This is a genomic window from Pseudomonas sp. Marseille-Q7302 (assembly GCF_965111925.1).
Genome location: NZ_CBCOPK010000002.1, coordinates 1 through 55,056 on the forward strand (window position 1 = coordinate 1; position 55,056 = coordinate 55,056).

At 61.1% G+C, this 55,056-nt stretch carries 57 protein-coding genes (1 of these 57 only partly in view); 28 read left to right on the forward strand and 29 right to left on the reverse strand.

What is annotated here, in order from left to right; all coding sequences use genetic code 11:
- Window positions 1-109 precede the first annotated feature (109 nt).
- From ACWPW1_RS21010 to ACWPW1_RS21025, 4 genes are all read right to left on the reverse strand, one after another.
- Window positions 110-445 (reverse strand): DUF3817 domain-containing protein, encoded by a 336-nt coding sequence (locus ACWPW1_RS21010; RefSeq protein ID WP_454253950.1) that lies wholly within the window; start codon window positions 443-445, stop codon window positions 110-112.
- A complete protein-coding gene (locus ACWPW1_RS21015) occupies window positions 445-927 on the reverse strand; it encodes a DJ-1/PfpI family protein (RefSeq protein ID WP_454253951.1) in 483 nt (160 codons plus the stop codon). The genes ACWPW1_RS21010 and ACWPW1_RS21015 overlap by 1 nt, the downstream gene beginning before the upstream one ends.
- Before the next feature lie 371 nt (window positions 928-1,298).
- Window positions 1,299-1,727: a competence protein CoiA family protein gene (locus ACWPW1_RS21020; RefSeq protein WP_454254041.1), complete on the reverse strand. Its 429-nt coding sequence runs from the start codon at window positions 1,725-1,727 to the stop codon at window positions 1,299-1,301.
- Between the two features lie 148 nt (window positions 1,728-1,875).
- Window positions 1,876-2,505 carry a hypothetical protein gene (locus tag ACWPW1_RS21025; protein WP_454253952.1) on the reverse strand — a complete coding sequence of 210 codons (630 nt, stop codon included), beginning with the start codon at window positions 2,503-2,505 and terminating at the stop codon, window positions 1,876-1,878.
- Between the two features lie 447 nt (window positions 2,506-2,952).
- On the opposite strand from ACWPW1_RS21025, the gene ACWPW1_RS21030 reads away from it, so the two are divergent.
- Window positions 2,953-3,207 (forward strand): type II toxin-antitoxin system Phd/YefM family antitoxin, encoded by a 255-nt coding sequence (locus ACWPW1_RS21030; protein ID WP_068383188.1) that lies wholly within the window; start codon window positions 2,953-2,955, stop codon window positions 3,205-3,207.
- Window positions 3,208-3,314: 107 nt separating this feature from the next.
- Window positions 3,315-3,584, forward strand: a complete 270-nt coding sequence (locus ACWPW1_RS21035; RefSeq protein WP_454253953.1) for a hypothetical protein — start codon at window positions 3,315-3,317, stop codon at window positions 3,582-3,584.
- Here the strand turns inward: ACWPW1_RS21035 and ACWPW1_RS21040 are convergent.
- Both ACWPW1_RS21040 and ACWPW1_RS21045 read right to left on the reverse strand, forming a co-directional pair.
- Window positions 3,558-4,034, reverse strand: a complete 477-nt coding sequence (locus ACWPW1_RS21040; protein WP_454253954.1) for a hypothetical protein — start codon at window positions 4,032-4,034, stop codon at window positions 3,558-3,560. The two genes, ACWPW1_RS21035 and ACWPW1_RS21040, sit on opposite strands and share 27 nt — an antisense overlap.
- A gap of 2 nt (window positions 4,035-4,036) precedes the next feature.
- Window positions 4,037-5,029 carry a hypothetical protein gene (locus tag ACWPW1_RS21045; protein ID WP_454253955.1) on the reverse strand — a complete coding sequence of 331 codons (993 nt, stop codon included), beginning with the start codon at window positions 5,027-5,029 and terminating at the stop codon, window positions 4,037-4,039.
- 384 nt (window positions 5,030-5,413) lie between these two features.
- Here ACWPW1_RS21045 and ACWPW1_RS21050 point away from each other — a divergent pair, with 384 nt between their 5' ends.
- On the forward strand, window positions 5,414-6,625 hold the full coding sequence (locus ACWPW1_RS21050; protein ID WP_454253956.1) for a tyrosine-type recombinase/integrase: 1,212 nt from the start codon (window positions 5,414-5,416) through the stop codon (window positions 6,623-6,625).
- 284 nt (window positions 6,626-6,909) lie between these two features.
- Here ACWPW1_RS21050 and ACWPW1_RS21055 read toward each other — a convergent pair whose 3' ends face one another.
- Together ACWPW1_RS21055 and ACWPW1_RS21060 are read right to left on the reverse strand one after the other, a co-directional pair.
- Window positions 6,910-7,692 (reverse strand): FlhC family transcriptional regulator, encoded by a 783-nt coding sequence (locus ACWPW1_RS21055; protein WP_064307031.1) that lies wholly within the window; start codon window positions 7,690-7,692, stop codon window positions 6,910-6,912.
- Between the two features lie 38 nt (window positions 7,693-7,730).
- Entirely contained in the window at window positions 7,731-8,222 is a 492-nt protein-coding gene (locus ACWPW1_RS21060; protein ID WP_454253957.1) for a hypothetical protein, read from the reverse strand.
- Window positions 8,223-8,359: 137 nt separating this feature from the next.
- On the opposite strand from ACWPW1_RS21060, the gene ACWPW1_RS21065 reads away from it, so the two are divergent.
- Together ACWPW1_RS21065 and ACWPW1_RS21070 are read left to right on the forward strand one after the other, a co-directional pair.
- Window positions 8,360-8,656, forward strand: a complete 297-nt coding sequence (locus ACWPW1_RS21065; protein ID WP_454253958.1) for a hypothetical protein — start codon at window positions 8,360-8,362, stop codon at window positions 8,654-8,656.
- Window positions 8,657-9,199: 543 nt separating this feature from the next.
- Window positions 9,200-9,895, forward strand: coding sequence for a hypothetical protein (locus tag ACWPW1_RS21070; protein WP_454253959.1), 696 nt, complete (start codon window positions 9,200-9,202; stop codon window positions 9,893-9,895).
- A gap of 578 nt (window positions 9,896-10,473) precedes the next feature.
- Here the strand turns inward: ACWPW1_RS21070 and ACWPW1_RS21075 are convergent.
- Window positions 10,474-11,481, reverse strand: coding sequence for a ParM/StbA family protein (locus ACWPW1_RS21075; protein WP_454253960.1), 1,008 nt, complete (start codon window positions 11,479-11,481; stop codon window positions 10,474-10,476).
- A 1,211-nt stretch (window positions 11,482-12,692) separates the two neighbouring features.
- Between ACWPW1_RS21075 and mobI the strand changes: the two genes are divergently transcribed.
- The 6 genes from mobI (at window position 12,693) to ACWPW1_RS21105 (ending at window position 19,808) form a co-directional block, all read left to right on the forward strand.
- The gene (gene mobI / locus ACWPW1_RS21080) at window positions 12,693-13,166 is read left to right on the forward strand and encodes a conjugative transfer protein MobI(A/C) (RefSeq protein WP_064307036.1); all 474 of its coding nucleotides are present in this window, start codon (window positions 12,693-12,695) and stop codon (window positions 13,164-13,166) included.
- Window positions 13,167-13,223: 57 nt separating this feature from the next.
- Window positions 13,224-13,547 (forward strand): hypothetical protein, encoded by a 324-nt coding sequence (locus ACWPW1_RS21085; RefSeq protein ID WP_454253961.1) that lies wholly within the window; start codon window positions 13,224-13,226, stop codon window positions 13,545-13,547.
- 672 nt (window positions 13,548-14,219) lie between these two features.
- A complete protein-coding gene (locus ACWPW1_RS21090; RefSeq protein WP_115947129.1) occupies window positions 14,220-14,684 on the forward strand; it encodes a hypothetical protein in 465 nt (154 codons plus the stop codon).
- Window positions 14,677-15,309, forward strand: coding sequence for a translesion DNA synthesis-associated protein ImuA (gene imuA, locus ACWPW1_RS21095; RefSeq protein WP_068383180.1), 633 nt, complete (start codon window positions 14,677-14,679; stop codon window positions 15,307-15,309). Before ACWPW1_RS21090 ends, imuA begins: the two co-directional genes overlap by 8 nt.
- A 12-nt stretch (window positions 15,310-15,321) precedes the next feature.
- On the forward strand, window positions 15,322-16,737 hold the full coding sequence (locus ACWPW1_RS21100) for a Y-family DNA polymerase (RefSeq protein WP_068383178.1): 1,416 nt from the start codon (window positions 15,322-15,324) through the stop codon (window positions 16,735-16,737).
- Window positions 16,734-19,808, forward strand: coding sequence for an error-prone DNA polymerase (locus ACWPW1_RS21105; protein ID WP_068383176.1), 3,075 nt, complete (start codon window positions 16,734-16,736; stop codon window positions 19,806-19,808). Before ACWPW1_RS21100 ends, ACWPW1_RS21105 begins: the two co-directional genes overlap by 4 nt.
- A 193-nt stretch (window positions 19,809-20,001) precedes the next feature.
- Here ACWPW1_RS21105 and ACWPW1_RS21110 read toward each other — a convergent pair whose 3' ends face one another.
- The 3 genes from ACWPW1_RS21110 to ACWPW1_RS21120 form a co-directional block, all read right to left on the reverse strand.
- Window positions 20,002-20,451 (reverse strand): hypothetical protein, encoded by a 450-nt coding sequence (locus ACWPW1_RS21110; RefSeq protein WP_068383173.1) that lies wholly within the window; start codon window positions 20,449-20,451, stop codon window positions 20,002-20,004.
- Between the two features lie 126 nt (window positions 20,452-20,577).
- Window positions 20,578-20,844, reverse strand: coding sequence for a hypothetical protein (locus tag ACWPW1_RS21115; RefSeq protein WP_068383171.1), 267 nt, complete (start codon window positions 20,842-20,844; stop codon window positions 20,578-20,580).
- 171 nt (window positions 20,845-21,015) lie between these two features.
- Window positions 21,016-21,498, reverse strand: coding sequence for a hypothetical protein (locus tag ACWPW1_RS21120; RefSeq protein WP_068383169.1), 483 nt, complete (start codon window positions 21,496-21,498; stop codon window positions 21,016-21,018).
- A 125-nt stretch (window positions 21,499-21,623) separates the two neighbouring features.
- Between ACWPW1_RS21120 and ACWPW1_RS21125 the strand changes: the two genes are divergently transcribed.
- Both ACWPW1_RS21125 and ACWPW1_RS21130 read left to right on the forward strand, forming a co-directional pair.
- Complete coding sequence (locus tag ACWPW1_RS21125) at window positions 21,624-22,259, forward strand: hypothetical protein (protein WP_068383167.1); 636 nt, start codon at window positions 21,624-21,626, stop codon at window positions 22,257-22,259.
- Window positions 22,260-22,437: 178 nt separating this feature from the next.
- Window positions 22,438-23,160 carry a thermonuclease family protein gene (locus tag ACWPW1_RS21130; RefSeq protein ID WP_093257419.1) on the forward strand — a complete coding sequence of 241 codons (723 nt, stop codon included), beginning with the start codon at window positions 22,438-22,440 and terminating at the stop codon, window positions 23,158-23,160.
- Window positions 23,161-23,167: 7 nt separating this feature from the next.
- Here ACWPW1_RS21130 and ACWPW1_RS21135 read toward each other — a convergent pair whose 3' ends face one another.
- Window positions 23,168-23,719: a hypothetical protein gene (locus tag ACWPW1_RS21135; RefSeq protein ID WP_007162501.1), complete on the reverse strand. Its 552-nt coding sequence runs from the start codon at window positions 23,717-23,719 to the stop codon at window positions 23,168-23,170.
- An 11-nt stretch (window positions 23,720-23,730) separates the two neighbouring features.
- Entirely contained in the window at window positions 23,731-23,964 is a 234-nt protein-coding gene (locus tag ACWPW1_RS21140) for a hypothetical protein (protein WP_093257416.1), read from the reverse strand.
- Between the two features lie 376 nt (window positions 23,965-24,340).
- On the opposite strand from ACWPW1_RS21140, the gene ACWPW1_RS21145 reads away from it, so the two are divergent.
- From ACWPW1_RS21145 to ACWPW1_RS21170, 6 genes are all read left to right on the forward strand, one after another.
- Entirely contained in the window at window positions 24,341-25,741 is a 1,401-nt protein-coding gene (locus tag ACWPW1_RS21145) for an ISNCY family transposase (RefSeq protein ID WP_007162503.1), read from the forward strand.
- 367 nt (window positions 25,742-26,108) lie between these two features.
- Entirely contained in the window at window positions 26,109-26,459 is a 351-nt protein-coding gene (locus ACWPW1_RS21150; RefSeq protein ID WP_007162504.1) for a metalloregulator ArsR/SmtB family transcription factor, read from the forward strand.
- A 19-nt stretch (window positions 26,460-26,478) separates the two neighbouring features.
- Window positions 26,479-27,768: an arsenic transporter gene (locus ACWPW1_RS21155; RefSeq protein ID WP_093257413.1), complete on the forward strand. Its 1,290-nt coding sequence runs from the start codon at window positions 26,479-26,481 to the stop codon at window positions 27,766-27,768.
- Between the two features lie 10 nt (window positions 27,769-27,778).
- Window positions 27,779-28,249: an arsenate reductase ArsC gene (locus ACWPW1_RS21160; RefSeq protein ID WP_007162506.1), complete on the forward strand. Its 471-nt coding sequence runs from the start codon at window positions 27,779-27,781 to the stop codon at window positions 28,247-28,249.
- A gap of 14 nt (window positions 28,250-28,263) precedes the next feature.
- Window positions 28,264-28,983: an arsenical resistance protein ArsH gene (arsH, locus tag ACWPW1_RS21165; RefSeq protein WP_371913904.1), complete on the forward strand. Its 720-nt coding sequence runs from the start codon at window positions 28,264-28,266 to the stop codon at window positions 28,981-28,983.
- A gap of 276 nt (window positions 28,984-29,259) precedes the next feature.
- The gene (locus ACWPW1_RS21170; protein WP_231893101.1) at window positions 29,260-29,511 is read left to right on the forward strand and encodes a helix-turn-helix domain-containing protein; all 252 of its coding nucleotides are present in this window, start codon (window positions 29,260-29,262) and stop codon (window positions 29,509-29,511) included.
- A 265-nt stretch (window positions 29,512-29,776) separates the two neighbouring features.
- Here ACWPW1_RS21170 and cadR read toward each other — a convergent pair whose 3' ends face one another.
- Window positions 29,777-30,208: a Cd(II)/Pb(II)-responsive transcriptional regulator gene (gene cadR, locus ACWPW1_RS21175; RefSeq protein WP_186354194.1), complete on the reverse strand. Its 432-nt coding sequence runs from the start codon at window positions 30,206-30,208 to the stop codon at window positions 29,777-29,779.
- Between the two features lie 292 nt (window positions 30,209-30,500).
- Here cadR and ACWPW1_RS21180 point away from each other — a divergent pair, with 292 nt between their 5' ends.
- Window positions 30,501-32,711, forward strand: a complete 2,211-nt coding sequence (locus ACWPW1_RS21180) for a heavy metal translocating P-type ATPase (RefSeq protein WP_425326784.1) — start codon at window positions 30,501-30,503, stop codon at window positions 32,709-32,711.
- Window positions 32,712-33,083: 372 nt separating this feature from the next.
- Here ACWPW1_RS21180 and ACWPW1_RS21185 read toward each other — a convergent pair whose 3' ends face one another.
- Complete coding sequence (locus ACWPW1_RS21185; RefSeq protein WP_169887035.1) at window positions 33,084-34,511, reverse strand: heavy metal sensor histidine kinase; 1,428 nt, start codon at window positions 34,509-34,511, stop codon at window positions 33,084-33,086.
- Between the two features lie 5 nt (window positions 34,512-34,516).
- Window positions 34,517-35,191: a heavy metal response regulator transcription factor gene (locus ACWPW1_RS21190; protein ID WP_007162511.1), complete on the reverse strand. Its 675-nt coding sequence runs from the start codon at window positions 35,189-35,191 to the stop codon at window positions 34,517-34,519.
- Window positions 35,192-35,456: 265 nt separating this feature from the next.
- Here ACWPW1_RS21190 and ACWPW1_RS21195 point away from each other — a divergent pair, with 265 nt between their 5' ends.
- From ACWPW1_RS21195 to ACWPW1_RS21210, 4 genes are all read left to right on the forward strand, one after another.
- Window positions 35,457-36,665: a TolC family protein gene (locus tag ACWPW1_RS21195; RefSeq protein WP_007162512.1), complete on the forward strand. Its 1,209-nt coding sequence runs from the start codon at window positions 35,457-35,459 to the stop codon at window positions 36,663-36,665.
- A gap of 47 nt (window positions 36,666-36,712) precedes the next feature.
- On the forward strand, window positions 36,713-37,981 hold the full coding sequence (locus ACWPW1_RS21200) for an efflux RND transporter periplasmic adaptor subunit (protein ID WP_371099833.1): 1,269 nt from the start codon (window positions 36,713-36,715) through the stop codon (window positions 37,979-37,981).
- A gap of 9 nt (window positions 37,982-37,990) precedes the next feature.
- On the forward strand, window positions 37,991-41,128 hold the full coding sequence (locus ACWPW1_RS21205) for an efflux RND transporter permease subunit (protein ID WP_007162515.1): 3,138 nt from the start codon (window positions 37,991-37,993) through the stop codon (window positions 41,126-41,128).
- 91 nt (window positions 41,129-41,219) lie between these two features.
- A complete protein-coding gene (locus ACWPW1_RS21210; RefSeq protein ID WP_007162516.1) occupies window positions 41,220-41,429 on the forward strand; it encodes a hypothetical protein in 210 nt (69 codons plus the stop codon).
- Window positions 41,430-41,950: 521 nt separating this feature from the next.
- Here ACWPW1_RS21210 and ACWPW1_RS21215 read toward each other — a convergent pair.
- From ACWPW1_RS21215 to ACWPW1_RS21230, 4 genes are all read right to left on the reverse strand, one after another.
- On the reverse strand, window positions 41,951-42,151 hold the full coding sequence (locus ACWPW1_RS21215) for a hypothetical protein (RefSeq protein WP_007162517.1): 201 nt from the start codon (window positions 42,149-42,151) through the stop codon (window positions 41,951-41,953).
- Between the two features lie 51 nt (window positions 42,152-42,202).
- Complete coding sequence (locus ACWPW1_RS21220; protein ID WP_007162518.1) at window positions 42,203-42,490, reverse strand: hypothetical protein; 288 nt, start codon at window positions 42,488-42,490, stop codon at window positions 42,203-42,205.
- Window positions 42,491-42,709: 219 nt separating this feature from the next.
- A complete protein-coding gene (locus tag ACWPW1_RS21225) occupies window positions 42,710-42,949 on the reverse strand; it encodes a hypothetical protein (RefSeq protein WP_007162519.1) in 240 nt (79 codons plus the stop codon).
- On the reverse strand, window positions 42,949-43,185 hold the full coding sequence (locus tag ACWPW1_RS21230) for a hypothetical protein (protein WP_454253962.1): 237 nt from the start codon (window positions 43,183-43,185) through the stop codon (window positions 42,949-42,951). The genes ACWPW1_RS21225 and ACWPW1_RS21230 overlap by 1 nt, the downstream gene beginning before the upstream one ends.
- Before the next feature lie 970 nt (window positions 43,186-44,155).
- On the opposite strand from ACWPW1_RS21230, the gene ACWPW1_RS21235 reads away from it, so the two are divergent.
- Window positions 44,156-45,415, forward strand: coding sequence for a DUF1173 family protein (locus tag ACWPW1_RS21235; RefSeq protein WP_007162521.1), 1,260 nt, complete (start codon window positions 44,156-44,158; stop codon window positions 45,413-45,415).
- Between the two features lie 39 nt (window positions 45,416-45,454).
- On the opposite strand, the gene ACWPW1_RS21240 is transcribed toward ACWPW1_RS21235, so the two are convergent.
- The 4 genes from ACWPW1_RS21240 to ACWPW1_RS21255 all read right to left on the reverse strand — a co-directional run bounded on the left by ACWPW1_RS21240 (window position 45,455) and on the right by ACWPW1_RS21255 (window position 48,951).
- On the reverse strand, window positions 45,455-45,655 hold the full coding sequence (locus ACWPW1_RS21240) for a hypothetical protein (RefSeq protein WP_007162522.1): 201 nt from the start codon (window positions 45,653-45,655) through the stop codon (window positions 45,455-45,457).
- 105 nt (window positions 45,656-45,760) lie between these two features.
- Window positions 45,761-46,045: a hypothetical protein gene (locus ACWPW1_RS21245; protein ID WP_143008569.1), complete on the reverse strand. Its 285-nt coding sequence runs from the start codon at window positions 46,043-46,045 to the stop codon at window positions 45,761-45,763.
- A gap of 846 nt (window positions 46,046-46,891) precedes the next feature.
- Complete coding sequence (locus tag ACWPW1_RS21250; RefSeq protein WP_454253963.1) at window positions 46,892-47,347, reverse strand: hypothetical protein; 456 nt, start codon at window positions 47,345-47,347, stop codon at window positions 46,892-46,894.
- 1,226 nt (window positions 47,348-48,573) lie between these two features.
- Window positions 48,574-48,951, reverse strand: coding sequence for a MerR family transcriptional regulator (locus ACWPW1_RS21255; protein WP_068383155.1), 378 nt, complete (start codon window positions 48,949-48,951; stop codon window positions 48,574-48,576).
- Window positions 48,952-49,069: 118 nt separating this feature from the next.
- Between ACWPW1_RS21255 and ACWPW1_RS21260 the strand changes: the two genes are divergently transcribed.
- Entirely contained in the window at window positions 49,070-49,960 is an 891-nt protein-coding gene (locus ACWPW1_RS21260) for an alpha/beta fold hydrolase (RefSeq protein ID WP_278897705.1), read from the forward strand.
- A complete protein-coding gene (locus ACWPW1_RS21265; protein WP_278897704.1) occupies window positions 49,957-50,877 on the forward strand; it encodes an alpha/beta fold hydrolase in 921 nt (306 codons plus the stop codon). The genes ACWPW1_RS21260 and ACWPW1_RS21265 overlap by 4 nt, the downstream gene beginning before the upstream one ends.
- 472 nt (window positions 50,878-51,349) lie before the next feature.
- On the opposite strand, the gene ACWPW1_RS21270 is transcribed toward ACWPW1_RS21265, so the two are convergent.
- Genes ACWPW1_RS21270 through ACWPW1_RS21285 form a run of 4 tightly spaced genes read right to left on the reverse strand, consistent with a single transcriptional unit; the run spans window position 51,350 to window position 52,937 of the window.
- Window positions 51,350-51,856 (reverse strand): hypothetical protein, encoded by a 507-nt coding sequence (locus ACWPW1_RS21270; protein ID WP_427655925.1) that lies wholly within the window; start codon window positions 51,854-51,856, stop codon window positions 51,350-51,352.
- A gap of 11 nt (window positions 51,857-51,867) precedes the next feature.
- Window positions 51,868-52,341, reverse strand: a complete 474-nt coding sequence (locus ACWPW1_RS21275) for a hypothetical protein (protein ID WP_278897702.1) — start codon at window positions 52,339-52,341, stop codon at window positions 51,868-51,870.
- 33 nt (window positions 52,342-52,374) lie between these two features.
- Complete coding sequence (locus ACWPW1_RS21280; RefSeq protein WP_231357379.1) at window positions 52,375-52,557, reverse strand: hypothetical protein; 183 nt, start codon at window positions 52,555-52,557, stop codon at window positions 52,375-52,377.
- 38 nt (window positions 52,558-52,595) lie between these two features.
- The gene (locus ACWPW1_RS21285; RefSeq protein WP_278897701.1) at window positions 52,596-52,937 is read right to left on the reverse strand and encodes a hypothetical protein; all 342 of its coding nucleotides are present in this window, start codon (window positions 52,935-52,937) and stop codon (window positions 52,596-52,598) included.
- A gap of 1,178 nt (window positions 52,938-54,115) precedes the next feature.
- Here ACWPW1_RS21285 and ACWPW1_RS21290 point away from each other — a divergent pair.
- A protein-coding gene (locus ACWPW1_RS21290; protein ID WP_454253964.1) for a phosphoadenosine phosphosulfate reductase domain-containing protein crosses the window boundary here: on the forward strand, window positions 54,116-55,056 show its 5' portion. The gene runs 925 nt beyond the window's last position; only the first 941 of its 1,866 coding nucleotides appear in the window; it begins with the start codon at window positions 54,116-54,118; the stop codon falls past the right edge of the window.

Below are 55,056 nucleotides of genomic sequence, written 5' to 3' on the forward strand. Positions count from 1 at the left end.
TCGATCCGAATCGCATCGAGTACGATCGTAAGGGCCAGCACCCCACCCACAAACATCAGGGCGGCAGCTATGTGCAGTGCTTTGAACCAGGGGTATAGTTCGGCGAGGCTCATTCGGGTTCCCCAACACGTAACTCGGCAGCCTTGCGCGCCAGGAAAGGTCTATTGAGAAAGCCGCCGAGCGGGACGAACGCGACCGCGATCATTCGGGCGACCTCGATAGGGTGCCACCGCCCACCCGAGACGGTCTGGAGCGTCGCCCATACATAGGCGATGAACGCAATACCGTGTATCGGTCCCATCAGTTGAACCCCAAGCCGCCATTCGCCAAGGTGCTTCAGCTGAACGGCTATGCCGACAAGCACCAGCAGCTCCGTCGCCTCGATCATGGAGATGATTTCGAGGCGACGGAGCTGCGCCAATTCTTCTCGCTGATATTGATCCATCAGGCTGGTGAGGGCACCCGGCGCCCTTGTGCCAACTGCATCCCCTCACGGATTGTGTCGAGTCCCATTAGGTTGAGGGCCAGTTCAGTCAGTTCGAGGCCGGCTGTACGTGGATGCCCAGTATCGAAGGGCGGCTGTGGGTCATATTCCATCATCAGCTGAGTTAGCTTGGCGGCGTGCTCTCCGCGGAGTTCAGCCAGCAACGTAAGGCCGAAATCGATACCTGCCGTCACACCTCCACCGGTGAGTCGATTGCCATCGGCAACGACGCGCTCGCGCCCCGTGTCGATCCCAAGCGCTTCCAGTACGTCATACAGCGCCCAATGAGTGGCAGCGCGATAGCCATTGAGCAGACCAGCTATCCCGAGGAGCAGGGATCCCGAACAAACCGAGGTGATGTAGCTCGCACGTCGGCCGGCAGACCGGTCGAAATTCGGGCCGGTATTGCTGAGCACCGTGGGCAGGAGAACATACGCTTCCATGCGCCACCACTGCGGTTGTTTTCATACACCCGCTCCACCCGCGTGGGGACTCCTAGTCTAATCCCATAGATCACGGCAGCAGCCTTGAAGACGACCATGTACCGATCGAGATAGGCCTGGGCACTAACTTCCGCTCCCATCGGCGTTGTTGAGGTACATCTGCGGGCTGTAAGGGAGCAGCTGGCGTAAGCAGGAGAGACCTCGCTACTTGCACGGTTACATAGCAGGATTGCGCCGAAGGGATAGAGCCAGCGCTCTCCACAAGCGCAGTCGATACGCACAGCCAGGGGCCTGGCTGGGGTCCTTTTGAAGACTGAGAGGTCGTCGAAGAATGCTCTACCTCGGCAGACCGCGCTGACGACTCGTACAGCCTATGCGGCATTTCGAACGGTAAACACCGGCGTGTCTTCTAGGAGGTCCCGGGATAGGTGCCCAGTGAGCCGGCCTGCACCGAATAGCCACAGCGTTGGCACACCCGCCTGGCGCCGCTGTGCAGTCCGGTCATAGGTACGCTGGGCAGACTGTTGAGTGAGTTGAACCTCAATGGCCAGCACTGTTGAAAATGCCGACACCCCTACCAGGAGATCTGCACGCCAATCGTCCTGCCCCGCCTCGAGTTCGACCTGAACGCCCAGCTGCAGCAGCCGCTGGTAGATGGCGAGCTTCATCGCCATATGCTCAGAGCTTTCCGTACTCGAATAGCCCGGTGGCGCCTCACCCGGGAAATGCGAGAAGTACCTGGTAATGCGCCCATTCCAGCGAAGTGTCTTGGCCTGTGCCGGACACCTGGTGTCCGGCATCAGTACTTTACGGTCTCTAGACAGTGCCACGACCTCTTTCCAAGCTTCAGCGCTCAGAAGCGGTGCGACGACTCGGCGCCCGTCGATTTCACCGACACACCCCACTGTCTGACCCTCCTATAGCTCGTGACCTCGCTTTGCGCGACCGCTATTTCGGGGAACAGTAGCTCTGCCCGGGCGGAATCACGCCAGGCATGCGCCCAAAGCGCTCTATCAGCGCTGGAGCCAGATCTGGATGACTTTCCTCCAAATCAGGGACCAACATCGCCACGTACTCGCCGAATGAGGGGTGCTTCCGCCACTTCCCTTCCTCGATAAGACTGGCAAATGAACGGTCATACCAGGCCTGCAGTACGAGTAACAGTCCTTCGACACGCACCTCTACAGAAGCGTCGCAGCGCGCCCTTGCGTGCCCCTCCTTCTTAAGCAGCTCCCTCTGCACATAAGTCCGGGGGCGATAGCCGGTGGCCTCTTCAACCTCCATAAAGCGCTCATGAAATTTGCGGTGCGCAAGCCTATCTTCCCTAAGATCCGCGCCAAATTTGAAATCGCAGTACCGGCAGTGCGCTACCGCGTTTGGGCCATCTTGAACGTCCAGGTGCTGCGCAATCACCGCATCAAACCTGCGGTTCAGTTCGTAGTAATTTCTGACCCCTAGCAGTTCAGCCGCGGCAAGGTCCAGCAACTTACCGTGCTTCTTTTCTGGATAGGTGCTTTTAAGAGTTTTAGCGTGACGCTTGACGCTTTGAACGTCAGCAAAAGAAGGGGCGTGTTTCATGTTCAGCCTCCAAGGCTGTCCTGGCGTCCACTACGAGAACCCATCGGATTGGGTTAGGGTGAAACGGCGAAATCACGGTAGTGCGGCTGCTTTGCGAGTGTGGACTGCTGGCACCTACCGAGTGCCAAGGATCATGTTACCTAAAAAGAGATCCGCAGCAACTAGCCCGATAGTCCGGCACCTATCTAGGTGAGTAGCGGGAGCGCGAGCGTCACAAAGGGAAAGCCTGAAAGTAGCTGCAGGCTGCAAAAGGACTATGCCGGCCCTTCCCTAGCCATGAGCACCGAGCAGCCCTTTTACGCCAACGCTGCTTATCGACGCATAAGTCGAGACCGCTGCCAGCCGACATTGTCACGATGCCCGGAACCCTCACCAGACCAAATTGGGTTTAAATTCGGTCCTGATTCCGCTACCTTTGAGGAACACCACAGCCCTAGGAGCCGAAATATGCGGGTCGAAACGATCAGCTACCTGAAGAAAAACGCCGCCGACCTCGAGCTGGACGAGCCGATGATCGTTACCCAGAACGGGAAGCCGGCCTATGTAATCGAGGCCTATGCGGATCGTGTCCGCCGCGATGAGTCCATCGCCCTGGTCAAGCTGCTGGCGTTGGGATCCAAGGAGTACGAAGCCGGCGAGCACATGTCATCCGAGCAGCTGAAAGAAGGCCTGCAGCAGCGGTTCGGTGGTGACAGCAAATGACCGCCAGGCCTTTCCAGGTCCGGTTCAGCGCTTCGGCGAGGACTGGCGCGCTTGACCAGGTGCACCACCTCGCAAAAGCGGTTTCTCGCCCCGACGCAGTTGCAAAGATGACCAGCGTCGTCGACGAGGTCGCCATCGAGCTCCGGATGGCCCCTCTCGCTCACCCGATTGCCGCCGCGGGTGCCGAGTTTGGCATCACCAGGTATCGCGAGATCGCCAAGTCTGGCTATCGAGCGGGATACCTGGTCGACGAGACGCGGCGTGAAGCCGTAGTGCTCGCCATCTTTCGCGATGGCCAGGACATCCAAGACCTGTTGTATCGGCACCTGCTCACAGGTTACGACGTACCGTTACTCACCGCTCGCGGCGATCAGTAATCGGCCTGCCGTGCCCCGCAACATGGCGAGGCACGTTGGGACATCCAGATGCACTTGCGTGGCCAGCACTCGAATGCCCAGCGCGCCAAGATGGAAGACTTTGTCCGCGGTGATCGGCACGTTGATCGATAGGCGTTGCTGGAGCAGGCGAAGGTAGAGCACACCGCGGTCAGGCTGGTTAACCAGCGTCAGCCCTTTGTCGCCAGCGGCGCCATGATTGCGCGCCTCGAAAGCCGGCGTGATACCAAGGACGCAGCACATGAAGGCGGGCATCTCGCGAGGCGTAATCTGGAGTGTCAGCTTCTCGGACCAGTCGAATTTTTCACTGGACCCCCTGCGCCCGGCACCATCCACCGCGAGCACGGTTTCCCGCGCCTGATTCAGGACCACCTCGAACTTCAGCGCGGCGGACCCGCCGTAAACGTGGAAGCCTTCGAACTGTTCGGCCACCTTCAGTCCCCTGTAGCAGAGCTAGCTACCCGAGGTGCCTTACCGGTCCCCTTGGAAGCAGGCTTCGAAGCCGCTTTGGCAAGCTGGCGCTCCAACGCTGCAATTCGGGCACTGCTGTCTTTCTGCACGCGCTCTAGGTAACGTTCTGCGGCTTCCCGGCCGGCGTCGGCCCGGGCAAGCTTGTCACCCAGGGCGCGATTCTCCACTCGCAGCTCTGTGAGGAGCTCGAGATCCTGGGAGCGCGTACGCTCCATTTCCTGGATCTGCCCCGCGGCGCTGTCAGCCTCAGAGCGAGCAATGGCAAGCCGATTGCGCATATCGCGGAGCTCCACCTGGGTATCAGCAAGACGCTCCTCAGCTGCGGAAGCAGAACGCTGATGCTCTGCGCTCGCCGCTTCTGCGGAAGCCTTTTGGGCGAGCGCCAGGCTCAGCTCGGCCTGGCTCTCGGCGAGCTCGTCCCGAGCCAGTTGCGCCTGCCCTTCTGCCTCGGCAAGCCGCTCGGCGAGACTGGCGTTCTCCTCAGCCATGGCACTGAGCTGGCTGTCCTTCAGCTGAAGCTCGTTGGCCAACCCGTCCATCTGCTGCTGACTGCGCTCCTGGTCGGCCGCAAGGCCTTCGAGCACGGCACTGGCATCGTCCTGCTCAGCCTCCAGGCGGGCGATTTCCTGCCGCGCCTGCTCAAGCTCAAGCACGACCTCTTTGCGCGCCGCAGCCGCTACCAGGTCGAGGGCGCCGGCCAGTGCATCCTGCATTGCCTTGGTCTGCCTGGCGACCGCGGTTTCAATGATCGCCGTGGCTTCCTCTGGCAGTGGCCTGGTTGGAATGGCCCCACCCGGTACCCCAGTGTGGTGTCGCTGCCAGACGCTGAGGAGCGTTTCGGGGCGGCCCACGCCGAGGGTAGTCCGTAGCGCCCAGCCATTGACCTTGCGGCCACCTGCCAGCAGCTGTTCGCCGGCGGCGATGACCTCTGCGTCTGTAAATTTGCGTTCAGCCATGGCCGCCTCCGGGTAATGGAAAACAGCATAGTAACGCCATGCACAGCTAGCAAACAATATTGTTAGTTTTGTTTGGTTAGTTTCCAACCTAGCCTAACTAACGTGCGCGAGTACATAGCGGTCGGGCTTCCGTAGCCCGAGGCAGATGCGAGGATCATCACCGCTCGGAAGCCTCACCTGGGATAGCGGCCGCCTCCGCGGTGTGGGGCTCACTGTGGGCTCTGAGGAAAGGAAGCCCGCATTCAGCTTGTATTAATGCGGGCTCCGTGGTTTTGGTACGGGGATGCAAGATCCCCGTACCGTATGACGCAGTTTTCACCTCCGTGGGTAGTTGCATACGCAAGATTGGGTGGTAGCCTTCGGCTGTCGATGTGGAGGGTTACCGTGGGCCAGTTGCTACCGAAGCAGGTGAAAGAGCTATCCGAACCAGGCGTCTACCAGGACGGCCGCGGCCTCATCCTGCGTGTGGCCAAAACCGGGGCCAAGCGCTGGATCTTCAGGTTTTCCTTCCAAGGTCAGCGGTATGACGTGGGGCTGGGTGGCTATCCGGCGGTCTCGTTGAAGCAAGCCCGGCTTGAAGCGGACCGGCGCCGGCTGAAGATCGCGGAGGGCGCGCCTGAGTTACCGGGCCGACGATCGCCTGCGGCTCAATCACCGGCCGCCGGGCCCGACCTCTTCGAGACCCTGGCCAGGCAGTACATCGCCACCCACGGTTCGTCGTGGAGCCACGACCACCATCGCCAATGGGTCAGCTCCATGGAGCGCTACGTGTTCCCTGTACTTGGCCGCCGACCGGCTACCGAGATCGATACGGACCTGGTGCTGCAGGTGCTCCGCCCGATCTGGGACAAGATCGAAGTCACCGCCGCGCGCATACGCAACCGCATCGAGTCGGTGCTCGATGCCGCCCATGCACTGGGGTATCGCGATGGCGCCAATCCAGCTCGGTGGCGCGGGCACCTCGACAAGCTGCTGCCGCGCCCCGATCGTAACGTCACGCACCATCCAGCGGCGCCGGCGGAAAGCTGCCCATCCGTGCTCCACCGCCTGGACTCCCTCGAGGGCTCAGCCGCACGCGCTGCAGAGCTGTTGATCCTGACATCGCTGCGCAATGGCGAGATTCGCGAGGCACGGTGGGCGGAGTTCGACTTCGACGCCAGACGCTGGACCATCCCGGCGGAACGCATGAAGCGAGACAAGGAGCATATCGTGCCCCTGACGGACCGGATGCTGGAAGTGCTTGAGCAGCAGCAGGGTCAGCACGATACCTGGGTGTTCCCCAACGCTCGCGGCAAGAAACCACTGCCGGGCAACGCGATAGGCCGGGCGCTGCGGAAGATCAAATTGGAGGGAGCGGTCCCGCACGGCTTCCGCTCGACGTTTCGTACCTGGGCAGCAGAAACCACCTCACATCCGAGGGAGATCTGCGAGAAGGCGCTGGCCCACAGGATTGGCTCCAAGACTGAGGCCGCCTACAACCGGGGGCCATTACTCGAAAAGCGGCGCGCGCTGATGAGCGACTGGGAGACATTCTTGGCGATGCCGGAGCTGCCAGGCTCGGAGGACGTTGCGCCAGGACGCCTGCAGGACGCCTAGCGTGATCTAGGAAGGCGGTGCGATCCCGTAGCGTGGGAGCTGGGACGCCTGCAGGACGCCCGCAGGACGCCTAGCGTGATCTGGGAAGGCGGAGCGATTCCGTAGCGTGGGAGCTGGGACGCCTGCAGGACGCCGGCGAAAAGGCGCCTGATCAGCCTTGTGTCGCGCAAGACGCCTATGGGATGCATCATCTCGGCGGTGATTGATCGCGCCAGTGTGACCTGGAAACAAAAAGCCGGCGAAGGCGCCGGCTTTTGGGGAGTTGTGGCTACCGCCAGCGTGCTTTATGCCAGGCGTCTTTCAGCCACACCTCTGTTGCTACGTGTCAGTGCCCTTACAAGGGCGCTCCCCGTCGAGTAGCGCTTGGCGATTGCCTGCCTTGCCGGCTCGCCGTAGGCGTTTAGACGTCGCGTGGCAAGAAACTCTACGTTAGACAAGCCCAGCTCCTTAACCACCTCATGATCCGCCAACCCCCAACCGGCCAGGTCCTGAACACGAGCTGCCAGTTCCAACAGCTCGGCGACCGGACGCTCGGTGAGTACTGCGTCATTCACATCGCAATGGAAGCGATCGCGCTCAGCGACCGCACTGCAGAACGGGCAGGACGAACGATGACCCATGGAGCTCGACACCAGGTAAGGAAGGCGGCACCGGCGTGAGGAGCAGATACGGACCACGACCTCTTTGGAGCGGTACTCACGTGCGATCACCCAAGCGCGATCGATATGAAGCGCCTCGGTCGAAGTCGCCAGCGCTACCTCGCCTGCGGACCGGTATCCGGTGTAAACGCGATAGGCGGCCATGACTGCCTGGACATCGACATCAACGAACGGATTTTTTGCGGCCCGAAGGTACGCACACATGAACAATGTTGCTTCAACGACCTGGCCGGAGTTCGACAGCAGGCAGGCGCCACTTGGGAGGGGGCCGCTAGCCCCTTTGTACTCGACCCCAATCTGCTTACGCAGACGATTGACCTGCTTGGAGGTGTGATCGGTGTGCACGGTGATGATGCTGCAGCGAAAGCCTGCCTGCACCATCTGCTGGGTCAAGGTTGCGTTGTCCATGTCTGCGGATCTCAAAGGGTGTTATCGGATTCCCAGGTTCAATAGCTGGGATTCATGACGCGAAGCAGTAGCTGAAGGGTGTCGCTGCGCTCACCGGCGGACTCACGCACCAGGCCGTCTCGTGCGGTGAATTTCACACGGCCCAAGGCGGCAATTTGGTTGCGCTGGCCGAAGGAGCTCTCTTTGAGCCAGCCGGCGTCTTTCTCGGATAGTCCCCAGAAGATTCGGCTCTCTAGCTCCGAGGTACGCAGATCCTCGCGGATCTCGCTAAGCACATTGGTTACGAGGCTGACGCTGTAGGTGTTCAACATGGCGCGGGGGGCACTTCCACCATCGCCGTGTACCAGGCTGATCTTGAAGACCGAAGCGGGCAGGCAGGCCAGCCGCTCAATGTCGGCCTCAGCTGCGGTGAGCAGCCACTTTCCGTCCTCAGTGCTGATATCGAAGAAGCGGTAGAGGGCGCTGTCCTTCGACTCGATCCACTCTTGAGCCGTCTCCAGCAAGCAACCCACTGGCGTCGCGGTGATCATCCCTGCTCTCCTTCCTGCTTGAGCAACACTAGACGTCTCCACACGCGGAGGACGTCCTCTCCATAGGCCCTGGCTACACTGACCAGCTCTGGATTAGGGGTGTGATAGCGCCCAATCAACAGCGCCAGGTCACCCCCATGCTTTTGAAAACCGCAGAAGACTTTCGTAGCGGTCCGAACGTTGGTGCGCAGATCGAGCAGGTCAACCGGGTCGCTGACCTCGCCCCCATTCCACCGAAGGCTTATCTGCATCGCTCCCACGGCAATTGCCCGGGTTCTGGGCAACGCTTCTCGGAGCAGTTTTTCTGCTTCTGCGCGAGTTCCCGGATGAAATCCCTTGCCGTCGATATTGAGAGCATAGGGATTGGGGGTGACCATCCGGCCCGCGTATTTTTTCGATTCGACCAGCGCAATTGCGTAAAGAAGCTCAGGTGACGGCCGACACCCTTGAGTCGAAGGCCTATCCCAGACAGTGCCAGTCAGGTCGAAGGCAGCTACCTGGCCGGGGACTGCACTGACAGCACAAAGCAGTGCTGCTGCTAGCCTCCCGAAAACAGCTCCAATATTCGCCACACCAGCCACCCTGCAAACTGCACCTCTAATGTGTGCATATTTTGTGCTCTGGTTCTCACTGTTTCAATAGAGCTATCTATCAATCGCCTCCTTAGGGGCCTAACTGGCCCCATTTCCGGGACGAACGGCGTATAGGATTAAGGAACTCCTAATATTTGGTGATTTACTTCACACAATAAGCGTTTTAACCCGTCACTCCATTGACGGATAGCGCGGAGCACGATGCCGTTTACGCCGAAGGTGTCGTAAATACGACACCATTCCGTGAGCATTTTCCCGTTCAGCTTTTGTACAGGGAATGGTGTAAATAAAATGCGCGTAAATGGCCGATAATTGGACCGATGTTCAGCGCACCACCAAGCCACGTGGGCGACCGCAATCGCCTCGTACAAGGAAGGGACCACCATGCACTACACACCCGAAGCCACTTCGCACGAAGCGTTCGTCACACGGGTTAAAGACCTCATGGATGCTCGAGGTCTGTCCGTTCAAAAGCTGGCCCTTGCTTTGAACGAAAACGAAGGGACTACGAAAAACATGCTCTACCGAGGTACGAGCTGTAACAGGGAGCGCCTTATAGCGCTTGCCGGCGCGTTGGGCAGCACCGTCGAATACCTGGCGACAGGTGTTGGTGAGCCTGGCCAGACTTCGGAATCGGTCACCCTTATAGTCAGGTCGCTGCGCGAGCTGGCCTATGAGAAAGGCCTGCTTGGAGAGAAGCCTGACTTCGCCTCCGAAGGGACATTCCTTCGCACGTTTCCGCTGCCGCTTCAGTTGCTTCAGCGGTATGGCATCAGCCCGGGCAACGCCAGGGCTGCAAGAGTCGACACTGACGCCATGGAGCCATACATCAAGCCAGACGAGATCGTGGTCGTCGATATCGCAGACACCACGTTGACGGAGGGGAATTTCATCCTGACCCATCATGGGTCCGTCATTGTGCGCAGTGTCAGCCCAGTGAGTGATTTGATGAGCTTCAACGTCGCTAACGTCCGCTATTCCGGTATGACGTTTTCTCCTGAGGATCTTGCCAGCGGTGAGGCCAGGGTGCCCAAGGTCGTAGGTCGGGTGAGGTTCAAGATCTCTACGACGTCGCTTTGAGCAGGGCCTGATCCCTCTCGTCGGTCGGATCGCCTGGCGCGTGAAGGAAATGCGAGAACCTGAATGCGTGGCCAGGTCGTATTCGTCCAAGTTCCCGCACCGATCCCTCAACCAACTGCCCCCTAACCGGTTAGGTCGACGTTAAAGCTAGGACGCCTTCGGGGGCGCGGTGACACACTCGAGAGTTCTTCACCGCGCTGCTGAAGGTCTGGTAATGCGCCTGCCTCTCCAGTCTCCACTACTACCGCGACGGGGATCTTGCCCACCTCTTGAGAAGGCAATGGCGGCTTCGGCAGATCGTCGGCGGGTAGATCGCCTGGCGCGTCGCCGGCTCGCAAAGGGCCGGCGTCCAGCTTAGGCGCTATTAACCCAGGGGATGGCCTGGCAAAGCCCTCTACCGACATACCACGCTCGGCCATGAGTCCTAGGTTCGCCAACTCCAACAGGCGCTTCACCCGTTGCCGGCCCGGGAGCCTCAGCAGCTCGGCTTGAAGCATTGGAGCCGTACCGTCCCGAAATTTGACGTTCAGTCTCAGCGCAAGATCGTCCGGCGCATCGCTCATTTCCTGACTCCCTTATCAGTGATTGAGCCAATACCCGAAGGCGTTGGAGATAACCGGCTCACTCGCGGCGAGAATCTTGGACAAGGGGAAGATCTCCTTCGCCGCGGCGCTATAGCAGGTGCCGCCGCCGCCACCGATCAAAACGAAGTCGATCGCCTCGCCATCGAGGAAGCGCATCTGCTGCTTCATGTTCGATAGCGCCTTGGGCACAACAGTCATGACCGCCTGATCCACGAATGGCTGCAGGTCCACCTTGCTGCCATAGAGCTGGATGTATGGCTTACCCCGCTGCAAGGCAATCTCGATTTTGTCGCGACCAGGGCCCGGTCCGCCAAACTCTTGGGCGATCAGGAGATTGATAGCCTCAAGCAGAGCGCTCATTGCCTCCATGGACGAATCGCTGGAATCGCGAACGATATCCCCGCGGCGGAAGACCACCCAATCAACCGAGAAGAACCCTGGGTCCAGAACCAGGATTACGCCCTCATCAAGGTCGTCCGGGCTTTCGTAGGTGCTGTAGATATAGTTGAGGGTCCCGACCGGCTGCGGCAACACAGTGACCTTCTGGACAGTGATCTCTCGCTGCGGCGCCACCTGGTGAACGCCCGTCAATTGTGCTGTCAACCGCTCGACCAGCTGCGAGTTGCGCATCTGGCTGACTGGAAGGCCGGTGATGAGGTGGTCGATCTCCGTTCGACCGTCCCGGCACGCGTCGCTGATCGACGCGTTGAACAGCGCTCGGTAGCTCTTCGAGGCGGGATAGTCTGCATGCAATTCCCGCGTAACCCCGGCTCGGCCGGCGCTTAGAAACGCCGCCCAGGGTTCGCCATCGAGAGTGACATAGTGCTCCCCCTCCTTGAGTACCGCGTTGCCATTGAGGCTTCCTAACGGCGCTGCCTGGGCAGGGGAGATGAATTGGCGTGGCGAGGCCTCGTCGGCATAGCCTTCGACCCGCTTGACGTTGGAGTAACCGATATCGAGGCCCACTACGTACGGAGCGGCGTTCTGGGATTTCTTACTCATGCGTGCACTCGCTTGAAAGGGTTCGCAACGCGTCACGTCCCGCAATGGTCAGCCAGGCGTCCTGGAGGACGCCTGGCGCAAGCACGCCCTGGCAACAGCGCTGCCGTTCGTGCTTGGGGCGTCCTACAGGACGCCTGCTGGTCAATTCGGGAGCACCTTGCTTCGCCCTCCTCTCCGTAGGCGTCCTGCAGGACGCCTACGGAGCGCGTCGACCATTGCGGTGGGCAACGAGGCGTCCTACAGGACGCCTAGAGCAAGTGTGCCTATCACCTCTCTCGTTCTCGCTCCAATTCACGCCCTCGAAGGGCGCGAATTCGCTGAAGCCATGCGCCCTGGGAGTGCTTGAATGGTGTCACCTAGTACTAGCAAGGCATCCGTATGAGTTGTTGTTCGGGAATCGACTTTAACGCCATGAAATTTGCCAATAATTATTGACAACACATACGGATAAATTGGCTTTTTTGTGGCTCCGCGGGAGAACTTCACCTAGCCATAATTAATAACAATACAAACGGATGAAGTGGTTTCTCGACTCCCGCTTCACAAGCGATATTTCTGTCCTATAAAACCCGCTCGTAAGGGGGACCCGATACCAAAAATCTCTCGCCACTGATCAACATTGTCAATAGTAATTACAACCTTGGCGATTCCGATCAAAATCGGCTCCAGGGCGCCCTCTGGGAACAGAGATACCGGTCATTTTCCCATAATTATTGACAATCTAAACGGATGTATTGGTCTGCCTATCCTTATTGACCATGCATACGGATGTATTGGGTTGATCGATTACGCCCGTTCCGAGACGGTTTTTCCAATAGTTAATGACAATATAAACGGGTGTATTGGGTTTGAGGATAGACGCCGTTGGCTAACAGATCTTCCATTATTAATGGCAATACAAACAGGTGAGTTGGCATCGTAGCACAGGGGTATCTGACGACGGTCACACGCGAAACTGGTCAAGGCACCCTTTCCGGTGACGATCATACCCAAGGTTCACCGCCTCATTTTCCAATAATTAATGACAATACAGACGGATATATGGTTTTTCTCGCCGAAGCGTCCCGTATAGGACAGGAAAATGCATATTTAATGACAACCTATACGCGTTTATTGGTTTCTATGGAAAACGTAGATTTTTGACCCTGCTTTCACCCTCGTTCGCTAATGACAACCCGAACGGTCTCCTTGTAAATAGATAGGATATGACAATGACCCCTGCAATCGACCCCCAAGTCAGCAACGGCCCAATCTCACGTCTTTATGGGCTGGCTTTGACTTCACTGGACGAGGCGCACGAAGCCCTACGCGAAGAAGCGCTGCGGCTGAGGGATGAGTACTTCGAGGATGCCAAGGCAAGAGCCGATGGGAAGATCATCTATCGACTGATCGACGTGCGTGGCAATGGCAAAGGATCTGTGTCCATCGTCTGGTGCAAGGTCTTTTTCATAAAAGGTAGCAATGGCGCGAAGAAGCATGCGCGTACCCCCATCGCCAAGGGGTTGGGCTACACCTATGCGGCCACCCCAGTCACCATCGGAATGGATGCGTGGTTCGTCGAGCTGTTCCATCTGTATGAGCCCAAGCTGGCCATGATCAGAGAACAGCTCCTAAACCTCGGCAAGGTGCGAAAACTGCTGCTGATGCAGCAGCGCAAGGTGAACGCCAATCCGCCGGTTGCCTAGTTGCGTTTCTAGAAGTACCGGTACGGTGATCCTTTTCTAGACAGCAAGGACCGGTTTATGAAACGTCCACCAGAAATGGATCACCCCGTCATCGTCGATCGTGTCGACCTGGACATGTGGGCCGACCTCTACTTTCAAGCCTATTGCGGTCAGCCGAACGCGGTGGCGCTATCAGACTTTCTCAAGCAGCCCTACGCCTACCTGCACGAGGCCGGCCTCCTACAGGTAGATCAGCAAGAGCCGGAGTATCCAGTCTTGCTGCCGGTCCGCACGGGCACCGCGCGGCAGATCCAGGATGAGTGGGCAGCGGAGCAAGAGACGAAGCTGGCGCGCAGCTCGGCGAGGCGGCATCTAACACTCATACGCGGTTCGATGCGCTGAAACCGTGGTTGCCAGGGGGTAACTGGAAAGGGGCCGGCAGCTTGCTGCCGGTAGCGGGGCCCCAGCGCCTGCCCATGTTAAAGGTTCAACTCTGCCGGGCTGTGCGATCGACGACCGGCATCGGGTGTGAATTACCATCCAGTCAGCAGCCGCGAGTGCCATCCTCTCTCTCAGAGTTGGGGGAAGACAGATGGCGGTACGGTCCGTAGCGCAAACGACGGTGGGCACTGGCCTTGTGGCGGTGGCATTTGCCATTATCTGCGAAGGTGCCCGATGGCTTCATGCAGCCAGAAATGGACTGCTACCTGCTGACCTCCCTGCGCCGTTTGATTCGGACCCTGTGATTGCCCTTCTCACCGCAGCCAGTTCCATCGCGACGCTGCTACCTGGCTGCATACTCATTGCTCGCCACACCGGTTAGCTCAAACCAGGCACCGGCGTGCGATCACCTTCCTGAACGAAAGAATCTTTCGCTTCGTCTTCCCTGCCGTCTGTCGGTGTCAAGCTTGCTGGATCGTTCCTCCCTGATTACTGTCTATTTATACAGTATCCCTAAAGGAGGCCATTCCATGTCCATTTCTCCCCGTATCCCTCGTCTCTGTCACCGCTGTCCCGATCGCTCTGTTGAGTACCAGAAGGTCATGGCGTCAGGGATTGAGCAGGTGGGCCGCTATGGACATGCTTGGTGATGAGCAGGACAGCTTCGAACAGCAGCAGTCCCTGTTCCGCCCCACGGAGCTGACGTACTGCCGCAATCTCGTGGATCTGCTGACCGAGGAGCTCGACCAGGTACGTCAGTGCCTGGGGCAAGCCCAGCGTGCTAATCGGGTCCTGGTCGCCGAGCGCGACAACCTCGTTGCAGAACGTGACGCCTTCAAAGCCGAGGTACAGCGCCACCGACTGCGCTACGTCCAGTTCGTACAGGAAGAGAACCAACGCCACGTGCCACGGGGTGACCGGCTCATTCCGGACGACCGCGACGATCCCCTCTCGCGTGCCCAGCGTCATATCCTGCGGCTGGAGTCGATGAACTCCGTCCTGCATGCAGATCTGTTCAAACTGCGTGCGCAGCTGCAGGTCATGCTCACCGAGCGCGGCAGCTCGCCGTCGGCGCCGACGGGGGTGCAGCATGGATAACGCGGCCACCAATGTCGTTGCGCTCGACTCCCTGCTCGACAGTCGCCGTGTGTGGCGCGGGCAAAGTCCGCATGTGGACGACGCCAGCACGCAGCCAACCGGACACTCGGCGCTCGATGCCCAACTGCCGCTCGGCGGGTGGCCTGATGCAGCACTCACCGAAATCTTGAGCGCCCGACCGGGCCAGGGTGAGCTGACGCTGGTGTGGCCGACGCTGGCGCGCCTCACTGCCGCCGGCGAACGCGTGGTGCTGATCGCCCCTCCCTACCTGCTCTACCCACATGCGTGGCTGCAGGCCGGCGTCGACCTTGGCCGGCTGAGCGTCATCCAGGTGCAGGGCAAGGACGTGCTGTGGGCGGCAGAGCAGTGCCTGCGCTCTGGTAGCTGCGGCGCAGTACTCTGCTGGCCAAGCCGGGCGGACGATCGCGCGCTGCGCCGGCTGCAGGTGGCTGCAGAGACCGGGCAGACCCTGGCATTCGCATTCCGCCACCAGCGTGAGGCGGTCAACGCTTCCCCAGCGGCGCTGCGCCTGGTGCTCGAGGGTTCACCTCAGCAGTTGCGAGTGCTCAAGTGCCGCGGCGGCAATCCCCCTGCCGCCGCGCTTGCGCATCGGGTCTGGCATTGAGGGACGACTGCCATGAAATGGGCCTGCATCTTTTTCCCGCAGTTCGCGCTGGACGGTGTGCTGCGCAATTGTCCTGACCCGGACGAACCCCTGGTACTGCTCCACGGGCCAATACAACGCCGGATCATAAAGGCGGCGAACCCGGCGGCGTTGGCGCTCGGGCTCCGGCCGGAGATGACCTATACCGCGGCTCAAGCGATCTGCCCGCAGTTTGCGACGGTGGAGTACGACGAAGCAGCGCTGAGGCGCCAGCACGAGCTCCTCGCCGCCTGGGCCTATGGCTTCAGCTCGCAGGTGAGCCTGCACTTCGCCGACGCCCTGGTGCTGGAGGTGCAGTCGAGCCTGCCGCTCTTCGGGCCCTGGCCAAGATTTGAAGCGAGGCTGCGCCAGGAGCTCACGGCGCTGGGCTTCGGCCACCGGATCACCCTGGCACCCAACCCAGTCGCCGCCCGGGTGTTGGCCAACGCCGGCGACACCCTGGCGGTTCGGGACGATGCAGGCCTTGCCAGCGCTATGCGCACGCTGCCGGTGGCGCTTCTGGGCTTCGAGCCGGTGATCGTCCAGGCCTTGAGCCGCATGGGGCTTCGGCAGCTCAGCCAGGTGCTGGCGCTGCCCCGGGCCCAGCTCGCCCGGCGCTTCCCCCTGAGTCTGCTCAATCACCTCGATCAGATGCTGGGCAGCAAGGTCCTGCCCCTGGAGTTTTTTCTGCCCCCGACCACCTTCAGGCTGCGGATCGAACTCAACTTCGAAGTCGAGTCGACCCAGGCCCTGCTGTTCCCGCTGCGTCGCCTGACCTCGGACCTGGCCACCTACCTGGCCGGCCGGGACATGGGCGCCCAGCGCTTCACCCTGCGGCTGGAGCATAGGGAGGCGCCGACCACGGAGGTGGTGGTTGGCTTACTCGCCCCGGAGCGTGACCCTGCGCTGCTGTTCGAATTTGCCCGGGGGCGCCTGGAGCCCACCCAGGTGGTGGAGCCGGTACTCGCGATCGGCCTGGTCGCTGACGAACTGCCCTCGTTCGTCCCTCAGCACCGCGGCCTCTTCGATGAGCGCCCGCAACAGACGGTGAGCTGGGAGCAGCTGCGCGAGCGGCTGCGTTCTCGCCTTGGCGACGACGCGGTCTATGCGGTGGGCGCGCAGGGCGATCACCGGCCGGAGCGGGCCTGGCGGCGCGACACGCCTTCGCTGGCGCTCCAGGCATTGGGACCAAATCGACGGCCTGGCTGGCTGCTACCGGCGCCGGAGCCCCTGGATGTCGACCAGTCACGGGTCCTGAGCGGGCCTGAGCGTATCGAGAGCGGTTGGTGGGACGGCGAGGATGCCCGTCGGGACTACTACGTGCTCGAGCTCGCCGACGGGCGTACGGCCTGGGCCTTCCAGTCTCCGGCGGAAGGGTCAGGCTGGTGGGTGCAGGGGTGGTTCGCGTGACACCCGGCTATGCGGAGCTGCACTGCCTGTCGAACTTCAGCTTCCAGCGCGGTGCTTCCAGCGTCGATCAGCTATTCGAGCGTGCCAGGGTCATGGGCTATGAGGCGTTGGCCATCACCGACGAGTGCACTCTCGCCGGCATAGTGCGCGCCTGGCAGGCATCGGAGAAGCATGGCGTCCGGCTGATCGTGGGCGCGGAGTTCCAGGTCGCCCAGGGCCCCAAGCTCGTGCTGCTGGTGGAAGACCTGCGGGGCTACCAGCAGCTGTGCCGGCTGATCACCCTGGCCCGTCGGCGCGCGGACAAGGGCAGCTACCGGCTGCTGCGCGAGGACCTCGACCAGGTCGCTGGCCTTGTCGCGCTCTGGGTACCGGATCGGCACGCAGAGGCGGAGTCGGTGCGCTGGTTGCTGCAGGTTTTCCCCGGCCGGCTGTGGATTGCCGCCGAGCTCCACTTCGATCAAGACGACCAGGTACGGCTGCAGCAGCTGCAGGGGCTGGGTGCGGCCTTGGGCGTAGGGCTGGTGGCTACCGGTGACGTGCACATGCACTGCCGCGGGCGCCGGGCCCTGCAGGACACGATCACCGCCATCCGTCATCACGTCCAGGTGGCGGAAGCCGGCCAGCTGCTCTTCCCGAATGGCGAGCGCCACCTACGGACCCGTGAGGCCTTGGCGCGGTGCTATCCGCCCGAGCTGCTGGAGGAGACCCTACGTATTGCAGAGCGCTGCACCTTCAGCCTGGCGGAGCTCCGTTACCAATACCCTAGTGAGGTGGTACCGGAAGGACACACCGCCACCAGCTGGTTGCGTGTTCTCACCGAGGAGGGTTGCGCCTGGCGCTGGCCCGAAGGCCTATCGGCTCGACTACGTGCCCAGATCGAAAAGGAGCTGCAGCTGATCGCCGACAAGGCATATGAGAGTTACTTCCTGACGGTGCACGACATCGTCCGCTTCGCCCGGCAGCAGGGGATCCTTTGCCAGGGGCGCGGCTCGGCCGCCAACTCTGCAGTCTGTTTCGCCCTGGGCATCACCGAGCTGGATCCGACCCGGATCAACCTACTGTTCGAGCGCTTCATCAGCCACGAGCGCGATGAGCCACCAGACATCGACGTCGACTTCGAGCATGACCGCCGGGAAGAGGTCATCCAGTACATCTTCCGCCGCTATGGGCGCCAGCGCGCCGCCCTCACCGCGGTGGTATCCACCTACCACGCTGCGGGTGCCGTCCGCGACGTGGCCAAGGCCCTCGGCCTACCCCCAGACCAGATCACCGCGCTGGCGGACTGCTGCGGCCGTTGGACCGACAATCTGCCGCCGCCGGAGCGCCTCCGCGAGTCTGGCTTCGATCCTGATAGCCCCCTCCTTCACCGGATCCTGGTGCTCACCGGCGAGCTAATCGGTTTCCCGCGGCACCTGTCTCAGCACCCGGGCGGTTTCGTCATCGCCGACCAGACGCTGGATACCCTGGTGCCGGTCGAGAACGCGGCCATGGAAGGACGCACCGTCATCCAGTGGGACAAGGACGATCTCGATGCGATGGGCCTGCTCAAGGTCGACATCCTCGCCCTGGGCATGCTCAGCGCCCTGCGCCGGTGCTTCGACCTGGTGAGGGGCTACCGGGGTAAGGAGCTGACCCTGGCTACCGTGCCTCAAGAGGACAAGCCGACCTACGCGATGATTAGCCGGGCCGATACGCTCGGGGTGTTCCAGATCGAGTCACGTGCCCAGATGGCTATGCTGCCGCGGCTGAAGCCACAGACCTTTTACGACCTGGTGATCGAGGTGGCCATCGTCCGCCCGGGCCCCATCCAGGGTGGCATGGTCCACCCGTACCTGCGCCGGCGGACCGGTCAGGAGGAGATCAGCTACCCGCCGAAACTCGAGCGCGTCTTCGGCCGGACCCTGGGTGTGCCCCTGTTCCAGGAACAGGTGATGGAGCTCGCCATCTTGGCCGCCGACTACACCCCTGGCGAGGCCGATCAGCTGCGCCGCAGCATGGCGGCGTGGAAGCGCCATGGCGGGCTGGAGCCGCACCGGGAGCGACTCACCTCGCGCATGCTCATTAACGGCTACACGGCCGAGTACGCCGCGGACATTTTCCGGCAGATCGAGGGGTTCGGCAGCTACGGCTTTCCCGAATCCCATGCGGCCAGCTTCGCCCTGCTGACCTACGCCAGCTGCTGGCTCAAATGTCACGAACCGGCCGCCTTCGCCGCGGCGCTGATCAACTCCTACCCCATGGGCTTCTACAGCCCCGACCAGATCCTGCAGGACGCCCGGCGCCATCGGTTGCAGACCCTGCCGGTAGACGTGACCTGCAGCGACTGGGATTGCAGTCTCGAGCCAGTCGCCGATAGCTCGCAGCCGGCTATCCGGATGGGATTGCGAATGGTGCGAGGCCTGGCCGAGAAAGCCGGGCGCGCCGTTGAGCAGGCCCGCCGGCACCGGCCATTCCGCGATGTTACCGATCTGTGCCTACGTGCAGGCCTTGATGCTAAGGCCCGGGAGTGCCTGGCGGATGCGGGAGCCTTGAAGGGCCTCGCAGGGCACCGATTCCAGGCGCGCTGGGCCATGGCCGCGATCGAGCCGCAGCTGCCCCTATTCGCCGAGGGCGCTGTGGTTGAGGAGGAGATCCAGGAGCTGGTTGCGCCAACCGTGGGTGAGGACCTCTATTCGGACTATGCCTCCCTAGGCACCACCCTGGGGCCGCACCCTCTCACCCTGCTGCGGCCGGAGCTGTCGGCCCGGCGGCTGATGAGCTCGCAGGAGCTGAAGGAGCGGCGCCACGGCCAGCCGGCCCGGGTCGCTGGCCTAGTAGTCGGCCGACAGCGGCCGGGTACCGCCAGCGGCGTGACCTTCGTGACACTGGAGGATGAGTTTGGGATGGTGAACGTGGTGGTGTGGCGCACCCTGGCGGAGCGCCAGCGGCGGGAGCTGGTGGCGTCACAGCTGCTGCGAGTGGATGGAACGGTAGAGACGCGCGATGGCGTGCTGCACATTGTGGCCGGCCGCTTGGAGGACATCAGCGAGCTGCTGCAGGGTCTCGATACGCGAAGCCGGGATTTTCATTGACCGCATCTTCGAGAGGGCAGCTCTCGAATTGGCTGAATGCGCGAGTGACGTGGAGCCATAGGCGATGCTTCAAGATCGGAAGTATACCGCCTGGGATACTTCCGCTATACCGACTGGCGCGGGGTGTCTCCAGGGCATGCGAATCTTGCTTGCCCTAGTGGACTGCCAGACGTGAAGCCTTGCTACTGAAGGCCTATAGGGTCTCGCCCGACCATCGCCATTCACGTGGCGCTTCCGCCTCCCCGTAGTTAGCGGCGAGCACGTCTGCGAGGTGAGACGGGGTGCAGGGCGTGTCGTACGTTGGCGCAGCCATCCAGCGCTCCAAGGCGCCCTGTAGCTCAGCAAATTCATCGGCGCCGATGCCGTCGAAATCCTCAGGCCGGAAGATGTTGCCGTCGACGGCGGTTGGGCTGAGGTCTGCGGACAGGAACATCGCCAAAGCACCATCCACCGGCGCGACGAACAGGGACTCGCTGTCGACTTTGGCAATGGTGCCGGCCGGCGCCGCAGCGAGGATCGGCGCCACCTGGTTCCAAACCACAAGCAGCTGCTGGAAGGCCGGGTCTTCGGCTCTGGAGTAATAGCGGTGGACGCACAGCTTTAGCGGCAGAGCCGGAGTCGAGGAGGTGTTGGGGGTCTGCATGGGGAAGCTCCGTCAGCATCGTTGAGTGATGCTGAACGACGTCCCATAGGTCTTCAGATACGCAAGCCGCGATGGGCTCAGCAGCTGGCGCACCGGGGTAGCCTGATTCGCCTACTGCGACCGCTTTCAGATCCCGTCGAATCCCGCGATCCCGGATCTGAAGGGCTTCCACTCTTCCTCCGGCGCGCCGAGCTTGCAGATAGCCACGGTGACCTTCTGGCCAATGGCCGGGTCCGGCGGTTTGACGGCGAGGTGGCGGTAGGGGGTGTAGTCGGGCACCCACATACTGGAGCTCTGGCTCCGGTGGTATTCCCAGATACCGTACCCGTTGACGGTACTCACCGCGCGCTCCAGGTTGATTACTCGACCACTTTCAAGATGGATCACCAGCATTGCGCACGCCTCACGAATTGAGGCGTGATGATACCGCGCGGTGCAGGGATGGCCGGCAGCAGGTCGTCAGGTGACGTAGGGTACGACTACAGATTACGGCTCGCCGGGCGTTGGTGTACCGCACCGCCCGGCGCTGGCCGGAATCTGTAACGCAGCAGGCGTGGCAGACGACTACAGATTCTGGCCGGCGGGACAGGCGTAGGAAATGAACTCGCCGCCTACCCACTCCTTACCCATCTCGCCCGGTACCAGCGGGATGCCCAGCGTCGCGAAAACCGGCCGAGCACCGACACATTCCTGGACGTACAGGACGGTGTACGCATAGCCCTTGGCGTCCGCGATCTCCGCCAGCTCATTGATGGACACGAACTGGTCAGACTGGAACGAGTAGTCGAGGCAGGAACAGCCATGGCCATCGATCTTTCGCGGCCGGGCGTCTGGGTCAGCAAAGCGTTTGAAGGCGGTGGCCAAGGTGTTGTCCCGGGCGACCCTGTCCTTGAAGTCGAGGTAGCACAGGAGCGAACAATGCCCGTACCAGAGCGCCTTGATCTGGAAGCCCTGGCGCCAGTTGACCCAGCCTACCTGGCTGGTGATCTGCGGGCTCCACTTCGGAAGTTGTTCCACCGCGGCTTTGAGCTGTTCAACCGGTACCATACTCGCGTCTCCATCAGGTGATGGCCTACCCTCTCACCGATCCGGAAAACGCAAGGCCTGCCGTGGTTCGGCTGGTGCCATGCCGCTAGACTGGCTGGCTGGTGCTGCAGATGCTGTGAGTTGCGATGAAGATCTGGACGGATGAGATGATTGCCTTGCTGGGCACAGAGAGCGATACCGCCCTGGGCGACCGCTGGGGTATGTCGCGCATGACCGTGGCGCGCAAGCGGCAGACGCTGGCCATCGCGCCCTACGACCTGAAGCAGGGCGGCTTCCAGCGCGAGACGCTGTTCCGGTGGAGCCCGGAGAACCTCGCCCTCCTTGGACAGGAACCCGATGCGACCGTCGCCAGGCGGCTCGGCATCAGCCGGCGCGCGGTCTACCTGATGCGCCTGCGCCAGGGCCTGGCCCCGGCGAAGCGGGCGCCGCGGGTGTACAGTCTGCCCCCGGCGGCCGTGCCGCTCTTGGGCAAGTTGCGAGACGCCGAGCTCGCTCACCGGTTCGGGATTCCTGACGACCTGGTGTACCGCGAACGCAAACGGCGCGACATTCCAAAGCTGCAGGACGAAAAGCCGCTGAGCGAGGCGCTACTGGCGGAGCTGGGCACCGATAGCGATCGAGCGGTCGGCCTGAGGCACGGGGTCCACTACAGCAAGGTGAGACAGCTGCGCTTGAAGCGCCAGATCCCCGCGTATAAGCGCCCCAACCGCAAAAAGATGGCCGCCGGCGGTACCGCCACTGACGGTGGCCACCGCCGCTAGCCCGCCGCCGCTTATAGCCACCTTTCGCTCCTCTGTCCGCTTCTGCCCCGCATAGACCCTGCCAGTCATCCGCACCGCCGCTACACTCCCGCGTCGGCGTCGCTGGCAGTACGGAAACGCGGCAGCGCCCGCCCGGTGATACCGGACCTCCCCTCTTAAAACGGATCTGAGACCTCATATGCTTCGGCAGCTAGCAGTAGCCCTTGCGTTAACCCTCCCTACACTCTCCTTCGCCGAAACGATCGACTGCCGCGTGGTGGGCGTGCACGACGGCGACACCCTGACGTGCCTCACCACCGCCAAGCAACAGATCAAGGTCCGGCTTGCGGAAATCGACACCCCGGAGAGCAAACAGCCCTACGGCAACCGCGCCCAGCAATCCTTGGCAGCCATGGTCTTTTCGAAGGCTGTCCGCCTGGACGTCCAGGACACTGACCGATACGGCCGGCGGGTGGCCCGCGTGTACCAGGGCAATACGGACGTGAATGCCGAGCAGGTGCGCCAGGGTGCCGCGTGGGTCTATCGCCAATACCTGAAGGATCGATCGCTGCTGGACCGGGAAGCACAGGCCAAGGCGCAGAAGCGTGGCCTGTGGGCGCTACCGGAGGCGGAGCGGGTACCGCCGTGGGAGTGGCGCCACGCCGCGCGTGATCAGCGTCAAGACGCGCAAGCTGGAGAGGGCGAGCCGCCGGCGGCAGTACCGCCGAAGCGACCCACGTCCTTTTCTCAATTTGGCGGATCGGAGGGCGCCATCGCCGCGGGATCCTTCAGCTGCACACCGCTAAAGGCCTGCAGGCAGATGGCGAGCTGTGCGGAGGCGAAGTATCAGCTGCAGCACTGTGGCAACAGCCGGATCGATGGCGACCACGACGGTGTGCCGTGCGAAGCCATCTGCCGGTAGTTGGTGACTAGCGGGCCCGGATCGGGCCTTCGCCCGGATGCTTCGCGGTATGGGCCGCGATCAGTTGGTCGAGGAGGGCGACGACGTCCGGACGGCTGAGCAGCTCACGCCCCACGACCGCTGCCGGCTTGAACACGCGGCCGGCCTTGCGGGTGTTCCAGTCACCGATCATCACGTGGATGCCCTGCACCTGGCCTACCGGGGGAAGCATGCCCCAGGTCTTGGTGTGGCTGGCATAGTTCAGCAGGGCGCCCGCGAGCTCTTCGTGCAGCGCCAGGCGCGCCGCGTGATCCTTGGCCGCCTCGTAGTTGGTCAAGGCGTATTGCAGCACGTCCCACGCTTGGATGCCCTTGGGCAATGGCAGCCCACCACGCTGACACGCGGCGCGGTAGCCCTCGACCGAGAGCTGTGTGACCAACCGGGCGCCGTGCTCCGGATTCACCGAATAGATCCAGACCGGCACCGTGTTGGTGGGGTTGCCCTGCACCACCGCGTTCCAGTCCGCCTGCTGGGTGGCCGCCTCGAAGCGCTTTCTCTCTGCTTTCTTGATGTCGTCCATTACCAGGCCCCCTACTCGTCCAATCCAGTATCGCCGGCGCCTTTCCACAGCCGCTCAGCGACCTGGCGGATCAGCACGAGATCGTCCTGTTTGCTTGCCGAGTCGGGTAGATGACCGATGAACGCCAGCTGCGCGATTTCGCGGCAGAAGTCCGGCCGCGAATAACCGGACGCGAGCAGGCCCTGGTAGACCGTTTCGCCAAGCAGCCGCTCGGCTGCAGCGTCGAAGTGTTTCTGGGTAGCCATGTTCCGAATGCCTCGAGAGTTGTGAGAGATCCGTTGCACGCTATCGAGAATTTGAAAAATGCAACTCGGTACCGGCTGCGGCTCGATGCAAGCCGCGCAGGCGCCGGTTGCCACTCCTGGCAGCACAAGTTGGGTTCGCCCTCGGCCAATCCCTGGGGTCTAGCCATCCAGTATCGGGGGTTGTGGCATCCAGGGCCCCCAAAAAAGGCCGCCGGGGCGGCCTCATGTGTAGGGCCTGATTTCACGTAACGGCTACTTATCGGAAGTCGGCGGTGTTACGGCCAAATAGTAATGTCGCGATCCAGCCAGATAGAAATGTCCCGATCACGTATGGCAGCTAGCCTAGCGGCTTTGCAGCCGATGCGGAGCGATCAGGATGTCAGCCTACGAGCGGATCACGATGAGCCTACGCGAAGTCGATCGCCTCAAGGTCATCCAGGCGGTGACCGAGGGTTTCCTTACGCCCACACGCGCTGCCCAGCGCCTGCAGCTGACAACACGGCAGGTTCACCGCCTGGTGCAGCGTTACCGGGACACCGGCGTATCAGGGCTGATCTCTAGAAAGCGCGGCCAGCCCAGCAATCACCAGTTGCGTCCCGGCCTTGAGCGGCGCGCCGTCACCCTGATCCGCACGCATTACCAGGATTTCGGTCCCACGCTTGCTGCCGAGAAACTGGCCGAGTGCCACGGCTTGCGTCTAGCCAAGGAAACGGTTCGGCGCATCATGATGGATGCCGGCTTGTGGACGCCGCGTCGGGCACGACCGCCTAAGGTGTACCAGCCACGTAATCGCCGAGCTTGCCTCGGCGAGCTGATCCAGATTGATGGCAGCGATCATCGCTGGTTCGAGGATCGTGCGCCGGCGTGCACCCTCTTGGTCTACATCGACGACGCCACCAGTCGCCTGATGCACCTGGCGTTCACCCGTAGCGAATCGACCTTCAGCTACTTCCAGGCCACCCGTGCCTATCTGGAACACCATGGCAAGCCTGTCGCCCTCTACAGCGACAAGGCCAGCGTGTTCCGGGTCAATAGCAAGGATGCCCAGGGCGGTGCTGGTCACACGCATTTCGCTCGGGCCATGTTCGAGCTGAACATCGATACTTTCTGCGCCAACTCCAGCCAGGCCAAGGGGCGCGTCGAGCGTGCCCATCTCACCCTGCAGGATCGCCTGGTCAAGGAGCTGCGACTACGAAATCTCAGCACTGTCGAGGCGGCGAACGCCTATCTGCCGTTGTTCATGGCTGATTACAACCGGCGCTTCGCCAAACCGGCCCGCTCTGATTTCGATGCCCACCGCGCAGTACGTGACGACGAGGACCTGACTCTAGTCTTGACGTGGCGAGAGCCGCGTCGAGTGTCGAAAAGCCTAACGCTGCAATACGACAAGCGCCTCTATGTTCTGCACGATACGCCGCAAACCCGAGCATTGGCTGGCCGCTACGTAGAGATCTATCACTACCCGGACGGCCGGATCGAGGTGCGATCGGAAGGCGCTGCCTTGCCTTACGGCATTCTCGATCAGCTGCCTGAGGTCAACCAAGGCGCTATCGTCGAGAACAAACGGCTGGGGCACGTCTTGCAAGTGGCGCAACTGATGCAAGAGCAGCGCGACAATCGGCGCTCTCATTCGGTACCTGGCAATCCAAGGCCTACTAAAGCCCAACGCTCAGAGCCGGCGAAGAAAAAAGCAAAAGAGTTGATGCCAGAGGACCTCCTAGCTGCTCTTCACAAAAGCCCACTACCAAAGCGTAACCGTCATGCGTCAGTCGATTAGCGCTGAGGGCCTGGCCGCCCTGGTTGCAGCCGGGGCCGCTTGGGATGTGCGTGCTAGTCCAGGCCCTGAAGGGCACGGATGGCAGCTACAGGTGCGCTACAGCAAAGAAAGCCGACATTTTCCTCTCCGCTCCCGGCGCGAATTGGTGAGGGTGTTTCGGTCATTGAATGCGCTCAACCGGTACGCGCAAAGTGTTGGAATACGCAGGTATAGGGTGGAGAACTAGGGGACTCGGCTGCCAACCCAGGGAGCGACCGGGGAGACCTGCCTTTGCATTCGCGGTCACTTCGGCCGGATAAGCACCTTCCAAAGGCTCGAATACATCTGTAAATTCGAATATTCGAAATCACAGATATAAAGGCTGCCCATGTACCTTCAGCCGCACACCTTTTTCAAATGCCTCGGTGACGAAACCCGAGCCCGGATCATGCTCATGCTCGCCGCTGAGGGCGAGCTATGCGTTTGCGAATTGATTTGGGCGCTCGACGATAGCCAGCCGAAGGTCTCTCGCCACCTGGCTCAACTCCGCGTCTGCGGTTTGCTGGAGGATCGCCGTCAAGGTCAGTGGATCTATTACCGCATTCATCCCGAGCTGCCTCAATGGGCAATGGAAGTGCTCCAGGCAACGCTCGAGGCGAACCGCTCTTGGCTTGGCGAAGATCAGGGCCGCCTTGCTTCGATGGAAGGTCGTCCGGTACGCCGGGTTTCCTGTTGCTAAGTGACTTCGGAGACCTGACATGCTGTTGGCAATTTCAATTTTTCTCATCACGCTGGTGCTGGTGATCTGGCAACCTCGCGGGCTTGGCGTGGGCTGGAGCGCGTCGGCTGGAGCGATACTCGCCTTGCTGACGGGTGTGGTTATGCTCAGCGACATTCCATTGGTCTGGCACATCGTGTGGAACGCCACCGCGACGTTCATCGCGGTCATCATCATCAGCCTTCTGCTGGATGAGGCGGGCTTTTTCGAGTGGGCTGCACTTCACGTGGCTCGCTGGGGCCAGGGCAGCGGTGCGCGCCTGTTTGTGCTCATGGTGCTCCTCGGGGCAGCCGTCTCAGCGCTATTTGCCAACGATGGCGCAGCCTTGATTCTGACCCCCATCGTCATCGCGATGCTGACTGCGCTGCGCTTCAGTCCGGCAGCAACCCTGGCTTTCGTTATGGCCGCTGGGTTCATTGCCGACACGGCCAGCCTGCCCCTGGTTGTCTCAAACCTGGTGAACATCGTCTCCGCGGATTTCTTCGACATAGGGTTCGCTCGATACGCCTCGATCATGTGGCCGGTGAATCTGGTAAGCGTAGTGGCGACCCTGGGGATGCTCTGGTGGTTCTATCGAAAAGAGGTGCCACCTTCGTATTCACCGGAGGTGCTACGCCGACCAGAGCAGGCGATCAGGGATCGCCCTACGTTTATTGCTGGCTGGTGGGGGCTGTTGCTCCTACTGGTCGGCTTGTTCGCTCTTGAGCCGCTTGGCATTCCTATCAGCGCTGTTGCCGCCGCCTGTGCGTTAGTGCTGCTGATCATTGCAACGAAGGGTCATGTGATCTCGACACGTAAGGTGTTGCTAAATGCGCCCTGGCAGGTCGTGCTGTTCTCACTTGGCATGTACCTAGTGATCTATGGGTTGAAAAATGCCGGGCTGACGGAGGGGCTCAGCTCGTTGCTTGCCACCTTTGCCGATCATGGCCTGTGGGCTGCCACGTTGGGCACCGGCTTCACCGCTGCGCTGCTGTCCTCTGTCATGAACAACATGCCCAGCGTGCTGATCGGCGCTTTGTCGATCCAGGGCAGTGGCGTGACCGGACTGGTGCATGAAGCCATGGTGTACGCCAACGTCATTGGCTGCGACCTGGGCCCGAAGATCACGCCTATTGGCAGTCTGGCAACGCTGCTGTGGTTGCATGTCTTGGCTCAGAAAAACATCCGCATTACCTGGGGTTACTACTTCAAGGTTGGCTGTGTCCTCACCTTTCCCATTCTGCTCACGACGCTGGCAGCCCTTGCCGTGCGTTTGAGCATCACTGCTTAGGAGTCACCTTATGAAGATCCTGTTCATGTGTACGGCCAATAGCTGCCGCAGCGTTCTTTCCGAAGGGTTGTTCAACCAGATGGCGCCGGCCGGCTTTACGGCTATCAGTTCGGGAAGCTTCCCGAGTGGCAAACTCAATCCACGAGCGGTAAGCACTTTGCAAGGCTTGGGCATCGACACGTCGGGCCTGTACAGCAAGGGATCTGAGGTGTTCGCCGACACTCCCCCCGATATCGTCATCACCGTATGTGACAAGGCTGGCGGTGAACCTTGCCCGGTGTATTTTGGCCCAGCCATTAAGAGCCACTGGGGACTATCTGACCCCTCCGATGTAGAAGGCAGCGATGAGGCTATCCAGGCCGCTTTCGACGCAACTGTTGAGCACATCAAAAGGCGATTCGCAGCATTCTTCGCGCTGGATCTAGTAGCGCTTCAGGGCGCGGAGCTGAAGCAGGCGCTGGATCGGATCGGAGCACTGTGATGAGCGATTTAGAGATGGAATCTGCCGAGACCTTGCCGGCCCTCGATTTGTCGCTGCTGGATCTGCCCAGCACAAACAGGTTGGGGCTTTCAGACACCTCTGATACCAAGCCACGAATCCTTCTACTCTATGGGTCGAACAGGGAGCGTTCATTCAGCCGCCTGCTGACGCAAGAGGCCGCACGTCTGCTCCAGCTCATGGGCGCCGAGACCGTGATCTTTGATCCATTCGGGCTACCACTCCCCGATGACGCACCGGTCGACCACCCCAAGGTGCAAGAGCTGCGCGACCTGGTGCTCTGGTCAGAGGGGCAGGTGTGGTGTTCGCCGGAACGTCACGGCGCCATGTCTGCGGTACTCAAGGCGCAAATCGACTGGATTCCCCTGACCCTGGGCGCCGTACGGCCCACGCAGGGCAAGACACTCGCCGTCATGCAGGTTTCCGGTGGCTCTCAGTCGTTCAACACGGTGAACCAGATGCGGATTCTCGGGCGGTGGATGCGCATGCTGACCATCCCGAATCAGTCGTCTGTGCCGAAGGCTTATCTAGAGTTCGACGACGCGGACCGAATGAAGCCTTCCGCGTATTACGACCGTGTGGTCGATGTGATGGAGGAATTGGTGAAGTTTACTTTGCTGGTTCGTGGCCGTGAGGATTACCTCGTTGATCGCTACTCGGAGCGAAAAGAAAGCGCGGACGCTTTATCGGCCAGGGTCAATCAGCGCTCTATCTAGCCCCGAGCGAATGGAATGATCGCTGGGCGCTAACCAAGCTAGCCCAGCGCAACGGCAGAAACTGAGTCCAGGTCTGTTCGACTGACCTCTTGTTTTGACATTTCTACTTGGCCGGCGCAACGACATCTGTACTGAGCCTTGAAACGGCGTGTTACGGCCAAGTAGTAATGTCGCGATCCAGCCAAATAGAAATGTCCCGATCACCTGTGGTCGCTAGCCTACCGGCTTTGCTAGCGATACGGAGCGATCAGGATGTCAGCCCACGAGCGGATCACGATGAGCCTACGCGAAGTAGATCGTCTCAAGGTCATCCAGGCGGTGACCGAGGGTTTTATCACGCCTACCCGCGCTGCCCAGCGGCTGCAGCTGACAACACGGCAGGTTCACTGCCTTGTGCAGCGTTACCGGGACACCGGCGTATCAGGGCTGATCTCCAGAACGCGCGGCCAGCCCAGCAATCACCAGTTGCGTCCCAAAGCGCAACCGTCATGCGTCAGTCGATTAGCGCTGAGGGCCTGGCCGCCCTAGTTGCAGCCGGGGCCGCTTGGGATGTGCGTGCTACTCCAGGCCCTGAGGGGCATGGATGGCAGCTACAGGTACGCTACAGCAAAGAAAGCCGACATTTTCCTCTCCGCTCCCGGCGCGAATTGGTGAGAGTGTTTCGGTCGCTCGACGCGCTCAATAGGTATGCACAGAGCGTTGGGATACGGGGCTTCAGAGTAGAAAGCTGAAATGGGTGCTCATGCTGCTGCTCAGTGTCTCCCTGCAGAGTTCGGATATATCCAATGTGGGCTCAAGGCTCACTAGTCCTAATAGGCCCTGGGGTATGGAAAGAACAATCCGCTAGCCCTTGCAGAATACCGCAGGACTCGATGGGGCGCGCTCCACCGCACCTTTCACGTAAGGCAGTCATGTGCTGCTTTAGCTGCAGTAATGCCACGATCCGCGCCTCCACCTGCTGGAGATGGGAATCCAGCAGCGCGTTGACCTCGCTACAGTCCTGCCTTGGGTTTTCGCGCAGGCCCTGCAGGGCACGAATCTCGGCATGCGTCATGTCCAGCGTGCGGCAGTGCAGAACGAACTGCAATTGCTCAAGGTGTGCCTTGCTGTACAACCGGTAATTCCCGGCGCTACGTGCTGGCTCCGACAACAGCCCTTCCTTCTCGAAGTAGCGGATGGTCACAACTTCGCATCCTGTGAGCCGGGCTAGCTCCCCAATCCTCATGTCCACTTCGGCCGCCTTGAGTGCTTGACTCTATAGTAACTATAGGGATTGTAATGCTCCCCATTCAACGGTGAAAGTGGGGGCTGACATGAGCGATTGCGGATCAAAGGGGTGCGGTTGCAGCTCGGCTGCGTCAGGCCCTCTTCTTACGCCCGAACCGACGGCCAGCGCCCTGGCCGAGGCTAGGGAAGCTCACTACCTTATTCAGAATATGGACTGCCCCACAGAGGAAGCGCTCATTCGGCGCAAGCTGGGGGGCTTGTCCGGCGTTGTCGGCTTGGAATTCAACCTGATGAAGCGCACGCTGATCGTACGGCACAATCTGCCTTCGCTGACCCCATTGGAAGAAGCCTTGTCAGCGGTCGGTATGCAGGCGGTGCGTCAGGGAGACGACCCGAGCACGCAGATTACCCGTCTTGGCATAGCCCAGATGGATTGCCCTACCGAAGAGACCCTGATTCGGAAAAAGCTCACCCTTCTTCCTGGTGTAGTTGATCTGGACTTCAATCTGATGCAGCGCACATTGACTGTGCGTCATACCGCCAGCGCGCTAGCCAAGGTACTCGATGCGATCCAGTCGCTAGGCTTCGAAGCTCAGGAGCTGGACACCCAGAATTATCGCACTCCACCATCAAGGGCCTATAGCGACTCGACGCCGTGGCTGCCGCTCGGCTTCTCTCTTGCTGCTGCAATAGCCGCTGAGGGCATGTACTGGTATCTAGGTGGCAATCATTGGTCGGTCCTGGTACTGGCGTTGATTGCCATCTCCCTGGGTGGGTTGTCCACTTACAAAAAGGGCTGGATAGCGCTTAAGAACCGCAATCTCAACATGAACGCCCTAATGTCGATTGCCGTCACCGGGGCCATGTTGATCGGCCATTGGCCGGAAGCGGCGATGGTGATGGTGTTATTCGCCCTCGCCGAGGTCATTGAGGCCAAATCGCTGGATCGTGCCCGCAATGCCATCCGGGACCTACTCGATCTAGCCCCCGAACAAGCCACGGTGCAGCAGCCTGACGGTACTTGGCTCGATGTGGAGGCCAAGCAGGTCGCTATCGGTAGCCGGGTGCGGGTGCGGCCGGGCGAGCGCATCGCGCTCGATGGTGTGCTGCTAGAGGGCGGCTCCACCGTGAGCCAAGCGCCGATCACTGGGGAAAGCCTTCCCGTTGAAAAGGCCCCCGGCGATCCGGTCTATGCCGGCACTATCAACGAGTCTGGATCCTTCGAATATCGCGTCACGGCGGTGGCCGGCAACTCCACCTTGGCACGCATCATCCAAATGGTGGAAGAGGCGCAAGGCAGCCGCGCTCCAACCCAGCGCTTCGTCGATCAATTCGCCCGCTGGTATACGCCTGCCGTTTTCGTGCTAGCAATTGCCGTGGCGGTACTACCTCCCCTGCTTCTGGGCGCAGCTTGGATGGATTGGCTCTATCGGGCCCTGATTCTGCTGGTGGTGGCCTGCCCCTGCGCCTTGGTCATTTCCACTCCGGTCACCATCGTCAGCGGACTGGCTGCCGCAGCACGCCAAGGCATCCTCATCAAGGGTGGCGTTTATCTGGAGGATGGTCGCAAGCTGCGGTGGCTAGCCTTGGACAAGACCGGCACGCTCACCCACGGCAAACCCGAGCAGACCGACGCTATCTCCTTGAACAGCGCCTTGACCGATAGCAGTCGCAGCATTGCAGCGAGTCTCGCTAGCCGCTCTGACCATCCGGTATCCAAAGCCATCGCGAAAGCCGCCGTTGGCGACGGTGTGGTGCTGCGAGAGGTCGGGGAGTTTGCCGCGCTGCCTGGCCAGGGCGTACGCGGTGTGATCGATGGACAGACCTATCATCTTGGAAACCATCGAATGGTCGACGAATTGAGGGGGTGCTCCTCGGACCTGAAACAGCGCATCACGGCGCTCGAAAGCGAGGGCAAGACCGTGGTGATGCTGGTAGGGGCTGACGATGTACTGGCGATCTTCGCTGTCGCCGACACCATCAAGGACAGCAGCCGCAATGCGATAGCCGAGCTGCATGCGCTGGGTATCCAGACCGTGATCCTGACGGGCGATAATCCACATACCGCCCAAGCGATTGCTGCTCAGGCCGGAATAGATCGCGCCCAAGGTAACCTGCTACCGGCCGACAAGCTGCGCGAAGTCGAACAGCTTGCCCAGTCCAGTAAGGTCGGCATGGTAGGAGACGGTATCAACGATGCCCCGGCATTGGCACGCGCCGACATTGGCTTTGCGATGGGGGCTGCGGGCACCGACACGGCCATCGAGACAGCAGACGTGGCCCTCATGGACGATGATCTGCGCAAGATTCCAACCTTTGTGAAGCTCTCTCGCGCCACCGCTCAGGTGCTCTTGCAAAACATCGTGCTTGCACTTGGCCTAAAAGCCGCTTTTTTGCTGCTGACCTTCACTGGGCAAGCAACCATGTGGATGGCCGTATTCGCCGATATGGGAGCCAGCCTCTTGGTAGTGGGCAACGGGCTAAGGTTGCTGCGCCAATAAGCTGGCATTCCTCGTTGATGACCGGGAGGGTTTGAAAGGTGTCCCACGGCAAATCCTCGCGCCAATCACAACTGCAGTTACTGGGTTACCCAGCCTTCGGGCAGGCCGTAAGGTCTGCTTCAGCACCTCGATCGTTTCGGGCGAGATAAGCAGCTTCATGGGCAGGGGTATGTGTACATTCGTATATGCGTAAAAACGAATAAACAGGTTGCCCGAGTATCCTCGCGCTGCTTGCTGCATTGGAAGACGTTGTAGTTCGTCTGCAGAAAGACGCTGGTCGGGAAGTCCTGCATATGCAGCCCTGTCTATAACAGCTCCGGGTTAGTTATTGACATGTCTACGCTGCCATATCGACCAGCATCGTGCTCACACCTATCTATTGGTGGGGGAACAAAGCGCTTCCGCTTCGCCTTGTTCATCAAAGTTGGTTACGGGCGTAATTGCTGGAGGAAATGTCAGCGTGAAGCGCGTCATTCCATTATGAGATTCGGCCTGCACCAGGCCCCGGTGAGAAATCATAATCGCGCGGACGATCGCCAACCCTAATCCACTGCCGCCTGTAGGTTGATCGCCAGCCCGGTAAAAGCGATTGAAGACATTCGATAACTCATCCGGATCTATGGGAGATCCTTGGTTTATCACAGCTGCCCATCCACCACCTTCCTCTTGCGCGCCAAGCTCTACTATCACAGCCGTTCTTGGATAAGCGTGGCGAATAGCGTTTGATAGCAGGTTCGATAGCGCACGCTGGATCATCAACTTGTCGCCCTCGACTTGAAGCTGTCCTTTGACTACTAGCTCTATTTCGCGCGCTTCGGCATAAGCCTCAAACAGGCTACAGACCTTAAGTGTCTCTTGCTCGACGGCCACTTGGCTCAGTGAGGTTAGCGGTTCGTGGCTGTCCAGACGCGCGAGGAGGAGCATGTCCGCGACAATACGGCTCAAGCGGTCCAGTTCGTCTAGGGAGTCCTCCAAGGCCTTTTGATACGTGGCCTCGTCACGCTTCCGGCTAAGTACCATCTGCGTTCGACCTATGAGGATCCCGAGCGGGGCGCGCAATTCATGGGCAACGTCGTCTGCAAAGCGGTCTAGTTGCTGCACGCCCGTATTGAGGCGCTCCAACATCGTGTTCAGCGCGATGGCTAGATCAGCTACTTCTGCAGGCAGATTGGTGTCATCCACTCGCAATGTCAGCTGCCGGGTAGTAATCGCACGGGCAGTACGGCGGAAGTGGCGTAACGGCGCAAGGCCCTGATAACCCGTCCACCACGCCGCGGCGCCAATCAGCAGTAGCAGAATCGGCAGACTTATCAAGGCTGCACGTAGGAAAGCATCCAACAAAAATCTATCACTGCTGCGGTCCTGGCTGAGCAGTAGCTGTAGTGGAGGCAGCGATGGGATGGTCAGGCTAGTCCGGATAGTTAATAGATCGTGGCCGTCATCAGAATGCCAGGCCAACGTCTGGGCGTCTGGCCAACGGCCCGGCCGTAGCTCATCGGCATAGGCATGGGAGCCAAGCCCATACAGGGGTGTGTCCTCTTCCGCCGAAAGCACGGTGACCGACAGCTCATCGTGGCCGAGCAGAGCGTCAGCTAGTACGTGCTGCCAAGGCGCTTTGGTAGGATTTGCAGGACGCTCTTCCAGGCTGTGCTGGATCTGCCCTAATTTGGCTTGCAGCTGGTCAACAGCACGCTTATCAAGCTCCCGCTCTAGAACGCTGTACACCATAACGACCAAGATGATAGCCAGCAGCAAGCCCACGCTCGTGACGATCATCCCCAGGCGCAGGGCGAGGCTCATGGGTCTCATGAACGGCGCTCCATCACGTAGCCAACGCCTCGTACTGTATGGATAAGCGCCTCCCCGAAGGGCTCATCGACCTTCATCCGCAAGCGTCGAACGGCGACTTCCACCACATTGGTGTCACAGTCGAAATTCATGTCCCAAACGCGCGAGATGATCTCGGTGCGGGAGAGCACTTCGCCCTGGCGTTGCATGAGCAGGTGAAGCAGCGCGAATTCCTTGCTGGTCAAGTCGATGCGCTGGTCCCCGCGAAACGCACGATGGCGAAAGGGATGCAGCTCAAGATCGGCCAGGTGCAGGGTATCACTGACCACTCGCGTTTCGCCGCGTCTGAGCAACGCGCGGATGCGGGCGAGCAACTCCGGAAACTCGAACGGCTTGGTCAGATAGTCGTCAGCGCCGGCGTCCAGTCCTCGGACGCGCTCGCTGGTTCGGCTCTGGCCCGTTAGGAGCATCACGCGGGTCTGCTTGCGTCGCCGCAGCAATTCCAGGACCTCCAGACCGTCCATAGTCGGCAGATTAATGTCCAGCAGGATCAGGTCGTAATCCTGCTGCAGAGCCAGATGCAGACCATCAATCCCGGTCGCGGCGCGATCAACCACATAGCCATTCTCCGTGAGGCCTTGCTGCAGATAATCCGCGGCGCGGGCTTCGTCTTCCACTATCAGTAAGCGCATCGTCTGTATCAGTCGTGTCGAGGATGTTGCGGAGGCTGAAGCCTGTAGCCGCTAGAGAGTCAAGCGATCAAGCGTGCCGGTATACCTGGACGGCGGCAACTTCCTTACAGCTTTGTAATGTTGGCGTCACCGGAGCGATAGGTGGCGCTCCCTAGAGTCGGCTCCGCTATCACGCGACGATCTCTTCGAACGTCGCGCCTTCTGCACAGGAGTCGCTGCAGTGCCGTTATCCCTTCCATGTCGATATCCCGCCCCATGGCGCCTGATGGGTCTGGCGCTGGGGCTAGGTCTGCTGCTCGCCGGCGGACCGGTCCAGGCCTCATCGCTGACCCTGGAGCAGGCGCTGGCCCAGGCCCTGCGCGACAATCCCGACTACCTGGCGGCCCGCCAGGAGACCGCCGCGGCCGCAGGTGCACGGCAGCAGGCAGGCCTCCTGCCCAACCCGGAACTCGCCTTCGAGGTCGAGGACACGCGCTCTGCCAGTCAGACGCGCAGTCTCACGCTCACCCAGCCCTTTGAACTGGGTGGCAAGCGCGCCGCCCGGGTGGCGGTGGCCGAGGCCAACGCTGGCGTGGTCAATGCGGACCTCGAGGCGCGACGCTATGCCCTCCGGGCGGACGTCATCCAGAGTTTTTACGAGTTGTTACTGGCCGCTGAAGGGGTGCGGCTCGCCGAGCAATCGCAGGCACTGGCACAGCGCAGCCTGGACAGCTCAGGGGCGCAAATTCGAGCGGGCAAGATTTCACCGGTATCGGGTACCCGCGCGGAGGTAGAACAGGTCACCCAGCGGCTGGAGCTGAGACGCGCACTGCAGCAGCGTGACAACGCGCGGGTGAGTCTTGCCCGCCAATTGGGTGTCTCCGTGACAGAGCTCGGTGAGCCGGTCGGTGACCTGGATCGTCTGCCCGCACCTCCCGGCGAAGCCCTACTGCTGCAGGCGATCCGCCAGACACCGGCGATGCTCAAGGCGCGGCGGCAGGTAGCCGCCGGGGATGCCGACGTCGATCTGCAGCGCAGCCAGCGCTATCCGGACGTGCGGGTGAGCCTGGGCAGCCAATACGACGAGCTCGAGGGGGAGCGGGTCAATCTGGTGGGCTTCTCGCTCCCGCTACCGCTCTTCGATCGCAACCAGGGCAACCTGCTCGCCGCGTCCAGTCGCGCTGACCAGGCCCGGGATCTACAGCGAGCGACCGAGCTGCAGATCCAGGCCGAAACCCTGCAGGCACTGCGCGACTGGCGTAGTGCATCAGCTGACGTCGACGACTTGCGCAACCGGGTTTTGCCGGCGGGCCAGCGTACGGTCGATGACCTAACTCGCGGCTTCTCGCTGGGACGTTTTGCCCAGCTGGATGTGCTGGAAGCCCAGCGCGCCCTCATTGCCGCTAGGGGGCAGTACCTGCTCTCTCAACGTGCGCAGATCAATGCCTGGGCCCGCCTCGAACGCCTCCACGGCCCGCTCTTCACCTCCCCATGACGCTACAGATCCCGGTAATAAATCGGGTGCGGAGTTCTTGCATGACCATGACTTCATTCAGGCCGAGACTGCTGCGGCCGCTGCTGATTGCAGTAATTGGCGGTGGGCTGCCATTCAGTACCATTCAGGCGGGTACCGGTCACGACCACCCCGAACCCGCTGCCCCCCTAACGAAATCGGCAGATGCCAAGGCTGAGGCGACCCAGCCTCGCCCTGATCTGGACGAAGGCAAAGACGGCCATGACGCGAACGAGGGCGCCCATGGCGACGGCGAAGAGACGCATGCCGAAGGCGAAGTCGAGCTGAGCGCAGAGCAGATTCGAGCAGCCGGCATCGAAACCCAGGTGGTCACGCCGGTGAGCGTTGGCGCCTCTTTGAGTCTTCCGGGCGAGATTCGCTTCGATGAAGATCGTACCGCTCACGTGGTGTCCCGTACGCCCGGCGTCGTCGAGGAGGTGAAGGCGAATCTTGGAGACCGGGTGCGCAAGGGACAGGTGCTAGCAGTCATTGCCAGCGAGCAGCTTTCCGAGGTGCGCAGCGAGCTGGCGACCGCGCAGCAGCGGCTGCAACTGGCGCGCACCCTGTATGCCCGCGAGCAGAACCTCTGGCAGGAGCGGATCAGCGCCGAGCAGGATCTACTGCAGGCGCGGCAGACACTGCAGGAAGCCGAGATTGCTGTACGCAACGCCCGTCAAAAAGCACAGGCCTTGGGTGGAGCAGCCTCCGCTCAGGGCGGCAGTCGCTACCAGCTGCGCGCGCCCTTCGACGGCGTGGTGGTGGAGAAGCACCTGGTCCTGGGTGAGCGGGTGGACGAAGCCAGCAACCTCTTCACGCTCACCGACCTGTCCCGCGTCTGGGCCACGTTCGCCGTTCCTGCGCGTGACCTCGATCGAGTCACCGTTGGCCGAAAGGTGGAGGTACTCGCGGGTGAGCTGGATAGCCGCACCGAGGGCACCGTGGCGCATGTTGGCAATCTGCTGGGCGAACAGACCCGGGCGGCGACCGCGCGCGTCACCCTAGCCAATCCGGCGGGCGCCTGGCGCCCGGGTCTGTTCGTTACGGTGCGGCTCGATGACGAGCGACAGGCCAAGGTACTTGGCGTGCCCAATGGCGCCGTGCATGTCGTGGAGGATCGCACCGTGGTGTTCGTCCGGACGGCAGACGGCTTTCAGGCGACACCCGTGGTCACCGGGGTCCGGGACGGTGAGCGCACAGAGATTCGTCAGGGCTTGAGCGCCGGCCAGGTAGTGGCCGACCGCGGCAGCTTCATTCTCAAGTCGGAACTGGGCAAGGGCTCGGCCGAGCACTCCCACTAAGGGCGCATCATGTTCGAACGTATTCTTCGCTTCGCCATTGAGCAGCGCTGGTTGGTGCTGCTTGCCACGCTCGGCATCGCTGCACTCGGGATCTACAGCTATCGCCACCTGCCCATCGATGCGGTGCCGGACATCACCAACGTCCAGGTGCAGATCAATGCAGAAGTACCGGGCGCCTCGCCGCTGGAGGTCGAGCAGCGGGTCACCTATCCGCTGGAAACAGCCATGGCCGGCCTGCCGGGACTGGACCGGACCCGTTCGTTGTCGCGTTCGGGCTTTGCCCAGATCAGCGTCATTTTCGCCGATGGGACGGATCTGTACTTCGCTCGCCAGCAGGTGAGCGAGCGCCTCCAGGGTGCGCGCGAAGCCCTGCCAGAGGGTGTGGAGGTCAACCTGGGTCCGCTGTCCACGGGGCTTGGGGAAATCTTCCTCTGGACGGTGAAGGCCGCGCCCCAGGCGCGCCGCGCTGACGGCGAAGCCTATACGCTCACCGATCTGCGGGAGATCCAGGACTGGATCGTCAAACCCCAGTTGCGCACCGTGCCCGGGGTGGCGGAAGTCAACACCATTGGCGGCTATGCCAAGGAGTATCAGATCGCGCCCGATCCCAAACGGCTGGCAGGCTATCGCATCACCCTAGAGCAATTGGCGATGGCGCTCGAGCGGAACAACGCCAATGTCGGCGCCGGTTTCATCGAGCGCGCCGGGGAGCAGCTGGTGATTCGGGTACCGGGGCAGCTCGCCTCCGTCGAGGATATCGCCACCATCGTGCTCGCTACCGTGGACGGTACTCCGGTACGGATCCGGGATGTGGCCACGGTCGGGGTCGGGCAGGAGTCACGCTCCGGAGCAGCTACCGAAAATGGCGAAGAGGCGGTGCTTGGCACCGTCTTCATGCGGGTGGGTGAGAACAGCCGCGAGGTGGCCCTGGCAGTGGCCGAGCGCCTGGCGCAGATCAACCGCAACCTGCCGGAAGGCGTGCAGGCGGTCGCCGTGTACGACCGCACCACGCTAGTGGACAAGGCGATCGCTACGGTACGCAAGAATCTTGTGGAGGGTGCGCTGCTGGTCATCGCCGTGCTCTTCGTCTTCCTCGGCAATCTGCGCGCGGCGCTGATCACCGCGCTGGTGATCCCGCTGTCGATGCTCTTCACCTTCAGCGGCATGGCTGCGAATCGGGTCAGCGCCAACTTGATGAGTCTGGGTGCGCTCGACTTCGGCATCATCGTCGATGGCGCCGTGGTGATCGTGGAGAATGCCATTCGCCGGCTGGCTCATGCCCAGGAACGGCACGGTCGGGCGCTCGATCGCCGGGAGCGCTTCCAGGAAGTGTTCGCCGCCGCCCGCGAGGCGCGGAGACCCCTCATCTTCGGGCAGCTGATCATCATGGTGGTCTATCTGCCGGTGTTCGCCCTGACGGGTGTGGAAGGCAAGATGTTCCATCCCATGGCCTTTACCGTGGTGATCGCCTTGGTGGGCGCCATGCTGCTGTCCATCACCTTCGTCCCTGCGGCCGTGGCGCTGTTCGTCACGGGTCGCGTGCAGGAAAAGGACAATCGACTGATGAGCGCGGCGCGGCGCGGCTATGCCGTCGCGCTGGATGCAGCCATGCGCCGGCGGCCACTGGTGTTCGCCGGCGCTGGCCTGAGCGTGGTGCTGACGGTGCTGCTGGCGCTGCGCCTGGGCAGTGAATTCGTACCCAGCTTGAGCGAGGGTGATTTCGCGCTGCAGGCGCTAAGGGTGCCCGGTACCGGCCTGGGGCAATCGGTGGATATGCAGCAACGCCTGGAGCGCTCCATCCTGGATCAGGTACCCGAGGTGGAGCGGGTATTCGCGAGGACCGGCACCGCCGAGATCGCCGCGGATCCGATGCCGCCGAACATCTCCGACAGCTATGTGATGCTCAAGCCGCAGGCGCAGTGGCCTGATCCAGGCAAGTCTCGCGAGCAGCTGATGGCTGAGCTGGAAGCAGCGGCTGCGCGTGTACCCGGTAGCAATTACGAGCTGTCGCAACCGATCCAGCTGAGGTTCAACGAGTTGATTTCCGGGGTGCGCAGCGATGTGGCGGTCAAGGTCTTCGGCGATGACATGGCGGTGCTGAACAAGACCGCTGCGGACATCGCCAGGGTGTTGCAGAAGGTCACCGGCGCTGCCGAGGTGAAGGTGGAGCAGACCAGTGGGCTGCCGCTGCTGAGTGTGCAGATCGATCGTGAGCGAGCCGCACGCTACGGCCTCAATGTCGGCGACATCCAGGATGTGATTGCCACGGCGCTCGGCGGACGCAAGGCCGGCACGCTCTTCGAGGGCGATCGCCGCTTCGATCTGATGATCCGCCTCCCGGAAACCCTGCGCAGCGATCCGGCGGTGCTGGCGCGGTTGCCCATTCCATTGCCAGCGGTGGAAGGCCGCGTCGAGTTCATTCCCCTGGCCGATGTGGCGCGCCTGGAAACGGTGCTGGGGCCGAATCAGATCAGCCGAGAAGACGGCAAGCGCCTGGTGATCGTCAGTGCCAATGTGCGCGATCGGGACCTGGGTAGCTTCGTGGCGGATGCCACTGCCGCCATCACGGACCAGGTGCGAATTCCCGCAGGCTACTGGACCAGTTGGGGCGGCCAATTCGAGCAGTTGCAGGCCGCCGCCGCCCGCCTGCAACTCGTGGTGCCGGTGGCCTTGCTGCTGGTGTTCGTGCTGCTGTTCATGATGTTCGGCAATCTGCGCGACGGCCTCGTGGTCTTTACCGGCATTCCCTTCGCCTTGACGGGCGGGGTATTGGCGTTGTGGTTGCGGGACATTCCCTTGTCGATCTCGGCCGGTGTGGGCTTCATCGCACTGTCGGGCGTCGCAGTGCTCAATGGCTTGGTGATGGTCTCCTTCATCCGTGGCCTGCTGGAGGAGGGCAAGCCGCTGGATATCGCCGTGCGCGAGGGCGCGCTGGTCCGCCTGCGGCCGGTGCTGATGACTGCGCTGGTGGCCTCGTTGGGCTTCATTCCCATGGCCTTGGCCACCGGCACCGGGGCGGAGGTACAACGCCCGCTAGCGACCGTGGTGATCGGCGGCATCCTGTCCTCCACTGCCCTGACACTGCTGGTCTTGCCTGCGCTCTACCACAGCGTCCTGCGCCGTCGCGAACAGCCCCCGGCAGGATGACAGGATTGTAATGCGCGGCTCATCCTGGCGTTAGCCGCGCCCCTCTAGAGTGGCTCTCATACCCACGCTGCACTCTAGAAGGAGAAACACCATGACGTTCCTTAAAATTGCCCTGTTTGCCGCCACCCTCGCCGTTGCGAACCTCAGCTATGCCGCAGACGGCAGCGAGCGCTCGATCTCGCACAACCAAGATTTCCGCGATAGCCAGGCGGCGCTCCAGCAGCATCGAGAGATGCATGAAACGCTGGCACAGGAAGGGCGTCAGCCAGATAAAGCATCCAACGTCAAAGCGACCAACTGAGACTACGCATCTGTTTGGCCGTAGACGATCGATGCCGCGCATCTGAGGCTCGAACAGAAAGCGCCATGTGGCGCTTTCTGCATACCTAAAAATATACTGCCCTGGAAAAACAGCTTCACCGGCACCACTTGCCCCCCTTTTGCCCGCGCTCCACCTCCCTACCCAGTCGCCCCGCGCGCGCGACAGTAGGAAAAGGAAAACTCGAGCCAGAATCTAAAGCTTTAGAAAAAACCGCGGCCCAGCTCAACTTCGAACGCGGAGGTAGGCGAGGCGAATGTTTTAATTGCTTTCAGGCACTCATCTTCCCCTTGTAGCAAGTTGAGCAGCCCGAATCGAACACCACCTACCACCACCCAGCGCGTTGAACGTTGCTACCGTGACCTGCACAGTGGACGTTTGCGCCTGGGCACTTTCGTCAGCGGTCCACAACAAGATTACTGCGCCGGTGAGACAGACATTTCTACTTAGTCACCAGAGCGACATTTCTATTTAGCCTTGACACGGCGGTGCCGTATGGCGGTTCAGTTCTTCAACACCGATATCAGCGCCCGGCAACTTCTAGCCACATCCTCGCGCGCGTTTACCAAGCTGGCCGGACGGCGCTTTTTCGCGTTCAGGCATGTCCGCAGCGCATCAGATTCGTCCACCAGGCGTTGATAGGCTAGGCGCACTATGTCCATCTTGGCCTTGATGGCATCAATTTCCGTTTGTTGCTCACTCATGGATTCGAGCCTTGCCGGCGGCGCCGGGGTCGGGTAGGTAGTGGGGAGGGTTCAGCCTTCGCGCAGGGGGAGCATCAGCTGGACCTCCTGACTCTCGATGCCGAGCAGCAACATGCGGGTCTCGGTGGTCATTCCGGAATCGTTGTCGTAGGCCAATTTCACCAACGTCTCCAGGGCCACGGAATTGTCCACGAACGTCTCCGCATCCTCGTCCGTAGCGGTGCCCTGCAGGCGCTTATCGCGGTATTGCTCGGCGACGATCAGACAGTCTTGTGCCATCTGCAGGATGGTTTTTTCGAGCTGTGGAATATCCACGATTGTGGCGGTAGTGGTGCCCATGGCTAGATCCTCGCCGGCATCGCCGGGGTCGTTGTGGGGAGGGTTCTGAAATCTGGTCAGCCGCATTCGGCGCGTACCAGGTGGGCAAATCGGTTAAAGACGTGCGCGCTCTCTATTTCACAGATACCCGCTACCCGCGCGCGCTCAGCTTCCTCGGCCTTGTTCAGGCCGCCGCCGGGCAATGCCTTGTGGTAGCCCTTTGCATCTCCTGGATTACGCTCACTCGTAGGATTTTAGCAGTCGGGACAAGCCTTCGGGTTCTATCCCCCATCCCTCCCCCAGCGTGAAAGTCGGGCGACCATGAAAACGATCAACTTTGCCCATGCTGACACTCATGGCTTCACCGGTGACTCCATGGAAATCGCTACAGTCGTCATAGTCGACGGAGATCTCCGCGTCGTATCGCTGGAGGAGGTCTCGTAACTCGGTGAGGAATGCGATCCGTGTGGTGTGATCCATCAGTTCGACTCCTGAAGGCGTGCGCAGGAAGCGACGAAATGATGGGTGTCACCGAGCAGCGCGCTCCGCGCAGACGCGTCACACAGGTGCCAGTGCTCGTTGGCCACCTTGAACCGGCCCAAGTAATCCAGTCCTTCGAGATCTGCGGCGGTAATCTGCTCTCCGTCGCCCAAGGCGGCAACCGCACGCTCCCGCTCCGCATACAGTTCCTGTAGGACTTCGGGGTGCCTGTTCATCTTGCGCTCGCTCAATACTGATGGAATCGTCTCCTAGGCTAGCGGCCTTCTGGAAAACGCAAACACCGGGCACCTTATCGCTTGTCGGGGACCGCACATCGAAGGATGGCCAGGTCTGGGCGCCAGCGCGTTTACCCTGGCACCAGTAGGTCAGGCACCGCAGAGTGACACCGCCGGGGCCGCCCTGGATGCAAAGGAAAAAGGACTTTTGAACATGGCAATGAGTGCTGAGCCTGATGATGCGCCTGACTGGCTGGCGCAGAAGCCGCGTAGGGCGCGGCCGGTCGCTTTAGTCGTGTGCCTTGCCGTCGGCGGCCTCGCGACATTCGCTGCCCTGGAGCTGGCCAGCAGGGTGCTGCCAGGTCCATCGACATCCGTAGGTACTGGCCACCCCGCCCATCGCGCCGAGGCTGCAGCTCACCTTGCCCCAGAGCCGGCCGATACCACCCGCGGCACGGTCCGCCGTGCCACGCCTTCACCCGTGGAAGGAAATGCGGCAGCCGCGGCGACCCCACCCTCGAACGTCCAGCCGCCGGCAGCGTCGGTCGGCAAGCAGACCGTCTTCAACGACCGCAACTTCACGCCACGCGGCGCCGATAACGTGGTGAGCTTCAGCGAAGCCCCTCGAAGCCTGGCGCCAGAAGAGGAGCCCCCGCAGCCGACTAAGGTTACGGTGGTGCACCAGACACCGAGCATGAAGGACCGCGCCTGCTGGCCATATAAGGCTGGCAGCCTAGAGCATCGCAACTGCCGATCCGCCGTGGGGCTTCAGTACAGGGACTAGCGCGACTGCCGGCCGCGGGCCAGATCTACGGGCTTCACGCCCGGAGCGTGCTCAATCCGGAGTTTGCCTATCCGGCTGCCGTGCTGTACTGACAGGAATCTCTCCTTCAGCGCCGCCGGCACGCAGCGCTCGCTATTTGGGCGCGATGAGGAGATAGCTGCCACTTCGGCTTGGAGACCTTTGCCTATGCTCAACAACCGCTATCGGATCACCCTGGGCGAGGAGTCCTATTCCCCTGGATACCAGACGGATCCTAAGTATGCCGCGGCCTGGAAGCGTGCTCTTGAGCGCGCCTACGGCCGTGAGCACGGGGTATGTGGCTGCCCCGGGAGCGGCGAGCGAAAGCTGACGATCAAGCTGCGCGAAGGATCGGACGGCTACCACCTAGCCCGCTACCCTCACAGCGGCCCGGAGCATGCCAATGACTGTCGCTTCTATGCAGCAGCGCCGCAGCGCTCCGGTCTGCAGGGCTACGCAGTCGGCGTGGTGGAAGAAACCGCCGACGGGGGGATGAAGGTGAGGCTCGCCCGGGGCGTACGGCAGCAAGCGCCTGGGGAAGCTGGGGATGCGGCGCTCTCCCCTCCGGCTGCCCCGGGCGTGAAGAAGCCGGCAATGACGCTCCTGGGCCTGCTGCATCTTCTCTGGTCGGAAAGCCGGCTCACCACCTGGTATCCGGCGATGGCGGGAAAGCGTAATGGAGAGCTGGTTTCTCACCTGCTTCACAAGTGCGCCGGGCGGGTGTCGGTAGCCCCTCGCATCAAGCTCGACCAGGTGTTGCTGTTGGCTGCTCAGAAAGAGAAGCGGCGCGAGTCCACCAACCGCGAGATCGCCACGAACGCGGTCTCACGCAACTGGCGGCTGGTCGTCGTCAGTCCCCTGGCCAGGTACGACGAGGAGCGGCACAGCGGCTCGCCGGAGAGATTGCCGGTGACTGGGCCATTCGGGATGCCAACGCTCTACCTGCCCCCTGCCGTATGGGAAACCGCCTCTCGCCGATTCGGACGGGAGCTGGGCGCCTGGCGCAGGGGAAGCCGGGTTATCGCTATCGCTCAAATCGCGCAGCGGCCGGGTAAAGCCCACCAGGCGGATGTGCTCGAGGTCGCGCTGATGCAGGTGAGCGAGCAGTGGATCCCGCTTGATTCAGACCTGGAAGGCAAGGTCGAGCAGAAGCTGCGGGATGAGGGGCGCAAGTTCGACAAGCCGCTGCGTTACGACGCTGATGAGTGCGCCGTCTTCCCAGACTTCTGGCTGCTCGACATGCAGCAGGACTTCGCGCTCGAGGTTTTCGGCATGGCCACACCGCAGTACCTGGAACGGCGCGGCACGAAAGAACAGTGGTACTGCAACGAGTATGGCAAGACGGGCTGGTGGCGCTGGGACGCGACCCAGGACCCTCGGGGAGAACACATACCGGCGTTCCCCGCGGCATACGGGTCTTCCAGGTAGGTCAACGTGAAACCGGACAGGCAGCGCAACCGTCCGGGCTCACTCTTCGGCTTGGTCCGGACAGTGGTCGATGGTATCGCCGCCGGCGATCAGCGGGGTCACCCAACGTCCGAACCCAGGCATGCCGGTGAACTCTTCTGCCGGCTGCAATTCAATTGCGCCGCTCTCGAACGGCCGCAGTTCAACTGCGCCGCTTTTAAACTCAACGCGCCAAGCAATCACCTTTGCCTGCTCCGACATAACGCTCTCCAAGGTCTGGGTGCCAATCGGCGATAGCCTATACAGCATTTACCGAGATGCTACTTGAGCGGTGAGTCCGCGATTCAGGCGATCTCCCCGTAGGAGCTAGGACGTCTTCTGTGCTGGAGCTTCAGGCTCCACCGGGAAGAGCAGATAGTTACGGCGATCGTCGTTGATCCAATCGAATTCCGGCCAAGCGTCGTCGGCGTCGATAAAGGCCTTTTGCCTTTCAAGGGGGACAACCATTTCTACTTTGGTTGTCGAGTTTCGGCAGGTCTTCTGGGTGATTTCGACGACCTTAGCGTCAGTCGCAATACCGGAAAAGACGCATCCGCCTGGACGTTTGAAGGCTAAATGCGTGCCTGCAACGGTAGTCTTGAGCTCGGTCACCAAAACTACCCGCGTTGCGTAATTCAGATCAGGCGCCGCATGCGCCCCGGTAGTTATTAGCATCGCTAATATCGTGCACATCTTTCGCATAGAACACCTCGAAGAGCAGCGTATTAAAACTATGATTGATAAATAGTGCTAAGCGCTAATGGAAACTGACTGATTTACTTCGGCATCGCCATCCTCAACTAGCTCGAAGATTGGATCAATGAAATGGTTCTCGACTATTTCCATTATGCGGTCGGCCTCTACCTCGGTAAGGGTTAACTCACCCGTGTGAAGTCGCACGTGGACGGACTCTCGCCGATACATAAACCGTCCTTTACTAAAAGCTGGCCTGTTAACCACCTCCGTGATCAGTCTGTTAAACGCCGCGGGATCGCCTAGGAAGTGAGTACGCGTGGAAAACCACTGATGGAATACCGGACTGTCAACTATTTGGGCGGAGTTCGGCCGAATTTCCAAGCGAAGGCGGTTGGCTATCACCTTGCGACGCGTGTACCAACAATAGAGGGCGCCGCCCCAGCCGCCAATCGTTAGCAGGGCAGTGTAAACGGGGCTATATCCCAGCTCTAGGTCGTTTGAATAAAGCAACCAGACGCTCCCAATACTAAATATCGGCCCCATAATCAAAACTATGTAGGGTGGCTGTTTCATATTTTATTCCATCGTCGAAGCCGCTAACAGCGGCGACCTAAATTACATTAGCTTTTCGGACGCGCTCAGACGTCGCGTAAAAGAAAGATGGCCCTGGCCGCGAGGCGCTGTACCCGAACGATCAACCGATTTTCAGGCCGGCAAATATGCCTTCATACTTGAAGTTAACCAACGCGTGCAGATCGCGCTTTACCCGGTCACTGCAGTTGTCTGGACAGTTCTCGTAGAATACAGCGCATCTGACTGCAAGTCATTTACAACGTCGATCCAGCACACGTCGTACCAACTCCGGGCTTCACCTGGATCGGCGTCATATTGAGCTTGCAGTTTGAAGCGAGGGATCGCGGCCCACTTATACACGCCGGAGTTAGGCTCGAACTGATAGATAAGCTCCAGCTTATCGTTTAGTTTCTGCAACGCATCTTGAGGCGTTTTGCCTGTCGCTGACGGAAATAATGGATTTTCATTGAGGAAGCTTTGCGCTTCGGTCCCGTCGAAGTCGCCGCCTTCGAGCTTTTCGAAGAGAAAATTAGCAGCCGAGCGGTGCGCGACGATTGCGCGGAAGCCGCCGCCATAGCGTTGGTCTTCAACACCCAGATGGTCTTGGGTAGCCTCAAGATATTTATTCAGCGCGTCCAGCTTCATGATGTGTTCCTAAGTCAGCCAGCAGGCATCGGTTAACAGGCAATGGCCGGTACAGATGATCGCCTAATGCCTGATGGTGCCCGAGGCGGCCGCCAGACAATGGCCAATTTGCGCCCATCGAAGGGGTGAACCTCAGCGGTGGTAGTAGCGATGGGAACCCTCACGCACAGGTAACCCCCCCGCTTACCGTTTAGGCGCTCACTGCAGCTGCTGATCGAGATGGCGAGAAGCTTGCTGCTTCGACCTGGTATGGCAGCCGCTTCGCCGGCGCGCTCCCGGACCAGTTGCCCGATCTGGGTAGGGCCGCCGGCACGAGGTGGCGTATATCAATGCTCGACACCTGCAGGCGCCGTGCACGGCGGATTCAGCGCGGCAGGGCTTCAGACGGTTAGGCTCGGGGAAGGGAGCAGTGCTGAGCGCTGGATGCCTTGCCAGAAAGGTGGAGCAGCGCAAGAGCGATTATAACGGCGGGGGAGATCCAGGCGATGCCGGCCAGCATCCATCCGAAAAAATCGTTCCAGCCAGGCACAGGCGCCTCGTAAAACAGGTGGGAGGGAGACCAGCTGATCTTGCCGTACCAGTAGAGGCCGGCGAGTGCGTAACCGGCCATTAAAACCGCAGTCGCTAGGGCTGCGAGGCCGCATTTTGCTCGATCCATAATGACCGTCCTCTAGGGGCTGGTAACTGATTGTACCCACTTCGCTATCCACTTCACCGGTCAAGGTCTCGCCGCTTGGCTCTTCTACTATTGATATGAGCGTTTATTGAATGCATTCCCCTTGCAATCCAATACAGGATCCAATGCAAGAGCTTGCTGGTGCGTTCGACGCGGTAACTCAGCTTCATCACATCATTGGCTAGACGGCGAATATTCAAGTTGATTTCCTTGGCAGGTCGATCACCCTTCCTTTGCAAGACGCCATCTTGAAGGTAAAGACCGATTTTAGAATAAGCGCGCGCTTCATGGGTGCAGCTAGCGTCGCTAGGTTTAGTAATACGTCAGCGATGCCACCTCGCACTCGATCGCTTTGATGGACATCGGATTGGTGCAGCATGTGGCGCCTGCGCTGTTGCGCTATGGTGCCGGTACAGATCCAGCGCCGATCGCCGATTTGCTCCCTGAAAGGGGGCGAACTGCCTTTCCTTCCGCGTATGGCTGCTCTCAAGGCCAGCTCAAGCACCTAGCACGCAATCGACACGAAGCTGCCGGTTTCAGCTTGCGCGAGCTAAGCTCCTGGCCCTTCGCTCTCTCGAAGCATCTGCAGCAGGCGAGCGCGCCGGCTCTCCAGTTCACCGATCTGACGCTCCAAGCTCTCCAGTCGATCGCGCTGCGCAGCCGAGGTCTCCGGGCAGGCCTGTGCACCTTCGATCAGTCGCATGCAGTCCGGGAAGCCGCGGATCTCCGCCAAGCTGAAGCCGGCGCCAAGCAGGCGTTGCAGCTGCCGGACCTGCGCCACCGCGCTGGCCGAGAAGCGCCGGTAGCCATTGGTACCGCGGCCAGCCGCCAGCAGGCCCTGGGCCTCGTAGTGACGTAGTGAGCGCACGCTGACGCCGGTGGCGGTAGCCAGCTGGCCAATGCTGAGGGAAGGCGCGGGTGCAGGCATGGCGACGGTCCGAAGTATTGGTGGCAGGAAAGATCCACTATCGCATGACACGCGGCGCTTGACCCTGACACTGGTGTCACCCCCGAGACTCAAGACTCCCCTATTCTGGAGAGCCACCATGAGTCATGTGCGTCTGCTATCGCTGATCCTATTGTTGAGTCTGACCAGTTTGGCCGCCCAGGCGCGGGAATGGCGAGTGACGGCCCCTGACGGTGTGGTGCTCGCTGTCCAAGAACAGGGCAATCCCCGCGGTGTGCCGATCGTCTTCATCCACGGTTTGCTGGGCAGCCGGTTGAATTGGGACGCCCAGCTTACGAGCGCTGATCTGAGTCGCTTTCGCCTGATCACCTACGACCTTCGCGGCCATGGCCTTTCAGGCAAGCCGTCCGATGCCGCGGCTTATCGTGAGGGTCGGCGCTGGGCCGACGATTTGGCCGCCGTCATCGCTGCCACCGGTGCCCGCCAACCTGTGCTCGTAGGGTGGTCTCTGGGCGCTACGGTCATATCCAACTACTTGGCCGCCTATGGGGACAGCGCCATTTCCGGTGCGGTCTACGTTGACGGTGTCATCGAGCTCGCGTCAGCGCAGATCGTGCCGCACCCGGAGATCTACAGGGACCTGGTCTCATCTGATCTGCGCACGCATCTGGATGCCATCCGAGATTTCCTCGCCCTGTGCTTCGCCACGCCGCCGGCGCCGGCGTTGTTCCAGCGCCTGTACGCCAACGCTGCTATGGCATCTTGGAACATGCAGAGCGCCGTGCAGGGTCAGGATGTGGCGGCCGCCACCGGGCTTGGCCGCGCGCAGGTGCCGGTGTGGCTGCTCTACGGCGAGAAGGACGCCTTGGTACGGCCGGAGGCATCTATCGCCCGGGCCCAGGCGCTGAATCCGCGCGTCACGGTCACGCGCTACGCTGAGTCTGGGCATGCGCCGTTCCTGGAAGAGGCGCCACGTTTCAACCACGACCTGGCAACCTTCGTCGACCGCGTAGAGAGACGCCAGCCATGACTGTTTCCAATTTCCCCGGTTTCGAGCGGCTCTGCCAGGACACCCCGTCTGCCGTCTTCCGCGGTGTGATCGGCGGCCAGGGACCGGCCGTGCTGCTGCTGCACGGCTATCCGCAGACTCACCTCGCCTGGCGCCGTATCGCCCCGGAGCTCGCCCGGACGTATCGGGTGGTGATACCTGATCTGCCAGGCTACGGCGCCAGCCGTCAGCTGGACCAGGGATCTCGCTGGACTAAGCGGCGCGTAGCGGCGGCCTTACTGGAGCTGATGGACGCGCTTGGGCTTGAGAGGTTCGCCGTGGTTGGCCATGACCGCGGCGCTCGCGTCGGCTACCGACTGGCGCTAGACCATCCGGCTCGCGTCGAGCGCTACGCGTCGCTCACTGTGGTGCCCACACCAGAGGCCTGGGCGTCCCTCGACCGAGCACGCGGACTTGCGAATTTTCACTGGACCTTTCTTGCTCAACCAAGCGACCTACCCGAGCGCCTGCTGGCGGCCGATCCCGATGCCTTTCTCGAACAGGCGCTGGCGCGCATGGCGGGTGGACTCAACCGCGTTGAGCCCCATGCGCTGGCAGCCTATCGAGAGGCCTTTCGCGATCCTGCAGTGCGCCGCGCTATCTGCGAGGACTACCGCGCCGGCGCTGACGAGGACCTGGCGGACGATCTTGCGGACCAGGCCCGGGGCCGGCACTTGGAATGCCCGCTGCTGGTACTTTGGTCGGCGGCCCAGGTCACCGGTGAGCCGCCTACGGCTATCTGGCGCCGGTGGGCCCGCGACGTTCGCGGCAAAGCCTTACCAGGTGGTCATCTGCAACCGGAGGATTGCGCGGCCGAGGTGCTCGCCGCGCTGGTGCCGTTTCTCGCGGGAAGACCGGAAGCCGGCGGTGATACGTCGTCCGCAGGCGAGGAAACCTGACAATCAGCGCTTGCGCCGATGACGGTCGTGATACCCGCGGAACAGGTGGTCGGCGCGTGGCCGTGTTCTTTTCGGAAAGTCCGGCAATCCAGGGTCAGGTCGTGACATTGAAATAGGTGTTCCCTAAAGCAAAGGAACACCTCATGACAATCTACGAAGTTGCCACACTCGCACTGAGCGCAACCGCGACCCTCTTCGCTGCGTTGGCCTACCTCGCCCCGGTAAAGGCCCCAGCACCAGGGCCCAGCGTCACGCCCCCGACTGCCATTGTTCAGGTATTTATCGTGGGAGACGCGGGCAGAGGCCGGTGACGGCCACCTGTAGACCCTATAGCGCTATCAGGCTGATAGCGCTTCCTGTCGAGCCGCGTGAGCATCGGGGCCGACGGACTGCTCGAGAGGCAAAGTGAGGCTGCAGGAGCCGCAATTCACTCCGGCAGCGCTGGTCGAAGCCGGCCTAGCTTGCAGCCCTCTCACCGGATGTCGTAATCGCGCCGCAGGCTATTTTCAGCGAGTGGTACCTGCCGAAGGGTCTGCAGCATCACATGTGCATCCTCAACTGAGCGAAGCGCCTCCTGGAGCTGTTCCAGATTTGCGTCAGTCCGGATTTCGACGTCCACGTCTGGGAACCCGTTGGCATCCGGGCGTACGACGCTATGAATGGCATGACCCTGCGCTTCGACTGCGCTGATAAAGCGGGCCATGTCGTTGCCGCACTCAGCACGCAATGAAAACGTGTTCACTCCCTCCGACAGAACAAAGGGCAGCACCCAATCGCCTTTCGCAGCGAAAGCGAGGGAGTGCAATTCGGCTGCTTCCTCCTGAGATATCACCCCGCAGCTACGTAGGCAGGTGGCGTAGCTGTGCGCCCTACCCCAATTCCACATCACGTTCGGCAGATCACGTTTTGCGGCCGCGTCGGTGATCAAGCTGATCAATGAGTGAACGCTCCGGAGCTGGACCTCTTTCTGCGTTGGCATGACGCCTTCCCCTAAAAATGCTCGATGTTGAAGCGCGCCAGATAATCCGAGCGCTCGTCGCCTGTGGTCACAACGTCATGTGGGTAAGGAAGGCGAGGCTGACCTTCCTCGCCAAACCAGCCGGGAGTCGCGCGGTACCGGCGAAGATGCTCGAGAAACGTTCTGCGGTCGAAGCGCAGGCCCCGGCCAGGTTTTCCCGCGAGCTCAAGGTCGAGGCATGCGCTATGCAGCTCAAGAAAGCCATTGTGCAGTCCCGGGCAGTCTTCAATGACGCCGATGTACAGACAGTGGTCGAAGCTGGCCCTATCGGCATACGTGTACCACTCGAACCATTCCCCAGGTCCGCCGGTAGCGATGCCAGATAGCACAGCTGACGACTCCTGTCCCATTCGCTCAAGCGAAACACTGAAAGCTAGCGCTTCATCGAGATAGGTCTTCAACGACACCGGATCTTCGGTGCGAAGAAAAAATTGCATGGACGACACGGGTTTTTTCCTATCAGGTCGTAACTTGCTAGGTCACTTCAATCCGAAATGGCGCTTCAGCTCGTGGATACGAATGGCGCGGTGACGATGTGCGTCGGCAGTATCTGCATCAGGCTGGACTGCACCATGTGCAACAGCTGCCGTGTACTGTTCGTCCTGCTTGACCAGATCAACCAGCTCCTGCAACAGACTTTGCATCTCTTCGTAGATAGCCATATCGCTCTTCCGGTCCGAACTAAACTGTGTTGGGAGGGCTATTCGCCGTCATCGTCTGAAAAGTATTCGGACAGATCCTTGCTCGCCAGTTCAGGATATACCTGCTTGATGCAAGTAAAGGCGAACTCCCGAGCTTCTGATTCGGATTGGAAGAACGCCGGCTCGGTATAAGGTGTCAACGTCGGCCTGGAAACACCTGCGATGTCGTCGAAAGCCCGCCCGTGGTCGACCTCAACGAACCATCGCCCGTCCGCGCACTCGACGAGATTCAAGCCAGCGTTAGGAAATTCACCGGTGGCCCATGAAACAAGACTGTCCAGATGCTCGTGGTTGATCGTGTCGTACAACTTGTGAGTATCGACTACTTCGCTGTTACTCATCGAGCTTTCCTTAAATTCAAAGATTTATCGAAGACCAAGCTGACCACAGCAGAAAGCCGGAGAGCGCCGTCATCAGGACGCACTCTGCCAAGGGTGGCCAGGGGCTCAGCTGGGCCTCCTCGAGCATCTGCCGCATCAGCGGGTCCGATATGTCGGCGTGACCTGTCCGGTTACCGTGCCACCGGTACCAGGCCATCTGGCCCGCGCCAAAGGCGCGGAGAAGCGTGAACGCGCACACCAGCAGGGCTATCCATCCGAATGGTTGGACCAGGGATGCCGCTGGCGAAATGACCTGTTCAGTAAAGGTTGTCATGGGAAAAGCTCGCGTGGACCAACCATCACCCTAACAAACTTAACGCCGACACGTCGCGCCCGTCTCGCCTGCAAGCTTGAGCGCATTACAGCTCGATACACTTAGTTTTAACGCGAGTCTGGACCGTATCTGGTTCCCGATCACTGCGGCCATTCGCATCGATGAATCGGGTATTCATATACTGACTTGCTACAACCTTTTGAGATGCTTTACATTCTTCAATCGACTCGAACCCAGAGATCGTATAGCCGGTAGCACTATTAGGTCCTGTGGTAATAGAAAGGAGCATGATAACTTTCAACATACAGTTCTTCCTTATAGCCTTGGGATATCGCTGCGCAACCTCCAGCGTCGTTTTGGACCGCCCTCCCTGCGCTCGCCGAGCCAAGCGATGTGATTTGTTCAAATCGCTTAAACGGTCCTCTTGCTGTCCTGTGATTGCCTAACGCGCTTTCCTAGCGAAAAAATTGGCGAGTTTAAAGGCGCGCGGCGCGTATCGACCTTTCCTGGCACGGGCGAGGACCAAATCGTTGCGTCCCTAGAACGCACTTCCGGCAGCCGTTGAGTTGCCTCTCGAGATTGTCTGGCGTTGCGCCGAGCGAGGGTGGCCGATTCACGCCCTTGCTGGGGGTGAACCCACTGGTCTTCGGCGATACCAGGAAACGCCCGCACTGGCGGTAAGGAACAACGCCAGACCTGCGCCCGCTGGCACACGTCGGCTACCAGCATCTGAGTGAATCGGCCTCCTCGCTCACGGGCCCGCCGGCCGGGGTGGGTCCGCCCACCGAGGCCTGCCGGTGCCCGGACTTGCATTCTGGAGATCGCCTGTAGCTTGAAAGTACCTCAAGACTTTCGAGCTACCGCCATGCAGCACGTCGCCCCCAACCTTTTCCGCCCCGCTGACAAACAGGCCATCAGCCTCCTGGACATCACGGCGCCGGCGCGGCTTGTTGAGCCCTCCCTGGCAGAGAAGGTGCGGGCCGCGGTCGCGGTGGTGAAAGGTCTGCTGCAGGCAGGCAAGCACCTGGTGGCCGCATCGTCCTTCGGCAAGGACAGCAGCGTCATGGTCGCGCTAGCCCTGCGAGCGATGGAAGAGCTGCAGGCCGAGGGGTTCAGCGTCCCCGAGCTGCACGTCATGAACAGCGATACGCTGATGGAAAACCCGGTGGTGCACGCCTATGCCCAGGGCGAGATCAAAGCACTTCGCGCCTATGCCAAGGCCAAAGCGCTTCCGGTACGGGTGTGGATCTGCCGGCCGAACCTCACCGAAAACTGGCTGGTGTCGATGATCGGCGGCCGTACGGTGGCCAGCCTTCCGGGCAACAGCGCCAAATGCCAGCAGCAGTTGAAAAAGGCGCCGCTGGAGCGCACCAAACGCCAGATCCGCGCCAAGATCAAGGCCGAGCTGGGCAAAGCTTTCCGGGACGAGGACCTGGTCTTGCTGATCGGCACCCGTCGGGACGAATCGGCGGCCCGCGAGCGCAACATGGAAGCGCGTGGCGAGCGCGCTGATGTTCCCGTCAACACGGCCAAGCCTGGCGAGACCCCGACCTGGGTCCTGAGTCCGATCGCCGACTTCACCACGGAGGACATCTTCTGCTTCCTGGCTGAAGTCACCAACGAGCGCTTTGAAACCTATTCCGACTTCAAGCGCCTCACTGACGTTTACCGGGACGCGGCCGGCGAATGCATGATCAACGTGTTCATCCGTGACGGCGGCGCCGAGCGCAAGACCTCGTGCGGCAGCCGTCATGGTTGCTGGGGCTGCCTGCGCGTGAGCACCGATCGCAGCATGGAAAACATGCT

Coding starts and splice junctions, on each gene's coding strand:
- ACWPW1_RS21010 (WP_454253950.1), bottom strand. CDS start 445: ATGGATCAATATCAGCGAGAAGAATTGGCGCAGCTCCGTCGCCTCGAA.
- ACWPW1_RS21015 (WP_454253951.1), bottom strand. CDS start 927: ATGGAAGCGTATGTTCTCCTGCCCACGGTGCTCAGCAATACCGGCCCG.
- ACWPW1_RS21020 (WP_454254041.1), bottom strand. CDS start 1,727: ATGCCGGACACCAGGTGTCCGGCACAGGCCAAGACACTTCGCTGGAAT.
- ACWPW1_RS21025 (WP_454253952.1), bottom strand. CDS start 2,505: ATGAAACACGCCCCTTCTTTTGCTGACGTTCAAAGCGTCAAGCGTCAC.
- ACWPW1_RS21030 (WP_068383188.1), top strand. CDS start 2,953: ATGCGGGTCGAAACGATCAGCTACCTGAAGAAAAACGCCGCCGACCTC.
- ACWPW1_RS21035 (WP_454253953.1), top strand. CDS start 3,315: ATGACCAGCGTCGTCGACGAGGTCGCCATCGAGCTCCGGATGGCCCCT.
- ACWPW1_RS21045 (WP_454253955.1), bottom strand. CDS start 5,029: ATGGCTGAACGCAAATTTACAGACGCAGAGGTCATCGCCGCCGGCGAA.
- ACWPW1_RS21055 (WP_064307031.1), bottom strand. CDS start 7,692: ATGGACAACGCAACCTTGACCCAGCAGATGGTGCAGGCAGGCTTTCGC.
- ACWPW1_RS21060 (WP_454253957.1), bottom strand. CDS start 8,222: ATGATCACCGCGACGCCAGTGGGTTGCTTGCTGGAGACGGCTCAAGAG.
- ACWPW1_RS21065 (WP_454253958.1), top strand. CDS start 8,360: ATGCTTTTGAAAACCGCAGAAGACTTTCGTAGCGGTCCGAACGTTGGT.
- ACWPW1_RS21070 (WP_454253959.1), top strand. CDS start 9,200: ATGCACTACACACCCGAAGCCACTTCGCACGAAGCGTTCGTCACACGG.
- ACWPW1_RS21075 (WP_454253960.1), bottom strand. CDS start 11,481: ATGAGTAAGAAATCCCAGAACGCCGCTCCGTACGTAGTGGGCCTCGAT.
- mobI (WP_064307036.1), top strand. CDS start 12,693: ATGACCCCTGCAATCGACCCCCAAGTCAGCAACGGCCCAATCTCACGT.
- ACWPW1_RS21085 (WP_454253961.1), top strand. CDS start 13,224: ATGAAACGTCCACCAGAAATGGATCACCCCGTCATCGTCGATCGTGTC.
- ACWPW1_RS21090 (WP_115947129.1), top strand. CDS start 14,220: ATGGACATGCTTGGTGATGAGCAGGACAGCTTCGAACAGCAGCAGTCC.
- imuA (WP_068383180.1), top strand. CDS start 14,677: ATGGATAACGCGGCCACCAATGTCGTTGCGCTCGACTCCCTGCTCGAC.
- ACWPW1_RS21100 (WP_068383178.1), top strand. CDS start 15,322: ATGAAATGGGCCTGCATCTTTTTCCCGCAGTTCGCGCTGGACGGTGTG.
- ACWPW1_RS21110 (WP_068383173.1), bottom strand. CDS start 20,451: ATGCAGACCCCCAACACCTCCTCGACTCCGGCTCTGCCGCTAAAGCTG.
- ACWPW1_RS21115 (WP_068383171.1), bottom strand. CDS start 20,844: ATGCTGGTGATCCATCTTGAAAGTGGTCGAGTAATCAACCTGGAGCGC.
- ACWPW1_RS21120 (WP_068383169.1), bottom strand. CDS start 21,498: ATGGTACCGGTTGAACAGCTCAAAGCCGCGGTGGAACAACTTCCGAAG.
- ACWPW1_RS21125 (WP_068383167.1), top strand. CDS start 21,624: ATGAAGATCTGGACGGATGAGATGATTGCCTTGCTGGGCACAGAGAGC.
- ACWPW1_RS21130 (WP_093257419.1), top strand. CDS start 22,438: ATGCTTCGGCAGCTAGCAGTAGCCCTTGCGTTAACCCTCCCTACACTC.
- ACWPW1_RS21135 (WP_007162501.1), bottom strand. CDS start 23,719: ATGGACGACATCAAGAAAGCAGAGAGAAAGCGCTTCGAGGCGGCCACC.
- ACWPW1_RS21140 (WP_093257416.1), bottom strand. CDS start 23,964: ATGGCTACCCAGAAACACTTCGACGCTGCAGCCGAGCGGCTGCTTGGC.
- ACWPW1_RS21145 (WP_007162503.1), top strand. CDS start 24,341: ATGTCAGCCTACGAGCGGATCACGATGAGCCTACGCGAAGTCGATCGC.
- ACWPW1_RS21150 (WP_007162504.1), top strand. CDS start 26,109: ATGTACCTTCAGCCGCACACCTTTTTCAAATGCCTCGGTGACGAAACC.
- ACWPW1_RS21155 (WP_093257413.1), top strand. CDS start 26,479: ATGCTGTTGGCAATTTCAATTTTTCTCATCACGCTGGTGCTGGTGATC.
- ACWPW1_RS21160 (WP_007162506.1), top strand. CDS start 27,779: ATGAAGATCCTGTTCATGTGTACGGCCAATAGCTGCCGCAGCGTTCTT.
- arsH (WP_371913904.1), top strand. CDS start 28,264: ATGGAATCTGCCGAGACCTTGCCGGCCCTCGATTTGTCGCTGCTGGAT.
- ACWPW1_RS21170 (WP_231893101.1), top strand. CDS start 29,260: ATGAGCCTACGCGAAGTAGATCGTCTCAAGGTCATCCAGGCGGTGACC.
- cadR (WP_186354194.1), bottom strand. CDS start 30,208: ATGAGGATTGGGGAGCTAGCCCGGCTCACAGGATGCGAAGTTGTGACC.
- ACWPW1_RS21180 (WP_425326784.1), top strand. CDS start 30,501: ATGAAGCGCACGCTGATCGTACGGCACAATCTGCCTTCGCTGACCCCA.
- ACWPW1_RS21185 (WP_169887035.1), bottom strand. CDS start 34,511: ATGAGCCTCGCCCTGCGCCTGGGGATGATCGTCACGAGCGTGGGCTTG.
- ACWPW1_RS21190 (WP_007162511.1), bottom strand. CDS start 35,191: ATGCGCTTACTGATAGTGGAAGACGAAGCCCGCGCCGCGGATTATCTG.
- ACWPW1_RS21195 (WP_007162512.1), top strand. CDS start 35,457: ATGGGTCTGGCGCTGGGGCTAGGTCTGCTGCTCGCCGGCGGACCGGTC.
- ACWPW1_RS21200 (WP_371099833.1), top strand. CDS start 36,713: ATGACTTCATTCAGGCCGAGACTGCTGCGGCCGCTGCTGATTGCAGTA.
- ACWPW1_RS21205 (WP_007162515.1), top strand. CDS start 37,991: ATGTTCGAACGTATTCTTCGCTTCGCCATTGAGCAGCGCTGGTTGGTG.
- ACWPW1_RS21210 (WP_007162516.1), top strand. CDS start 41,220: ATGACGTTCCTTAAAATTGCCCTGTTTGCCGCCACCCTCGCCGTTGCG.
- ACWPW1_RS21215 (WP_007162517.1), bottom strand. CDS start 42,151: ATGAGTGAGCAACAAACGGAAATTGATGCCATCAAGGCCAAGATGGAC.
- ACWPW1_RS21220 (WP_007162518.1), bottom strand. CDS start 42,490: ATGGGCACCACTACCGCCACAATCGTGGATATTCCACAGCTCGAAAAA.
- ACWPW1_RS21225 (WP_007162519.1), bottom strand. CDS start 42,949: ATGGATCACACCACACGGATCGCATTCCTCACCGAGTTACGAGACCTC.
- ACWPW1_RS21230 (WP_454253962.1), bottom strand. CDS start 43,185: ATGAACAGGCACCCCGAAGTCCTACAGGAACTGTATGCGGAGCGGGAG.
- ACWPW1_RS21235 (WP_007162521.1), top strand. CDS start 44,156: ATGCTCAACAACCGCTATCGGATCACCCTGGGCGAGGAGTCCTATTCC.
- ACWPW1_RS21240 (WP_007162522.1), bottom strand. CDS start 45,655: ATGTCGGAGCAGGCAAAGGTGATTGCTTGGCGCGTTGAGTTTAAAAGC.
- ACWPW1_RS21250 (WP_454253963.1), bottom strand. CDS start 47,347: ATGAAGCTGGACGCGCTGAATAAATATCTTGAGGCTACCCAAGACCAT.
- ACWPW1_RS21255 (WP_068383155.1), bottom strand. CDS start 48,951: ATGCCTGCACCCGCGCCTTCCCTCAGCATTGGCCAGCTGGCTACCGCC.
- ACWPW1_RS21260 (WP_278897705.1), top strand. CDS start 49,070: ATGAGTCATGTGCGTCTGCTATCGCTGATCCTATTGTTGAGTCTGACC.
- ACWPW1_RS21265 (WP_278897704.1), top strand. CDS start 49,957: ATGACTGTTTCCAATTTCCCCGGTTTCGAGCGGCTCTGCCAGGACACC.
- ACWPW1_RS21270 (WP_427655925.1), bottom strand. CDS start 51,856: ATGCCAACGCAGAAAGAGGTCCAGCTCCGGAGCGTTCACTCATTGATC.
- ACWPW1_RS21280 (WP_231357379.1), bottom strand. CDS start 52,557: ATGGCTATCTACGAAGAGATGCAAAGTCTGTTGCAGGAGCTGGTTGAT.
- ACWPW1_RS21285 (WP_278897701.1), bottom strand. CDS start 52,937: ATGAGTAACAGCGAAGTAGTCGATACTCACAAGTTGTACGACACGATC.